Source organism: Streptomyces sp. NPDC101160 (genome assembly GCF_044768205.1).
Classification (GTDB): Bacteria; Actinomycetota; Actinomycetes; order Streptomycetales; family Streptomycetaceae; genus Streptomyces.
This window is the reverse complement of sequence record NZ_JBIWPJ010000009.1, coordinates 228,268-283,554: the sequence shown is the minus strand read 5'-3', so window position 1 is coordinate 283,554 and position 55,287 is coordinate 228,268. Positions and strand designations below refer to the sequence as shown.

At 73.8% G+C, this 55,287-nt stretch carries 50 protein-coding genes (2 of these 50 cut by a window edge); 27 read left to right on the top strand and 23 right to left on the bottom strand.

Annotation, left to right across the window (positions count from 1 at the left end; genetic code table 11):
- Positions 1–609: the 5' portion of a TIGR03085 family metal-binding protein gene (locus ACIRSU_RS29135; RefSeq protein ID WP_403798186.1), read on the bottom strand. 33 nt of this gene lie to the left of the window's left edge; 609 of the gene's 642 nt are visible here — the first part of the coding sequence; the start codon lies at positions 607–609; the stop codon falls past the left edge of the window.
- 177 nt (positions 610–786) lie between these two features.
- Between ACIRSU_RS29135 and hisI the strand changes: the two genes are divergently transcribed.
- The 11 genes from hisI to lgt all read left to right on the top strand — a co-directional run bounded on the left by hisI (position 787) and on the right by lgt (position 10,596).
- Positions 787–1,161 (top strand): phosphoribosyl-AMP cyclohydrolase, encoded by a 375-nt coding sequence (gene hisI / locus ACIRSU_RS29130; RefSeq protein ID WP_403798183.1) that lies wholly within the window; start codon positions 787–789, stop codon positions 1,159–1,161.
- Between the two features lie 11 nt (positions 1,162–1,172).
- Entirely contained in the window at positions 1,173–2,675 is a 1,503-nt protein-coding gene (locus tag ACIRSU_RS29125) for an anthranilate synthase component I (RefSeq protein ID WP_403798181.1), read from the top strand.
- 39 nt (positions 2,676–2,714) lie between these two features.
- Complete coding sequence (locus tag ACIRSU_RS29120) at positions 2,715–3,377, top strand: TIGR02234 family membrane protein (RefSeq protein WP_403798178.1); 663 nt, start codon at positions 2,715–2,717, stop codon at positions 3,375–3,377.
- 126 nt (positions 3,378–3,503) lie between these two features.
- Positions 3,504–3,764 (top strand): HGxxPAAW family protein, encoded by a 261-nt coding sequence (locus tag ACIRSU_RS29115; protein WP_403798175.1) that lies wholly within the window; start codon positions 3,504–3,506, stop codon positions 3,762–3,764.
- A gap of 340 nt (positions 3,765–4,104) precedes the next feature.
- Positions 4,105–4,548, top strand: coding sequence for a DUF2752 domain-containing protein (locus ACIRSU_RS29110; protein ID WP_403798602.1), 444 nt, complete (start codon positions 4,105–4,107; stop codon positions 4,546–4,548).
- A 122-nt stretch (positions 4,549–4,670) separates the two neighbouring features.
- Positions 4,671–5,480, top strand: a complete 810-nt coding sequence (trpC, locus tag ACIRSU_RS29105) for an indole-3-glycerol phosphate synthase TrpC (protein WP_403798173.1) — start codon at positions 4,671–4,673, stop codon at positions 5,478–5,480.
- A 6-nt stretch (positions 5,481–5,486) separates the two neighbouring features.
- A complete protein-coding gene (gene trpM, locus ACIRSU_RS29100) occupies positions 5,487–5,747 on the top strand; it encodes a tryptophan biosynthesis modulator TrpM (protein WP_403798171.1) in 261 nt (86 codons plus the stop codon).
- A gap of 736 nt (positions 5,748–6,483) precedes the next feature.
- Entirely contained in the window at positions 6,484–7,767 is a 1,284-nt protein-coding gene (gene trpB / locus ACIRSU_RS29095) for a tryptophan synthase subunit beta (protein WP_403798168.1), read from the top strand.
- Positions 7,764–8,588, top strand: coding sequence for a tryptophan synthase subunit alpha (gene trpA / locus ACIRSU_RS29090; RefSeq protein WP_403798166.1), 825 nt, complete (start codon positions 7,764–7,766; stop codon positions 8,586–8,588). The genes trpB and trpA overlap by 4 nt, the downstream gene beginning before the upstream one ends.
- Before the next feature lie 64 nt (positions 8,589–8,652).
- Positions 8,653–9,486, top strand: coding sequence for a DsbA family protein (locus tag ACIRSU_RS29085; RefSeq protein ID WP_403798164.1), 834 nt, complete (start codon positions 8,653–8,655; stop codon positions 9,484–9,486).
- 78 nt (positions 9,487–9,564) lie between these two features.
- Positions 9,565–10,596 carry a prolipoprotein diacylglyceryl transferase gene (gene lgt, locus ACIRSU_RS29080; RefSeq protein WP_403798161.1) on the top strand — a complete coding sequence of 344 codons (1,032 nt, stop codon included), beginning with the start codon at positions 9,565–9,567 and terminating at the stop codon, positions 10,594–10,596.
- A 78-nt stretch (positions 10,597–10,674) separates the two neighbouring features.
- Here the strand turns inward: lgt and ACIRSU_RS29075 are convergent, their stop codons facing one another.
- From ACIRSU_RS29075 to ACIRSU_RS29045, 7 genes are all read right to left on the bottom strand, one after another.
- Positions 10,675–11,478 carry an HpcH/HpaI aldolase/citrate lyase family protein gene (locus ACIRSU_RS29075; protein ID WP_403798158.1) on the bottom strand — a complete coding sequence of 268 codons (804 nt, stop codon included), beginning with the start codon at positions 11,476–11,478 and terminating at the stop codon, positions 10,675–10,677.
- The gene (locus tag ACIRSU_RS29070) at positions 11,475–12,695 is read right to left on the bottom strand and encodes a CaiB/BaiF CoA transferase family protein (RefSeq protein ID WP_403798156.1); all 1,221 of its coding nucleotides are present in this window, start codon (positions 12,693–12,695) and stop codon (positions 11,475–11,477) included. Before ACIRSU_RS29070 ends, ACIRSU_RS29075 begins: the two co-directional genes overlap by 4 nt.
- The gene (gene rbsK, locus ACIRSU_RS29065; RefSeq protein WP_403798153.1) at positions 12,692–13,642 is read right to left on the bottom strand and encodes a ribokinase; all 951 of its coding nucleotides are present in this window, start codon (positions 13,640–13,642) and stop codon (positions 12,692–12,694) included. The genes ACIRSU_RS29070 and rbsK overlap by 4 nt, the downstream gene beginning before the upstream one ends.
- Positions 13,639–15,378, bottom strand: coding sequence for an ADP-ribosylglycohydrolase family protein (locus tag ACIRSU_RS29060; protein WP_403798151.1), 1,740 nt, complete (start codon positions 15,376–15,378; stop codon positions 13,639–13,641). The genes rbsK and ACIRSU_RS29060 overlap by 4 nt, the downstream gene beginning before the upstream one ends.
- Positions 15,375–16,535, bottom strand: coding sequence for an ADP-ribosylglycohydrolase family protein (locus tag ACIRSU_RS29055; RefSeq protein WP_403798149.1), 1,161 nt, complete (start codon positions 16,533–16,535; stop codon positions 15,375–15,377). Before ACIRSU_RS29055 ends, ACIRSU_RS29060 begins: the two co-directional genes overlap by 4 nt.
- Positions 16,507–17,826, bottom strand: coding sequence for an ADP-ribosylglycohydrolase family protein (locus ACIRSU_RS29050; protein WP_403798599.1), 1,320 nt, complete (start codon positions 17,824–17,826; stop codon positions 16,507–16,509). The genes ACIRSU_RS29055 and ACIRSU_RS29050 overlap by 29 nt, the downstream gene beginning before the upstream one ends.
- Before the next feature lie 176 nt (positions 17,827–18,002).
- Positions 18,003–19,010, bottom strand: a complete 1,008-nt coding sequence (locus ACIRSU_RS29045) for an ADP-ribosylglycohydrolase family protein (protein ID WP_403798147.1) — start codon at positions 19,008–19,010, stop codon at positions 18,003–18,005.
- A gap of 253 nt (positions 19,011–19,263) precedes the next feature.
- On the opposite strand from ACIRSU_RS29045, the gene ACIRSU_RS29040 reads away from it, so the two are divergent.
- The 3 genes from ACIRSU_RS29040 (at position 19,264) to ACIRSU_RS29030 (ending at position 26,518) form a co-directional block, all read left to right on the top strand.
- Positions 19,264–19,992, top strand: coding sequence for a VIT1/CCC1 transporter family protein (locus tag ACIRSU_RS29040; protein WP_403798144.1), 729 nt, complete (start codon positions 19,264–19,266; stop codon positions 19,990–19,992).
- A gap of 498 nt (positions 19,993–20,490) precedes the next feature.
- Positions 20,491–25,065 carry a glutamate synthase large subunit gene (gene gltB, locus ACIRSU_RS29035; protein WP_403798142.1) on the top strand — a complete coding sequence of 1,525 codons (4,575 nt, stop codon included), beginning with the start codon at positions 20,491–20,493 and terminating at the stop codon, positions 25,063–25,065.
- Entirely contained in the window at positions 25,058–26,518 is a 1,461-nt protein-coding gene (locus ACIRSU_RS29030; RefSeq protein WP_403798139.1) for a glutamate synthase subunit beta, read from the top strand. The genes gltB and ACIRSU_RS29030 overlap by 8 nt, the downstream gene beginning before the upstream one ends.
- 9 nt (positions 26,519–26,527) lie before the next feature.
- Here ACIRSU_RS29030 and ACIRSU_RS29025 read toward each other — a convergent pair whose 3' ends face one another.
- The 3 genes from ACIRSU_RS29025 to ACIRSU_RS29015 are packed head-to-tail and all read right to left on the bottom strand — an operon-like array spanning position 26,528 to position 29,357.
- The gene (locus ACIRSU_RS29025) at positions 26,528–27,499 is read right to left on the bottom strand and encodes an alpha/beta hydrolase (RefSeq protein WP_403798136.1); all 972 of its coding nucleotides are present in this window, start codon (positions 27,497–27,499) and stop codon (positions 26,528–26,530) included.
- Complete coding sequence (locus ACIRSU_RS29020; protein ID WP_403798133.1) at positions 27,496–28,233, bottom strand: glucose 1-dehydrogenase; 738 nt, start codon at positions 28,231–28,233, stop codon at positions 27,496–27,498. The genes ACIRSU_RS29025 and ACIRSU_RS29020 overlap by 4 nt, the downstream gene beginning before the upstream one ends.
- Positions 28,230–29,357: an LLM class flavin-dependent oxidoreductase gene (locus ACIRSU_RS29015; RefSeq protein ID WP_403798130.1), complete on the bottom strand. Its 1,128-nt coding sequence runs from the start codon at positions 29,355–29,357 to the stop codon at positions 28,230–28,232. The genes ACIRSU_RS29020 and ACIRSU_RS29015 overlap by 4 nt, the downstream gene beginning before the upstream one ends.
- A 111-nt stretch (positions 29,358–29,468) precedes the next feature.
- On the opposite strand from ACIRSU_RS29015, the gene ACIRSU_RS29010 reads away from it, so the two are divergent.
- The 3 genes from ACIRSU_RS29010 to ACIRSU_RS29000 all read left to right on the top strand — a co-directional run bounded on the left by ACIRSU_RS29010 (position 29,469) and on the right by ACIRSU_RS29000 (position 31,252).
- Positions 29,469–30,092 (top strand): PadR family transcriptional regulator, encoded by a 624-nt coding sequence (locus ACIRSU_RS29010; protein WP_403798127.1) that lies wholly within the window; start codon positions 29,469–29,471, stop codon positions 30,090–30,092.
- A 188-nt stretch (positions 30,093–30,280) separates the two neighbouring features.
- The gene (locus ACIRSU_RS29005; RefSeq protein ID WP_403798124.1) at positions 30,281–30,673 is read left to right on the top strand and encodes a VOC family protein; all 393 of its coding nucleotides are present in this window, start codon (positions 30,281–30,283) and stop codon (positions 30,671–30,673) included.
- A 51-nt stretch (positions 30,674–30,724) separates the two neighbouring features.
- On the top strand, positions 30,725–31,252 hold the full coding sequence (locus ACIRSU_RS29000) for a pyridoxamine 5'-phosphate oxidase family protein (protein WP_403798121.1): 528 nt from the start codon (positions 30,725–30,727) through the stop codon (positions 31,250–31,252).
- Here the strand turns inward: ACIRSU_RS29000 and ACIRSU_RS28995 are convergent.
- Genes ACIRSU_RS28995 through ACIRSU_RS28985 form a run of 3 tightly spaced genes read right to left on the bottom strand, consistent with a single transcriptional unit; the run spans position 31,249 to position 34,237 of the window.
- On the bottom strand, positions 31,249–32,232 hold the full coding sequence (locus ACIRSU_RS28995) for an acyl-CoA dehydrogenase family protein (RefSeq protein ID WP_403798118.1): 984 nt from the start codon (positions 32,230–32,232) through the stop codon (positions 31,249–31,251). The genes ACIRSU_RS29000 and ACIRSU_RS28995 overlap by 4 nt on opposite strands.
- Complete coding sequence (locus ACIRSU_RS28990; RefSeq protein ID WP_403798116.1) at positions 32,232–33,386, bottom strand: acyl-CoA dehydrogenase family protein; 1,155 nt, start codon at positions 33,384–33,386, stop codon at positions 32,232–32,234. Before ACIRSU_RS28990 ends, ACIRSU_RS28995 begins: the two co-directional genes overlap by 1 nt.
- On the bottom strand, positions 33,386–34,237 hold the full coding sequence (locus ACIRSU_RS28985; RefSeq protein ID WP_403798114.1) for an enoyl-CoA hydratase: 852 nt from the start codon (positions 34,235–34,237) through the stop codon (positions 33,386–33,388). The genes ACIRSU_RS28990 and ACIRSU_RS28985 overlap by 1 nt, the downstream gene beginning before the upstream one ends.
- Before the next feature lie 58 nt (positions 34,238–34,295).
- On the opposite strand from ACIRSU_RS28985, the gene ACIRSU_RS28980 reads away from it, so the two are divergent.
- The 4 genes from ACIRSU_RS28980 (at position 34,296) to ACIRSU_RS28965 (ending at position 38,126) form a co-directional block, all read left to right on the top strand.
- Complete coding sequence (locus ACIRSU_RS28980) at positions 34,296–35,453, top strand: acyl-CoA dehydrogenase family protein (RefSeq protein ID WP_403798111.1); 1,158 nt, start codon at positions 34,296–34,298, stop codon at positions 35,451–35,453.
- Complete coding sequence (locus tag ACIRSU_RS28975; protein ID WP_403798108.1) at positions 35,450–36,244, top strand: SDR family oxidoreductase; 795 nt, start codon at positions 35,450–35,452, stop codon at positions 36,242–36,244. The genes ACIRSU_RS28980 and ACIRSU_RS28975 overlap by 4 nt, the downstream gene beginning before the upstream one ends.
- Before the next feature lie 108 nt (positions 36,245–36,352).
- Complete coding sequence (locus ACIRSU_RS28970; protein WP_403798596.1) at positions 36,353–36,940, top strand: TetR/AcrR family transcriptional regulator; 588 nt, start codon at positions 36,353–36,355, stop codon at positions 36,938–36,940.
- Positions 36,941–36,968: 28 nt separating this feature from the next.
- The gene (locus ACIRSU_RS28965) at positions 36,969–38,126 is read left to right on the top strand and encodes an acetyl-CoA C-acetyltransferase (protein ID WP_403798105.1); all 1,158 of its coding nucleotides are present in this window, start codon (positions 36,969–36,971) and stop codon (positions 38,124–38,126) included.
- Between the two features lie 223 nt (positions 38,127–38,349).
- Here the strand turns inward: ACIRSU_RS28965 and ACIRSU_RS28960 are convergent, their stop codons facing one another.
- Genes ACIRSU_RS28960 through ACIRSU_RS28940 form a run of 5 tightly spaced genes read right to left on the bottom strand, consistent with a single transcriptional unit; the run spans position 38,350 to position 42,695 of the window.
- Positions 38,350–39,249: a tyrosine-protein phosphatase gene (locus tag ACIRSU_RS28960; protein WP_403798103.1), complete on the bottom strand. Its 900-nt coding sequence runs from the start codon at positions 39,247–39,249 to the stop codon at positions 38,350–38,352.
- 11 nt (positions 39,250–39,260) lie between these two features.
- Positions 39,261–40,307 carry an NAD(P)H-dependent flavin oxidoreductase gene (locus ACIRSU_RS28955; RefSeq protein WP_403798593.1) on the bottom strand — a complete coding sequence of 349 codons (1,047 nt, stop codon included), beginning with the start codon at positions 40,305–40,307 and terminating at the stop codon, positions 39,261–39,263.
- A gap of 59 nt (positions 40,308–40,366) precedes the next feature.
- On the bottom strand, positions 40,367–41,083 hold the full coding sequence (locus ACIRSU_RS28950; RefSeq protein ID WP_403798101.1) for a CoA-transferase subunit beta: 717 nt from the start codon (positions 41,081–41,083) through the stop codon (positions 40,367–40,369).
- On the bottom strand, positions 41,080–41,946 hold the full coding sequence (locus ACIRSU_RS28945; protein ID WP_403798098.1) for a CoA transferase subunit A: 867 nt from the start codon (positions 41,944–41,946) through the stop codon (positions 41,080–41,082). The genes ACIRSU_RS28950 and ACIRSU_RS28945 overlap by 4 nt, the downstream gene beginning before the upstream one ends.
- Complete coding sequence (locus tag ACIRSU_RS28940; protein WP_403798095.1) at positions 41,943–42,695, bottom strand: enoyl-CoA hydratase family protein; 753 nt, start codon at positions 42,693–42,695, stop codon at positions 41,943–41,945. The genes ACIRSU_RS28945 and ACIRSU_RS28940 overlap by 4 nt, the downstream gene beginning before the upstream one ends.
- A gap of 63 nt (positions 42,696–42,758) precedes the next feature.
- On the opposite strand from ACIRSU_RS28940, the gene ACIRSU_RS28935 reads away from it, so the two are divergent.
- Positions 42,759–43,538 (top strand): SDR family oxidoreductase, encoded by a 780-nt coding sequence (locus ACIRSU_RS28935; protein WP_403798092.1) that lies wholly within the window; start codon positions 42,759–42,761, stop codon positions 43,536–43,538.
- Between the two features lies 1 nt (position 43,539).
- Positions 43,540–44,433: an SDR family oxidoreductase gene (locus tag ACIRSU_RS28930; protein ID WP_403798090.1), complete on the top strand. Its 894-nt coding sequence runs from the start codon at positions 43,540–43,542 to the stop codon at positions 44,431–44,433.
- 26 nt (positions 44,434–44,459) lie between these two features.
- On the opposite strand, the gene ACIRSU_RS28925 is transcribed toward ACIRSU_RS28930, so the two are convergent.
- From ACIRSU_RS28925 to ACIRSU_RS28915, 3 genes are all read right to left on the bottom strand, one after another.
- Entirely contained in the window at positions 44,460–47,531 is a 3,072-nt protein-coding gene (locus tag ACIRSU_RS28925) for a trypsin-like peptidase domain-containing protein (protein WP_403798088.1), read from the bottom strand.
- A 316-nt stretch (positions 47,532–47,847) separates the two neighbouring features.
- A complete protein-coding gene (locus ACIRSU_RS28920) occupies positions 47,848–49,332 on the bottom strand; it encodes an ankyrin repeat domain-containing protein (RefSeq protein ID WP_403798085.1) in 1,485 nt (494 codons plus the stop codon).
- A 56-nt stretch (positions 49,333–49,388) separates the two neighbouring features.
- Entirely contained in the window at positions 49,389–50,234 is an 846-nt protein-coding gene (locus tag ACIRSU_RS28915; protein ID WP_403798082.1) for a hypothetical protein, read from the bottom strand.
- 170 nt (positions 50,235–50,404) lie between these two features.
- On the opposite strand from ACIRSU_RS28915, the gene ACIRSU_RS28910 reads away from it, so the two are divergent.
- On the top strand, positions 50,405–51,193 hold the full coding sequence (locus ACIRSU_RS28910) for a S1 family peptidase (RefSeq protein WP_403798079.1): 789 nt from the start codon (positions 50,405–50,407) through the stop codon (positions 51,191–51,193).
- Positions 51,194–51,349: 156 nt separating this feature from the next.
- On the opposite strand, the gene ACIRSU_RS28905 is transcribed toward ACIRSU_RS28910, so the two are convergent.
- A complete protein-coding gene (locus ACIRSU_RS28905) occupies positions 51,350–53,119 on the bottom strand; it encodes a beta-galactosidase family protein (RefSeq protein ID WP_403798077.1) in 1,770 nt (589 codons plus the stop codon).
- Positions 53,120–53,213: 94 nt separating this feature from the next.
- Between ACIRSU_RS28905 and ACIRSU_RS28900 the strand changes: the two genes are divergently transcribed.
- The 3 genes in view from ACIRSU_RS28900 to ACIRSU_RS28890 are tightly spaced (at most 31 nt apart) and all read left to right on the top strand, a layout consistent with a single transcriptional unit that may run on beyond the window.
- The gene (locus tag ACIRSU_RS28900; RefSeq protein WP_403798074.1) at positions 53,214–54,101 is read left to right on the top strand and encodes a helix-turn-helix domain-containing protein; all 888 of its coding nucleotides are present in this window, start codon (positions 53,214–53,216) and stop codon (positions 54,099–54,101) included.
- 11 nt (positions 54,102–54,112) lie between these two features.
- A complete protein-coding gene (locus tag ACIRSU_RS28895; RefSeq protein ID WP_403798072.1) occupies positions 54,113–54,418 on the top strand; it encodes a chorismate mutase in 306 nt (101 codons plus the stop codon).
- A 31-nt stretch (positions 54,419–54,449) separates the two neighbouring features.
- Positions 54,450–55,287, top strand: the 5' portion of a protein-coding gene (locus ACIRSU_RS28890) for an asparaginase (RefSeq protein ID WP_403798071.1). 158 nt of this gene lie beyond the right edge of the window; the window shows 838 of its 996 coding nt (coding positions 1–838); it begins with the start codon at positions 54,450–54,452; its stop codon lies beyond the right edge, outside the window.

Sequence of the window (55,287 nt, the reverse complement as noted above, 5' to 3'; positions counted from 1 at the left end):
CTCCACGGCCTCCGGCTCGCCGTCCAGCTCCACCTTCGCCGCGTCCTGCCGCCCGAACAGGAACATGGTCAGCTCGCCCGGCTCCCCGGACACCGTCACCACCGGGGCGCCGCGGTGCGCCACCACCGTCTGCCCGTCCGGGCGGCGCAGCACCAGACCCACCGGCGCCTTCCGGCCGAGCAGCCGCGCCGACTTCTCCAGGCGCGACCACAGCGCGTCCGCGAACACCGGGTCGAGCGCGCGCGCCGACCAGTCCGGCTGCGCCCGGCGCACGTCCTCGGCGTGGACGTAGAACTCGACGACGTTCGCGCCCTCGTCCACCTGCTTGATCGTGAACGGGGACAGCTTCGGCGGGCCCGTACGGATGAGCTGGACCAGCTCCTCGTACGGCTTCTCGGCGAACTCCGCCTGCACCCGGTCGAGCCGCGCCTTCAGCGCCGGCAACGGCACCACCGCGCCCGCCGCCGCGTCCGGCCGGCGCTCCCGCACCACCACGTGCGCCGCCAGGTCCCGGGTGCGCCACCCCTCGCAGAGCGTCGGCGCGTCGGGACCGGCCGCCTCCAACAGGTCGGCGAGCAGAAGCCGTTCACGCTTGGCATGGGTCGACATGCCCGCCAGCGTACGACCCCCGCGCCCGCTCCGCCCAGCGGGCCCCGGCCACTCGTCCGCCCCACGGCCGCACCGGCACCGGTCGCCGCCCACCCGTGGCTGCCCGCCGACCGGACCTACCGGTCCGTCCTGTGGACGCCCCGCCGGACAACACCCACGGTCACGCACAATGGCGAAATGAGCAGCAGTACGCCGCCCCGGACCTCCAGCGACCTCGACCCGGCCATCGCCGCGCGCCTCAAGCGCAGCGCCGACGGCCTGGTCCCCGCCATCGCCCAGCAGCACGACACCGGCGAGGTGCTCATGCTCGGCTGGATGGACGACGAGGCGCTGCACCGCACCCTCACCACCGGCCGCGCCACCTACTGGTCCCGCAGCCGTCAGGAGTACTGGGTGAAGGGCGACACCTCCGGCCACGTCCAGCACGTCAAGGCCGTCGCCCTCGACTGCGACGCCGACACGCTGCTCGTGAAGGTCGACCAGGTCGGCGCCGCCTGCCACACGGGCACCCGCACCTGCTTCGACACCGACGTCCTCCTCGCGGCCGAGTAGGGTCTGGCGCCATGGATCTCGAGACCTTCCGCAAGCTGGCGGCCGACCGCCGCGTCATCCCCGTCAGCCGCAGGCTCCTCGCTGACGGCGACACCCCGGTCGGGCTCTACCGCAAGCTGGCGGCCGAACGCCCCGGCACCTTCCTGCTCGAATCCGCGGAGAACGGCCGCAGCTGGTCCCGCTACTCCTTCATCGGCGTCCGCAGCGACGCCACCCTCACCGTCAGGGACGGCGAGGCGCACTGGCTCGGCACCCCGCCGGTCGGCGTCCCCGTCGAAGGCGACCCTCTTGCCGCCCTGCGCGCCACCGTGGAGACCCTGCACACCCCGCGCGACCTCTCGTCCGGGATGCCCCCGTTCACCGGCGGCATGGTCGGCTACCTCGGCTACGACATCGTGCGCCGCCTGGAGCGCATCGGCGAGCACGGCACCGACGACCTGAAGCTGCCCGAGCTCACCATGCTGCTCACGAGCGACCTCGCCGTCCTCGACCACTGGGACGGCTCGGTGCTCCTGATCGCCAACGCGATCAACCACAACGACCTGGAGACCGGCGTCGACGAGGCGTACGCGCACGCCGTCGCCCGCCTCGACGCGATGGAGGCCGACCTGGCCCGCCCCGTCGCCTCCACCCCGGTCGCGCTGCCGGAGTCCGCCCTGCCCGAGTTCTCCGCGCTCTGGGGCGGCCCGGCCTACCAGGACGCCGTCGAGGACATCAAGGAGCGCATCCGGGCCGGCGAGGCCTTCCAGGTGGTGCCCTCGCAGCGGTTCGAGACGCCCTGCACGGCCTCCGCGCTCGACGTCTACCGGGTGCTGCGGGCCACCAACCCGTCCCCGTACATGTACCTCTTCCGCTTCGAGAACGGCTTCGACGTCGTCGGCTCCTCGCCCGAGGCCCTGGTCAAGGTCGAGGACGGCCGCGCGATGGTCCACCCCATCGCCGGCACCCGGCACCGCGGCGCCACACCGCAGGAGGACCACGACCTCGCCGAGGAGCTGCTCGCCGACCCCAAGGAGCGCGCCGAGCACCTCATGCTCGTCGACCTCGGCCGCAACGACCTGGGCCGGGTCTGCGAGCCGGGCTCCGTCGAGGTCGTCGACTTCATGTCGGTCGAGCGCTACTCGCACGTCATGCACATCGTCTCCACCGTGACCGGCAAGGTCGCCGAGGGGAAGACCGCCTTCGACGTCCTCACCGCCTGTTTCCCGGCCGGCACCCTCTCCGGGGCGCCCAAGCCGCGCGCGATGCAGATCATCGAGGAGCTGGAGCCGTCCCGGCGCGGCCTGTACGGCGGCTGCGTCGGCTACCTCGACTTCGCCGGCGACTCCGACACGGCCATCGCCATCCGTACCGCCCTGCTGCGCGACGGAACGGCGTACGTGCAGGCCGGAGCCGGTGTCGTCGCCGACTCGAACCCGGTCGCCGAGGACAACGAGTGCCGCAACAAGGCGGCGGCGGTGCTCCGCGCCGTCCACACCGCCAACCGGATGACGGGGAACGTCACCACGGGTTGACCGCGACCGGATGAGTCGCCGCCGAGTCGGTAGGGGATAGTGGGGTATGTGAGTGCCGTACCCGTACCCCAGCCCCGAGCCGCCCGTCCGGGCGGCGCCGCCTCCTCCGGCGCCCGCCGCAGCCTGGCCGTGGCCCTGCTGCTCGGCGCCCTCGGAGCCACCGTCGTACTGCTCTCCGCCGGCCAGAAGTGGGCCGAGGGCACCGCGTCCGTCGGCGGCGGCTCCGTCCCCGTCACGGCCGACGGCGGCGCCGTCACCGGCGTGCCGACCGCCCTCGCGATCGTCGGCCTGGCCGCGCTCGTCGCCGTCTTCGCCGTCCGCCGCGCCGGCCGCACCCTGGTCGCCGCCCTGCTCGCCCTCAGCGGCGCGGGCGCGGCCCTCGCCGCCGTCCTCGGCGCCTCCGACAGCGACGCGCTGAACGCGGAGGCGGCCAGGGTCAGCGGCAACACCGCGGCCGCCGTCGGCAGCCTCAGCCACACCGTCTGGCCGTACGTCGCCACCGCCGGCGCCCTGCTCATCCTGGTCGCCGGGCTCTTCGCGCTGCGCTTCGGCAAGTCCTGGCCCGCGATGGGCGGCCGCTACGAGCGCTCCGGCACCCCGCGCGCCGCCCGCCGCGGCCAGGCCGCCGCCGTCGACCCCGACCGCCCCGAGGACCTGTGGAAGGCCCTCGACCGCGGCGAGGACCCGACGCACGGCGACTGAGGCGGCTCCCCGCGGATGCGACGCGTGATCGTTCGGGCACCCCGATTCACCGCCGCGGCCGCATGTGCGGAACAATGAGATGTCACTGAGACGTCACCACCGAGCAACATCAACGAGGAGCAACTCATGGCGGGCAGCGCCCACGGACACACCCCGGCCGCCTGGACCGGTGTCATCATCTCCTTCATCGGCTTCTGCATCGCCGGAGTCTTCATGGTGGCGGCGAACGGTCCGGGCTTCTGGGCCGGTATCGGTGTCATCCTCCTCGGCGGTGTCGTCGGTGGCGCGATGAAGATCGCGGGCCTCGGCATGCCGAAGGAATCCGCCGCCGTCGTCGCCGCCCGCGAGGCCGCGACCGCCCGCGTCCTGGAGCAGAGCCGCGCCTGAGGCACCGCATCGCCCGGAAGGCGCAGTCCCGCGACACGGGGCTGCGCCTTCGCGCGTCAACGGTGACAATCACCGGATGGACCCGAACCCGACGCCGGCGGCCGCGCCCGAACCCGCGGGCCCGGCGACGTACGCGCCGACCGCGCCGCACGCAGCGCACGAGTCGTCAGCGCCGGACGCGACCGACGCGCAGTCCGCGGCGCACGCGCCGGATGCGGCGCACGCATCGAACGCGACGTACGCGCTGGAGACGGCGCCGGCAGCGCACGTGCCGTCCGTGGCGCACGCGCCGTACCCGCCGTCCGTGGCGCACGCGCCGGACGCGGCGTACACGGCGCACATGCCGTATCCGGCGCACGCTCCCTACGGTCCTCCGCCGCCGCCCAGGCCGCTGGCGCGGCGGCTGTTCGCGCCGGTCGGCGCGCTCGCCGGGGTCGCGGCGGCCTTCGCGTACGTCGGCACCGTCGACCCGGGCGAACCCGGGCACTACCCCGTCTGCCCCCTGCTCCGCTTCACCGGCATCTACTGTCCCGGCTGCGGCGGCCTGCGCAGCGCCCACGCCTTCGTCCACGGAGACCTCGGCGCCGCCCTCGGCTACAACGCCCTCGCCGTCGTCGGCTACGGCGTCTTCGCCGTCGTGATGACCCTGTGGCTGATTCGTGCCATCCGCGGCATTCCCATGCGGCTCGCGATCTCCCCGGCCTGGTGGTGGGTGATCGGTGCCGTTCTGGGGGTATTCACCCTCGTAAGGAACCTCCCCTTCGGCTCCGCGCTCGCCCCCTGACCAGCGCGGGAAGTCCCAGCAAATGGGACGCGGCTCCAATCGATGCGGGTCCGGGGCCCACCTGCGGATACCATCGACCTGGCTGAACCGTGTTCATCGAATCCCGGAAGGGGGCCTCTCGCGTGAGTGTGCTCGACGAGATCATCGAAGGCGTGCGCGCCGACCTCGCAGAGCGGCAGGCGCGGGTCTCCCTCGACGAGCTCAAGGAGCGCGCCGCAAAGGCGCCGCAGGCCAAGGACGGTGTCGCCGCACTGCGCGGTGACGGCGTCAAGGTGATCTGCGAGGTCAAGCGCTCCAGCCCGTCCAAGGGCGCACTCGCCGCCATCGCCGACCCGGCGGGTCTCGCCGCCGACTACGAGGCGGGCGGTGCCGCCGTCATCTCCGTCCTCACCGAGCAGCGCCGCTTCGGCGGTTCGCTCGCCGACCTCGAAGCCGTACGGGCCCGGGTCGACATCCCGGTCCTGCGCAAGGACTTCATCGTCACCGCCTACCAGCTCTGGGAGGCCCGGGCGTACGGCGCGGACCTCGCGCTGCTCATCGTCGCGGCCCTGGAGCAGGAGGCCCTCGTCTCCCTCATCGAGCGCGCCGAGTCCATCGGGCTCACCCCGCTGGTCGAGGTCCACGACGAGGAGGAGGTCGAGCGGGCCGTCGGCGCCGGCGCCCGCATCATCGGCGTCAACGCGCGCAACCTGAAGACCCTCAAGGTCGACCGCTCCACCTTCGAGCGCGTCGCCCCCGAGGTCCCGGCCGGCATCGTCAAGGTCGCCGAGTCCGGCATCCGTGGCCCGCACGACCTGATCGCGTACGCCAACGCCGGCGCCGACGCGGTCCTGGTCGGCGAGTCCCTGGTCACCGGCCGCGACCCCAAGGCCGCCGTCGCCGACCTGGTCGCCGCGGGCGCCCACCCGGCCCTGCGCCACGGGCGGGGCTGACCCGGCATGTACCTCCGCTTCCGTCACGACACGCCGCACGTCCCGGGCCGTAGCGCCCGGGGCGCCGCCGCCGTGCGCGCCGACGGAGGCGACCGCCGCCACGCCCCGCTCGCCCGTGGCTGCCGCCCGCGCGGCTGCCGCGCGCCCGCGCGCCGGGTCCACGGCCGCCGGGTGCGCTATGTGATCGGCGACGAGCCGGGCCAGGTCAACGGCATGCGATGGCGCACGCGCCGAGCGCGCACTCTCACGTACAGCAGCCAAGCCTGAGCCGCCGCCCCTGCGGGGGCGACACCCATGTGCCCTGCCTCGCCACCCTGCGTGGCGGCGCCCGCCCGAGCGGTGCGTAGGCCTAACTCGTGCAGGCCGAGCCCGCCTGGGACGCCGCTCTGCCCACCCCGGGCGGGCTGCGCCCTTGGGAAGCCGCGCCGCCCCCGTGTGGGCAATCGTCCCGCTGGGGCCCCCAGGGCGAAGCCCTAGGGGGAGGGACGGGTGGCCACCACGGGACGGCGCCCACGCGGGCGCCCTCCGCTCCCTGCGCCTGGACCCGCACCACGACCGCGTCGCCGTCGTGCCGGGTCAACGCGCGAGGAGCCTAGGCCCGGCACGGGGCGACGTCCCGTTGTGCCCACCCGTCCCGCCCTGCGGGACGATTGCCCACAACGGGGGGGCGAAGCCCCGCACGGGGCGGGCCGGGACGGGCGTCACGCGGCCGCGAGGCGAGTCGTCCCGCGGGCCGAGGTCCGGGCGGGGCGAGGCGCCACGCGTCGGGCGGAGGTCCCGGCGGGGGCGACGGCGAGGCAAGTCGCCCAGTCGGGCCGAGGTCCGGGCGGGTCGGGCGTCACGCGGCCGCGAGGCGAGTCGTCCCACGGGCCGAGGCCCGGTCGGGGCGGGCGCGGCGCGGGCACGCCCAGGGGCAGGCTGCCGTACGTCAGTGACACGCGCGCATACCGTGACCACCAACCCACGTCACCCGGGGCACCCGCCCCGCGAGGAGCGCATCCGCATGTCCAGCGAGTTCTTCATTCCCGACCCGGAGGGTCAGATCCCCAACGCCGAGGGCTACTTCGGCGCCTACGGCGGCAAGTTCATCCCGGAGGCCCTCGTCGCCGCCGTCGACGAGGTCGCCGTCGAGTACGAGAAGGCCAAGAACGACCCGGAGTTCGCGCGCGAACTCAACGACCTGATGGTCAACTACACGGGCCGCCCGAGCGCCCTCACGGAGGTGCCGCGGTTCGCCGAGCACGCCGGCGGCGCCCGTGTGTTCCTGAAGCGCGAGGACCTGAACCACACCGGCTCGCACAAGATCAACAACGTGCTCGGCCAGGCGCTGCTCACCAAGCGCATGGGCAAGACCCGGGTGATCGCGGAGACCGGCGCCGGCCAGCACGGCGTCGCCACCGCCACCGCCTGCGCCCTGTTCGGTCTCGACTGCACCATCTACATGGGCGAGATCGACACCCAGCGCCAGGCCCTCAACGTCGCCCGCATGCGCATGCTCGGCGCGGAGGTCGTCGCGGTGAAGTCCGGCAGCCGCACGCTGAAGGACGCCATCAACGAGGCGTTCCGCGACTGGGTCGCGAACGTGGACCGCACGCACTACCTGTTCGGCACCGTCGCGGGCCCGCACCCGTTCCCCGCCATGGTCCGCGACTTCCACCGGGTGATCGGTGTGGAGGCCCGGCGGCAGATCCTGGAGCGGGCCGGCCGGCTGCCCGACGCGGCCGTCGCCTGCGTCGGCGGCGGATCCAACGCCATCGGCCTGTTCCACGCGTTCATCCCGGACGCCGACGTCCGGCTGATCGGCTGCGAGCCGGCCGGCCACGGCGTCGAGACCGGTGAGCACGCGGCCACCCTGACGGCCGGCGAGCCGGGCATCCTGCACGGCTCCCGCTCCTACGTCCTGCAGGACGACGAGGGCCAGATCACCGAGCCGTACTCGATCTCCGCGGGCCTCGACTACCCGGGCATCGGCCCGGAGCACTCGTACCTCAAGGACAGCGGCCGCGGCGAGTACCGCGCCGTCACCGACGACGCCGCCATGCAGGCGCTGCGACTGCTCTCCCGTACGGAGGGCATCATCCCGGCCATCGAGTCGGCGCACGCCCTCGCCGGCGCCCTGGAGGTCGGCAGGGAGCTCGGCCCGGACGGGCTGATCGTCGTCAACCTCTCCGGCCGCGGCGACAAGGACATGGACACCGCCGCTCGCTACTTCGGGCTGTACGACACCGACGCAGAGGTGGCCGCGGACGCCGCCGACATCGCCGAGATCGAGGGGGACGCGAAGTGACCGGCAACATCCAGCTCCTGAGCGACACCCTGGCCAAGGCGAAGGCCGAGAACCGGGCCGCGCTCATCGCGTACCTCCCGGCCGGCTTCCCGACCGTCGACGGCGGCATCGCCGCCATCAAGGCCGTCTTCGACGGCGGCGCCGACGTCGTCGAGGTCGGTCTGCCGCACAGCGACCCGGTCCTCGACGGCCCCGTCATCCAGACCGCCGACGACATCGCGCTGCGCGGCGGCGTCCGGATCGCCGACGTCATGCGCACGGTGAAGGAGGCCCACGAGGCCACCGGCAAGCCGGTCCTCGTGATGACCTACTGGAACCCCATCGACCGCTACGGCGTCGAGCGCTTCACCGAGGAGCTCGCCGCGGCCGGCGGCGCCGGCTGCATCCTGCCGGACCTGCCGGTCCAGGAGTCCGCGGTGTGGCGCGAGCACGCCACCCGGCACGGGCTCGCCACGGTCTTCGTGGTCGCGCCCAGCAGCAAGGACGAGCGCCTGGCCACCATCACCGAGGCCGGTTCCGGCTTCGTCTACGCCGCCTCGCTGATGGGCGTCACCGGCACCCGCGAGTCGGTCGGCGAGCAGGCCGCCGACCTGGTCCGCCGCACCCGGGACGCCGACGCCGGCGAGCTGCCCGTCTGCGTCGGTCTCGGCGTCTCCAACGCCGCCCAGGCGCGCGAGGTCGCCGGCTTCGCCGACGGCGTCATCGTCGGCTCCGCCTTCGTCAAGCGCATGCTCGACGCGGATGGCGACGAGACCGCCGCGCTCGGCGCCGTAAGGGAACTGGCGGCCGAACTCGCCGAGGGCGTGCGCCGCACCTCGTAACCCATACGGGTGGATTCGTCACCGGGGAGGCACGCCCGTGCCTCCCCGGTTCGTTGCTGTGGGCGTGAGCGAGAAGAACCGAGACGGAAGCCAGAGCGCGCGGGAGCGCCTCAGGCACCAGCGCGAGCGCGACAAGGCCCGCGAAAAGCAGCGACGTGTCCTCATCGTGTCGGCCGCGGTCGTCGGCGTCCTCGGCCTGGCCGCGGTCGTCGGCGTGATCGCCGCCAACAGCGGGGGCAAGGGGACCTCCGACAAGGCCGGCCCCGTCGTCGAGCCGACCGGTGCCATCCCCGGCGACAAGCCCGCCATCCCGCAGGGCCGCCCGGACGCCCCGTCCACGCTCACCGTCTGGGAGGACTTCCGCTGCCCCGCGTGCGCCCAGTTCGAGAGCGTCATGCGCGACAGCATCCACCAGCTGGAGGCGTCCGGCGCGCTCAAGGCCGAGTACCACCTGGTGACCCTGATCGACGGCAACCTCGGCGGCAGCGGCTCGCTGCGGGCCGCGAACGCCGGCGCCTGCGCGCAGGACGCCGGGAAGTTCACGGCGTACCACGACGTGCTCTACAAGAACCAGCCGCAGGAGACCGACGACGCCTACGCGAAGAACGCCAAGCTCATCGAGCTCGCCGCGCAGGTCCCGGGCCTCGACACGCCGGCCTTCCGTGCCTGCGTCGAGGACGGCACGCACGACAGCTGGGTGAAGAAGTCGCAGGACGCCTTCAAGAAGAGCGACTTCACCGGCACGCCGTCCGTCCTGCTCAACGGAGAATCGATCTTCCCGCAGAAGGGGAACGAGCAGATCTCCCCGGAGAACCTGAAGAAGTGGGTCGCCGAGGCCAACAAGGGCAAGAAGCCGGGCACCGCCTCCCCGGCCGCGGGATCCCCCGCCCGCCACTGACGTCCCGCAGGTAGTTACGGAGAAGTTGCCGGGCTGGCTGCCGCACGGCCCGCCCGGCAGGGTAGCGTCGGTGTTGCCATGGACCTTGCCTACATTCCCAGCCCGTCGACCGGCGTGATCCACCTCGGACCGATCCCGCTGCGCGGCTATGCCTTCTGCATCATCATCGGTGTCTTCGTCGCCGTCTGGCTCGGCAACAAGCGCTGGATCGCCCGGGGCGGCACCGCCGGCACCGTGGCCGACATCGCCGTCTGGGCGGTGCCCTTCGGCCTCGTCGGCGGCCGGCTCTACCACGTGATCACCGACTACCAGCTGTACTTCAGCGAGGGTGAGAACTGGGTCGACGCCTTCAAGATCTGGCAGGGCGGCCTCGGCATCTGGGGCGCCATCGCGCTCGGTGCCGTCGGCGCCTGGATCGGCTGCCGCCGCCGCGGCATCGCGCTCCCGGCGTACGCGGACGCCATCGCGCCCGGCATCGCCTTCGCCCAGGCCATCGGCCGCTGGGGCAACTGGTTCAACCAGGAGCTGTACGGCAAGCCGACCGACCTGCCGTGGGCGCTGAAGATCACCGAGGGCCCCAACCGCGAAGCCGGCCTCTACCACCCGACCTTCCTCTACGAGTCGCTGTGGAACGTCGGCGTCGGCTTCCTCGTGATCTGGGCCGACCGCCGCTTCAAGCTGGGCCACGGCCGTGCCTTCGCCCTGTACGTCGCCGCGTACTGCTCCGGCCGCGTCTGGACCGAGTACTTGCGCATCGACGAGGCGCACCACATCCTCGGCCTGCGCCTCAACGTGTGGACCGCGATCGTCGTCGGCCTGCTCGCCGTGGTGTACATGATCGTCTCGTCGAAGCTGCGCCCGGGCCGCGAGGAGATCGTGGAGCCGCGGAAGGCGACCGCCGAGGGCGAGCCCGCCGAGGGCGGAGAAGGCGCCGAGGGCGTCAAGGGCGTCGAGGGCAAGGCGGACGAGTCCGCGGAGGACACGGCTGTCGAGGACAGGTCTCCGGAGGATTCCGAGGTCAAGGCCGAGGCTGATGCCGATGGCGAGAAGGAGACCGCCGCCAGGGAGAAGGACGGCGCCGGGAACGGGGCCGGGGCGGGCGGGCGCTGACCCGCGCACGGAAGACACACGGCGGAGGCCCGCCGGGACCGACTGGTTCCGGCGGGCCTCCGCCGTTTCGCCCTGCGGTCAGGCGCGGCGGGCGGCCAGGGCCAGGACGCGGCGGGCGCGCGTGACGACGGCGGCGTCCACGAAGCGGCCGTCGGGGAGGGCCAGGGCGCCGGCTTGGGCCTCGGCGGCCTTGACGACCTCCTCGGCCGCCGCGATCTCGTCGGGGGCGGGGAGGTAGGCCCGTTCGATGACCGGCAGCTGCCGTGGGTGGATCGCGGCCCGGCCCAGGAAGCCCAGGGCCCGGCCCCGGGCGCAGCTCTCGGCCAGGGCGTCGAGGTCGCCGACGTCCGGGTGCACGGACTGGACCGGGGGAGGGAGCCCGGCCGCCCGGGCGGCGACCACGACCCGGCCGCGCGGCCAGTCGAGGCCGCGGTCCTCCCGTACGCCCAGGTCGGCGGCGAGATCGGCCTCGCCGAGGGCGAGGCCGTGGACCGAGGGGTGGGCGGTGGCGATGGCGAAGGCGTGCTCCACGGCCAGGGCGTTCTCCAGGAGCGGGTAGAGCGGAAGCCCCGCGGAGAGCTCGGTGATCCGGGCGATGTCAGTGGCGTGTGTCACCTTGGGAACACGGAGAGCGACGAGTCCGGGGAGGGAGACCAGGGATGGGATGTCGCGGGGTGTGTGGACGCGGACATGGACCGGTACGGGCTGGGGGTCGGCGAGCAGTTCGGCGGTGGCGGCCAGGGCGTAGGCCCGGCGGTCCGGCGCCACCGAGTCCTCCAGGTCGACGATGACGACGTCGGCACCGGAGACAAGCGCCTTGCGCACCACGGCGGGCCGGTCGCCCGGTGCGTAGAGCCAGGTGAGGGGAGGCGCGGCGGTCATACGGCTCCTTGCGCGCGCAGGGTGTCGATCTCGGCGTCGGTCAGGCCGATCTCGGTGAGGAGTTCGGCGGTGTCGGCGCCGTGCGGCCGGCCGGCCCAGCGGATCGCGCCGGGAGTCCCGGAGAGCCGGAAGAGGACGTTCTGCATGCGGAGCGGGCCGAGTTCGGGGTCCGGGACCTCGGTGACGGTGCCGAGGGCCCGGAACTGGGGGTCGTCGAGGACGTCCCGGACGTCGTAGACGGGGGCGATGGCCGCCTCCGCCTTCTCGAAGGCGGTCATGGCCTCGTCGCGGGTGTGGCGGGCGATCCAGGAGCCGACGGCCTCGTCGAGGACGTCGGCGTGCGCGGCCCGGCCGGTGCCGTCGGCGAACCAGGGCTCGTCGATCAGCTCCGGCCGGCCGACCAGGCGCAGCACGCGTTCGGCGATCGACTGGGCGGAGGTGGACACGGCGACCCAGGAGCCGTCGGAGGTCCGGTACGTGTTGCGCGGGGCGTTGTTGCGGGAGCGGTTGCCGGTGCGCGGCTGGACGTAGCCGAGCTGGTCGTACCAGAGGGGGTGGGGTCCGATGACGGAGAGCATCGGTTCGATGATGGCCATGTCGACGACCTGGCCGTGGCCGGTGGTGTGCCTCGCGGTGAGCGCGGTCATCACGGCGTACGCGGTGGCGAGCGCCGCGATGGAGTCGGCGAGGCCGAAGGGCGGCAGGGTCGGCGGGCCGTCCGGTTCGCCGGTGATGGCGGCGAAGCCGCTCATCGCCTCGGCGAGCGTGCCGAAGCCGGGCCGGTGGGCGTACGGGCCGAACTGGCCGAAGCCGGTGACCCGGGCCAGCACCAGGCGCGGGTTGACGGCCGACAGCTCCTCCCAGCCGAGGCCCCAGCGCTCCAGGGTGCCGGGCCGGAAGTTCTCCACGACCACGTCCGCGCCGGCCGCCAGCCGCAGCAGCGTGTCGCGGCCGCCCGGTGTGGACAGGTCCAGGGTCATGGTCCGCTTGTTGCGGCCGAGGACCTTCCACCACAGACCGACGCCGTCCTTGGCGGGCCCGTGGCCGCGGGACGGGTCGGGCCTGCGGGGGTGCTCGATCTTGACCACGTCCGCGCCGAAGTCGCCGAGCATCGTCGCGGCGAGCGGGCCCGCGAAGAGGGTGGCGAGGTCGAGGACGCGCAGTCCGTGCAGGGGAGGGGCCGGGGCCCGTGCCGGGGTGCCTGTGCCGGTGCTCATACGGGGTCGGCCTCCCGGTTCCCGGCGGAGCCGAGGGCCGCCTCGATCTCGGTGCGGTACGGCATCGAGGTGGACGCCCCCGGCCGCTGGACCGACAGCGCGGCGGCGGCCGACGCCCAGGCCAGCGCCTCCGGCATCGGCCTGCCCTCGGTGACCGCCACGGCCAGCGCGCCCACGAACGCGTCACCGGCGGCGGTGGTGTCCACGGCCTTCACCCGTGGCGCGGGCACGGCCACCGGCTCCCGGCCGCGCGCCAGGTACAGACAGCCGGCCGCGCCCAGGGTGACCACCACCTCCGGCACGGCGTCGAGCAGGGCGAGGCCGGCGGCGCGCGGGTCGGAGAGGTCGGTGAGGGCGGCGGCCTCGTGCTCGTTCGGCACCAACAGATCGGTGAAGGTGAGGAGTTCGGACGGAAGGTGTCGCGCGGGTGCCGGGGTGAGGACGGTCCGCACGCCGTGCTCCCGGGCGTAGCGGGCGCCCTCGACGACCACGGAAAGGGGGAGTTCGAGCTGCAGGAGCAGGGCGTCGGCGGTCGCGATCAGCGCCTCGTCGCCATGGTCGAGGGAGGTGACGGTGCCGTTCGCGCCGGGGACGACGACGATCGCGTTGCCGCCCTCGTCGTCCACGACGATGTGCGCGGTGCCCGACGCGCCCTCCACCGTGCGCAGCAGGTCCGTGTCGACCGAGCTGTGGTCGAGGGCGGCCCGCAGCCGCGCGCCGAAGTCGTCGGCGCCCACCGCGCCGATCATCGACACCTCCGCGCCCGCCCGCGCGGCGGCCACCGCCTGGTTGGCGCCCTTGCCGCCGGGCACGGTGCGGAACTCGCGGCCGGTGACCGTCTCTCCGCGGGCGGGAGCCTTGGCCACGTAGGCCACGAGGTCCATGTTGGTGCTGCCGAGCACGACGATGCCGGCCGGATCGCCGGGGGCGGTGGGGCTGCTGGTCATGGGCGTACTGCCTCCGAGTGCGTCAGTGCGGCCAGGGTGTCGAAGCCGATGCCGTCGAAGGACGGCACCGAGGTCGAGAGCCGGTTCTTGAGAGGGGAGGTCCAGCGCTCGGGCAGCCGGTCGGGGTGTCCGGCGAGCAGCCCGGCGACCGAACCGGCGGTGGCGCCGTTGGAGTCGGTGTCCCAGCCGCCGGAGACCGCCGCGCAGATCGAGCGCGTGAAGTCGCCGTCGGCGTGGGTGAGCGCGGCGGCGAGCAGGGCGGCGTTGGGGACGACATGGACCCAGTGATAGCCGCCGAACTCGGCGTGGAGCCGGTCCACGACGGCGTCGAAGTCACGGTCCGCGCGGGCGGCGGCGATGCCGAAGCGCACGGCCTTCGCCAGCCGTGACTCCGGCGGTACGACCGCGAGCCCGGCCGCCAGCGCCCGGTGCACGTCCGCCGTGCCGCTCCCGGCCTCCGCGAGGGCGGCCGCGACGAACATCGCGCCGTACACCCCGTTCCCGGTGTGCGTCAGGACCGCGTCCCGGTGCGCCTGGCGGGCCGCGCCCGCCGGGTCTCCCGGGTGCGTCCAGCCGTGCACGTCCGCCCTGATCAGCGCCCCGATCCACTCCCGGAACGGGTTGCGCCGGGTGGCGGTGTGCGGGGGCTCGACGCCGTCGAGGAGGTTGCGGTAGGCGACCCGCTCGGCGGTGAACGTCCGTCCGGCGGGCAGCTCGTCGAGCCAGAGGCGGGCGACGTCGGCGGTGGTGAAGGCGCGGCCGTGGCGCTGGAGGAGGAGCAGGTTGAGGAGCGGGTAATCGAGGTCGTCGTCCTCGGGCATCCCGTCGATGTTCTCGGCGAGGGAGGTGCGGGCGGAGCGCCGGTTCCACGGGTGCGCGGCGAGGAGACGCGGGGCCACGCCGCGGGCCGTGAACCAGTCCGAGAGCGGCCAGTTGCCGGTGGCGCGGGCGAGGGCGCGGATGGCGGCGAGGGGGAGTTTCTCGACGGGCTTTCCGAGGAGGCAGCCGGCGGCGCGGCCGAGCCAGGCGGCGTGCAGGCGGTCGCGCAGGGCGTTGTCTTCCCCCACCCCGCCCCTTCCCGGAACTCTGACGAGACCGGGGGCTCCGCCCCCGAACCCCCGGTACCGCGCCGCTTCGCGCGCGGGGGGCGGTGGCCAGTGGGGGCAGGCCGTGATGATCGCAGCCAGGGCGGTGGGTTCCTGAGTGCGCAGAGGGCTGGGGAGTTCGGACAGGGCGTCCAGGATTTCCTCGGCCAGGGGGCGGAGGGCGGGGCAGGGGGTGGGGGAGGCGCCGGAGGCGGGTGGGGCGGCGTGGCCGCCGGCCGCGTACCAGCGGGCGGCGAGGTCGCGGGCGTCGCGGCCGTCCTCGGCGGCCTGGCGGAGTTCGTGGCCGACCAGGTCCTCGGGCTGGACCCAGGTGAGGCGGAGAGGGCGGGCGGCCGCTGGGCGGCCCGGAGCCCCGGCGCTCCGGCCTCCGGCCTCGCCGTCGGTGGGGGTCGGCCGGCTTTCGCCGTGGTCGCCGGCCCGGGGGCGATCGGTCGTGCCGTCGATGGAGGCCGAACGGCTCCGCGCCCGGACGCCGTCGCCTCCCGCCTCGGTGGCGTGGGGCCGCTCGGCCCTGCCGTCGGCCGTGGCCGTACGTTCCCGCGCCCCGGCGCCGTCGCGGGGCCGGGCGGCCCCGGCCTCGGCGGCTGCCCGGTGCCACGTCCCGGCGTCGGCTGTTTCGCCGGCGGTCATCGGTTCGTGCCCGTCAGCGTCGCGTACGCCGACTCGTGGGCGCGGCGGCGGGCGGTGTCGCGGGTGAAGATCTCCTGGGCGACGGCGGTGAGCGTCGTGGCCGGGGTGTGGAGGTCGAGGCGGCTGGCCTCGGCGATCTGCTTGGCCCAGTCGGGCGGGACGGCGGACTCGCCGTGCAGGGCGCCCGCGAGCGCGCCGGCCATGGTGGCGATGGAGTCGCAGTCGCGGCCGTAGTTGACCGCGGCCAGGACCGTACGGCGGTAGTCGCCCGCGCCGACGAGCAGCATGCCGAGGGCGACGGGCAGCTCCTCGACGGCGTGGACGCGGGAGGGGCGGCGGGCGTCGAGGGAGGGGGCGCGGTAGTCGGGGCCGACCGAGTCGAAGGGGGCGACGGCGCGGCGGAGCGGGGTGAGCGCGGACTCGAAGTCCCGGTGGGCGTCGGCGACTTCGGCGACCGCCTCGATCGCCGCCCGGGTGCCGTCCTTGGCGAGGGCGAGCGCCATGTCGACGACCGAGCGCGGGGTCGCGCCCGGGACGCAGGCCGCCGCCACGGCCGCCGCGAAGACGCCGGCCGCCTCGCGTCCGTACGAGGACTGGTGGGCGCCCGCGATGTCGAGGGCCTCGGCGTAGGCGGCCGACGGGTTGGCGGCGTTGATCAGGCCGACGGGCGCCATGTACATCGCGGCGCCGCAGTTGACGATGTTTCCGGTGCCGGCCTCGCGCGGGTCGGCGTGGCCGTAGTGGAGCCGGGTGACGATCCACTTCTCGGCGAGGAAGACGCGCTGGAGGGGCAGGGCCTCGGCCTCCAGTTCGGGGATCCAGACCGGGCGGCCCATGAGTTCGGGGACGAGGTGCTCGGCGACCGCGTACGCGTCGAGGTGGTCGCGGACCTTCTCGTACACCCTGATCAGCGCATGCGTCATCAGGGTGTCGTCGGTGACGTGCCCGTCGCCCTTGTGGTACGGGGCGATGGGGCGGGCGGTGCGCCAGGCGTCGCCGTTCCAGGGGCCGACGATGCCGGTGACGCGGCCGCCGTGGCGTTCCAGGATCTGCTCGGGGGTGTAGCCCTCGACCGGGCCGCCGAGGGCGTCGCCCACGGCGGCCCCGACCAGGCTGCCGGTGATCCGGTCATCCAACGGGGGTGTGAGGGGTGTCATGTCGGAATTGTCCACCCGGGGCGGCCGGTTCCGTGGCTGCGAGGAGCCCGGCGAGTTCGACCAGGTCGGTGCCCGCGAGCCGGGGCAGCGCGCAGCCCGCGAGGGTCCGGCACGCCTCCCGCCAGGTCGCCGGGACCGCCGTACCGCCGCCCAGCGCGCCGGTCAGCGCGCCCACCAGCGCCGGGGCCGAGTCGGCGACCCGGGAGAGACAGGCCGCGGCGGGCACGGCGACGGCGACGTCGCCGCGGGCGGCGAGGGTGAGCGCGAGGGCGACGGGGACGGTCTCGGCGGCGGCGATGCCGTAGCTGTAGACGTGGTCCACGATCTGGTGCTCCAGGAGGGGGACCAGCTCGAAGGCGGTGGCGGCGGTACGGGCCAGCTTGACCGCGTGCCGGCCGTTGCGGCCGATCTCGGTGGCGGGCGGGAGCTGCTCCAGGGCCGCCTCCACCGCCTCGTCCGGCCCGGCCCCGCCGACCGCGGCGGCGGTGGCCGCCGCCATCGCGCGGGCGCCGTGGACGCCGTCGCCGTCCTGGGTGTACCGGGCGTCGAACTCGGCGAGTTCGGCGGCCGCGGCCGGGTCCCCGGGGTGGACGAGGGCGAGGACGGCGGCCCGTGCGCAGGCGGCGTCGTCGAAGTAGTGCGGATTGTCGTGACCGGTGGCGGGCGGGCGCAGCCCGGCGGCGAGGTTGCCGAGGCCGGCGCGGACCGAGATCCGGGCGCGCAGCGGCAGCACGGCGGACTCCACCTCGGGCGCGCGGTCGGACGCGGCGGCGACCTGGCTCGCGAGGGAGTTCCAGGCGAGGTCGACGGCGGCGCGCAGCCGCCGCTCGGGCGTGAGCGTACGGAACAGGGGTCCCGGGCCCGTGGCGGCGAGCAGCGCCTCCGCGGTGAACACCGCCCACTCGGCGTCGTCGGAGGGGCCGAGGCGGAGGGGCTCGGGAGGCTGGTTGAGGGCGATGGGCACGGGCAGGGTCGTGGTCGCGTTCTCCTCCGCGAAGGTGTCGAGCTCGCGGGTGAGCCGGCGGGTCCACTCGGGCATCCGGGCGGCCCGGTGCCGGGCGGCGGGCCACCCGGCGGCGTCGCCCGCGGCGAGACCGAGGAGGAGGCCCTCGATCCTGTCGCGGGGGGCGGCCGCGGGGCGGGTGCGGGTGCGGGGGGCGGCGCCGAGTATGGGGACGCGGTGCGTACCACGTACCGGGGGAGCGTCCGCGTGGGCGCCGTCCGCGGGCTCGGCGCCCGCCGGCGCGGGCCGTGCCCGCCCGCCCTGCCCGGCTTCGCCGGGAGGAGACACAGGGGGACGACCCTCCACAGCGGTGCCGACGGAGTCGCCCGCCGGTTCCGCCGCAGGCGCAGCGGCGCACGGCGGCGCGGCGAGGCGGCCTCCCGCGCCGGGAGCACCGCCTTCTGCGGGCGCCTCGGCACCGTGCTCGGCGGCGTACGCATCCGTCACCGTCGTCAGGTCCGCGCTCATCGGTCCTCCTCCTCCGGGGTCAGCAGGTCCGCGATGTCGAGGACGTGGTAGCCCCGCATCGACGGCAGGCAGCTCCCCCGCACCGGACCGATCGCCGCCCCCCACTCCTCCGGGATCGCCGCCGTCCCGCCCAGCGCGCCCGCGAGCGCGCCCGCCACCGCCGCCGTCGTGTCGGCGTCGCGGCCCATGTTGACGGCGGTGAGGACGGCGGTGCGGAAGTCGCCGCGGGCGGCGGCGAAGGCGCCGAAGGCCAGGGCGACGGCCTCGGGGGCGAGGTCGGTCCAGGGGTAGCCGCCGATGACGACGGCGGAGCGGACGGCGCGTTCGCGTTCGAGGGGGTCGGGGATGACGCGCCGGGCGGCGACGACCGCGCGGCGCATGGAGCGGGCGGTCCAGGAGTCCATGGGGACGACGGAGAGGGCGGCGGCGATGACGGAGGTGACGGACGCGCCGCCCATCGCCGCCGCCACGCCCGCGGCGACGGCCTGGCCTCCGTAGATGCCCTCGCCGTCGTGGCTGACGGTGCCGTCGACGGCGACGAGCCGGGCCGCCTCGGCGGGGCGGCCGGCGGCGAAGACGCCGAAGGGGGCGGCGCGCATGGCGAGGCCGTCGCTCCAGGCGTGCCGGTGCTGGGCGGAGATGGGCGCGGCGAGGCCCCGGCGGAGGTTCTCCAGGGTGCCGCGTTCGGAGAAGCCGGCGCCGCGGAAGGGGCCCTCGTCGAGGTCGGCGATCCAGTGGTGCCAGGCCTGTTCGACATGGGCGACGGTGAGGGCGGAGCCGTGCCGGGCGAGCAGCAGGCCGGAGAAGATGGCGTACTCGGTGTCGTCGGTGCCGGCCGGACTGTCCGTCACGAAGCCCTCGATCCGGCCCCAGCGGGCCCGGATCTGTGAGGGGCGCAGGTTCTCGGCGGGCGCGCCGAGCGCGTCCCCGACCGCGAGTCCGAGCAGTGCGCCCCGCGCCCGATCGCGCAGATCACGCAGGTCGCACAGCGTCGTTCCGGCCATCCTCTGTCCCCTTTCGCGCTGCTCCCATCTGTGCCACGCGGCCCGCCCGACCCGGCCACAGAAACGTTTCTGTCACCCGGGTGACGCCACGTCGGAGACGAGGTAAGGCAGCACTCAGACAGGCTTGCCTCACTAAGACGAGCCTTACTAAGTACGGCCTACCTTGCTGGCGCGCCCCTTACATCGGGCGTATTTTCGATGGGGTCAGGAGGGGGCGGGCACGCCGAACCCGCAGGAAAGACAGGGGAGAAGCATGTCCATCATCGAAGCCGTCGCACCGCTCCACGAGGCCCACCGCGACAACCACACCCACCGTGACGTCAACGGCGGCTGGCTGCGCCCCGCGGTCTTCGGCGCGATGGACGGACTCGTCTCCAACCTGGCGCTCATGACCGGTGTGGCCGGCGGCGCCGTCTCCTCGCAGACCGTCGTCATCACCGGCCTCGCCGGACTCGCGGCCGGCGCCTTCTCGATGGCCGCCGGCGAGTACACCTCGGTCGCCTCGCAGCGCGAGCTCGTCCAGGCCGAACTCGACGTCGAGCGGCGCCAGTTGCGCAAGCACCCGGTCGACGAGATGGAGGAGCTGGCCGCGCTCTACGTCTCCCGCGGCGTCGAGCCCGCGCTCGCCCGCGAGGTCGCCATGCAGCTGTCCCGCGACCCGGAGCAGGCACTGGAGATCCATGCCCGCGAGGAGCTGGGCATCGACCCCGACGACCTGCCGTCGCCGACGGTCGCCGCGGTGTCCTCGTTCGCCTCCTTCGCGCTCGGCGCGCTGCTTCCCGTACTGCCGTACCTGCTCGGTGCCACCGCCCTGTGGCCGGCGCTGCTGCTCGCGCTCTTCGGGCTCTTCGCCTGCGGCGCGCTCGTGGCCCGGGTGACCGCGCGCAGCTGGTGGTTCAGCGGGCTTCGCCAGCTCGTCCTCGGCGGCGCCGCGGCGGCCGTCACGTACGGGCTCGGCATGCTCTTCGGCGCGGCGTTGTAGCGCCGTACGACCGAGTAGCGCCGCACGACCGACAGGTACGCACGCGGAAGGGCCTCCGGACATCCCGGGGGCCCTTCCGCGTGCGTACAGGTCGCCGGCGGTCTCCCTCGCTGTGACGTATCTCCCTGAGCGGATTCCGCGATCGAGTGGGACACTATGCGGGCCGCCACATATCTAGCCGATTACCCGGCGGTTTCGAACGCCCGGCCACCGGGCATGAGGCTCAAGCGCCGCGGGCAATGAGGCCCGCCCCTGCGACGGGTCGCTCCGTCCCCGCGAGAACGCCGTAGTTCCCGCGCCCCCACAGCTGAACCAGGGCTGCACCACGCTGCACAAGCCGCAGCACACCACCACCGCCCGTATCGGCGGTGTCCGCATGCTGGAATGCGCTATCCACTTCGCGAGAAGCCAGCCATCATGTAACCTGCACGAAATTTCGCGGAGGGCCAACGTCGTCCCTCGGCTGCTGCATATGCCACGACGACGACGGGAGAGCCGATGCGTTCCGACGCCTGGTCGCCCATGGACGGTCGCCCCGCACCGCAGGGGATGTACGACCCCCGTAACGAACACGACGCCTGTGGTGTCGGGTTCGTGGCCACCCTCACCGGTGTTGCCAGCCACGAGCTGGTCGAGCAGGCGCTGACGGTACTGCGCAATCTCGAACACCGCGGCGCCACCGGCTCCGAGCCCGACTCCGGTGACGGCGCCGGCATCCTGCTCCAGGTCCCGGACGCCTTCCTCCGCGAGGTCGCCGGATTCGAGCTTCCCGCCGCCGGCTCGTACGCGGTCGGCATCGCTTTCCTCCCCGCAGACGGCTCCGCACAGGCTGTCTCGCAGATCGAGACGATCGCGTCCGAGGAAGGCCTGAACGTTCTCGGCTGGCGCGAGGTCCCCGTCGCCCCCGAGCTGCTCGGCGCCTCAGCCCGCGCCACCATGCCGGTCTTCCGCCAGCTCTTCGTCGCGGACAGCACGAGCAGCGGCATCGCGCTCGACCGCAAGGCGTTCGTCCTGCGCAAGCGCGCCGAGCGCGAGGCCGGGACGTACTTCCCGTCGCTCTCCGCCCGCACCATCGTCTACAAGGGCATGCTGACCACCGGCCAGCTGGAGCCCTTCTTCCCGGACCTGTCGGACCGCCGCTGCGCCACCGCCGTGGCCCTGGTCCACTCCCGGTTCTCCACGAACACCTTCCCGAGCTGGCCGCTCGCCCACCCGTACCGCTTCGTCGCCCACAACGGCGAGATCAACACGGTCAAGGGCAACCGCAACTGGATGACGGCCCGCGAGGCACAGCTCGCCGGCGACGTCTTCGGCACCTCCGCCGACGGCCGGGGCATCGAGCGGATCTTCCCGGTCTGCACCCCCGACGCCTCCGACTCCGCCTCCTTCGACGAGGTCCTGGAGCTGCTCCACCTCGGCGGCCGCTCGCTGCCGCACAGCGTGCTGATGATGATCCCCGAGGCGTGGGAGAACCACACCTCCATGGACCCGGCCCGCAAGGCCTTCTACCAGTACCACTCCACCCTGATGGAGCCCTGGGACGGCCCGGCCTGCGTCACCTTCACCGACGGCGTCCAGGTCGGCGCGGTCCTCGACCGCAACGGTCTGCGCCCCGGCCGCTACTGGGTCACCGACGAGGGCCTCGTCGTGCTCTCCTCCGAGGTCGGCGTCCTCGACATCGACCCCGCCAAGGTCGTCCGCAAGGGCCGGCTGCAGCCCGGCAAGATGTTCCTCGTCGACACCGCCGAGCACCGCATCGTCGAGGACGACGAGATCAAGGCCGCCCTCGCCGCCGAGCACCCGTACGCGGAGTGGCTCGAGACCGGCGAGATCGAGCTCTCCGACCTCCCCGAGCGCGAGCACATCGTGCACACCCACGCCTCGGTCACCCGCCGCCAGCAGACCTTCGGCTACACCGAGGAAGAGCTCCGCGTCATCCTTGCCCCGATGGCCCGCACCGGCGCCGAGCCGATCGGCTCCATGGGCACGGACTCGCCGATCGCCGCCCTGTCCGCGCGGCCCCGGCTGCTCTTCGACTACTTCACCCAGCTCTTCGCGCAGGTCACCAACCCGCCGCTGGACGCCATCCGCGAGGAGCTCGTCACCTCGCTGCTGTCCTCGCTCGGTCCCGGCAGCAACCTGCTCGACCCGACCGCGGCCTCCTGTCGCAGCGTCACGCTGCCCTTCCCGGTGATCGACAACGACGAGCTGGCCAAGCTCATCCACATCAACGCCGACGGCGACATGCCCGGCATGAAGGCCGTGACCCTCTCCGGCCTCTACCGGGTCTCCGGCGGCGGTGACACGCTCGCCGCCCGCATCGAGGAGATCTGCGCCGAGGCCGACGCGGCGATCGAGGCCGGCGCCCGCCTGATCGTCCTGTCCGACCGGCACTCCGACGCCGAGCACGCGCCGATCCCGTCGCTGCTGCTCACCGCGGCCGTCCACCACCACCTCATCCGCACCAAGCAGCGCACCATGGTGGGCCTGCTGGTCGAGGCCGGTGACGTCCGCGAGGTCCACCACGTGGCCCTGCTCATCGGCTACGGCGCCGCCGCCGTCAACCCGTACCTGGCCATGGAGTCGGTCGAGGACCTGCTCCGCGCCGGTACCTTCCTGTCGGACATCGAGCCCGAGCAGGCCATCCGGAACCTGATCTACGCCCTCGGCAAGGGTGTCCTCAAGGTCATGTCCAAGATGGGCATCTCCACCGTCGCCTCCTACCGCGGCGCCCAGGTCTTCGAGGCCGTCGGCCTCGACACCGCCTTCGTCGAGAAGTACTTCAACGGCACCGCCACCAAGATCGGCGGCGCCGGCCTCGACGTCATCGCCAAGGAGGTGGCCGCCCGGCACGCCAAGGCGTACCCGGCCACCGGCATCGCCTCGGCGCACCGCGCCCTGGACATCGGCGGCGAGTACCAGTGGCGCCGCGAGGGCGAGCCGCACCTCTTCGACCCGGAGACGGTCTTCCGCCTGCAGCACGCCACGCGCTCCAAGCGGTACGACATCTTCAAGAAGTACACGGAGCGGGTGAACGAGCAGTCCGAGCGCCTGATGACGCTCCGCGGTCTGTTCGGCTTCGCCGCCGAGGGCCGGACGCCGATCCCGGTCGACGAGGTCGAGCCGGTCTCCGAGATCGTCAAGCGCTTCTCCACCGGCGCCATGTCGTACGGCTCCATCTCCCGCGAGGCCCACGAGACCCTCGCCATCGCCATGAACCAGCTGGGCGGCAAGTCCAACACCGGTGAGGGCGGCGAGGACCCGGACCGCCTCTACGACCCGGCGCGCCGCTCCGCGATCAAGCAGGTCGCCTCCGGCCGCTTCGGCGTCACCTCCGAGTACCTGGTCAACGCGGACGACATCCAGATCAAGATGGCCCAGGGCGCCAAGCCCGGCGAGGGCGGCCAGCTGCCCGGCCACAAGGTCTACCCGTGGGTCGCCAAGACCCGGCACTCGACGCCCGGCGTCGGCCTGATCTCCCCGCCGCCGCACCACGACATCTACTCCATCGAGGACCTGGCCCAGCTGATCCACGACCTCAAGAACGCCAACCCGGCGGCACGTATCCACGTGAAGCTGGTGTCGGAGGTCGGTGTCGGCACGGTCGCCGCGGGTGTCTCCAAGGCCCACGCGGACGTCGTGCTCATCTCGGGCCACGACGGCGGTACGGGCGCCTCGCCGCTCACCTCGCTGAAGCACGCGGGCGGCCCCTGGGAGCTCGGCCTCGCCGAGACCCAGCAGACGCTGCTGCTCAACGGCCTGCGCGACCGGATCGTCGTGCAGACCGACGGCCAGCTCAAGACCGGCCGTGACGTCGTCATCGCCGCGCTGCTCGGCGCCGAGGAGTTCGGCTTCGCCACCGCGCCGCTCGTCGTCTCCGGCTGCGTCATGATGCGCGTCTGCCACCTGGACACCTGCCCGGTCGGCATCGCCACCCAGAACCCGGTGCTGCGCGACCGCTTCTCCGGCAAGGCCGAGTACGTCGTCAACTTCTTCGAGTTCATCGCTCAGGAGGTGCGCGAGCTCCTCGCCGAGCTGGGCTTCCGCTCCATCGAGGAGGCCGTCGGCCACGCCGAGCTGCTCGACACCAGCCGCGCCGTCTCCCACTGGAAGGCGCAGGGCCTGGACCTGGAGCCGCTGTTCCACGTGCCCGAGCTGCCCGCCGGCGCGGTCCGCCACGCCCTGGTCGAGCAGGACCACGGCCTGGAGAAGGCCCTCGACAACGAGCTGATCGAGCTCGCCGCCGAGGCGCTGAACGCCGAGTCCGCCGAGGCCGCCCAGCCGGTCCGCGCCCAGGTCCCGATCCGGAACATCAACCGGACCGTCGGCACCATGCTCGGCCACCACGTGACGAAGAAGTTCGGTGGCGCGGGCCTGCCCGCCGACACCATCGACATCACCTTCACGGGCTCCGCCGGCCAGTCCTTCGGCGCCTTCCTGCCGGCCGGTGTCACCCTGCGCCTGGAGGGCGACGCCAACGACTACGTCGGCAAGGGCCTCTCCGGCGGCCGCGTGATCGTCCGCCCGGACCGGGGCGCCGACCACCTGGCCGAGTACTCCACCATCGCGGGCAACACCATCGGTTACGGAGCCACCGGCGGCGAGCTCTTCCTGCGCGGCCGCACCGGCGAGCGCTTCTGCGTCCGCAACTCAGGCGCCCTGGTCGTCTCGGAGGGCGTGGGCGACCACGGCTGCGAGTACATGACCGGCGGCACGGCGGTCGTCCTCGGCGAGACCGGCCGCAACTTCGCGGCCGGCATGTCCGGCGGCGTCGCCTACGTGATCGACCTGGACCGGAACAACGTCAACTCCGGCAACCTGGGTGCGATCGAGGCGCTCTCGGACTCCGACAAGACGTGGCTGCACGACGTCGTGCGCCGCCACCACGAGGAGACCGGCTCCACGGTCGCCGAGAAGCTGCTCGGCGACTGGGACGCGGCCGCGGCCCGCTTCAGCAAGATCATCCCCACCACGTACAAGGCAGTGCTCGCCGCCAAGGACGCCGCTGAGCTCGCCGGTCTCTCCGAGGCCGAGACCACCGAGAAGATGATGGAGGCCGCGACCCATGGCTGACCCCAAGGGCTTCCTGACCACCGGGCGCGAGGTCGCCAAGACCCGGCCGGTGAGCGAGCGCGTCAAGGACTGGAACGAGGTCTACGTCCCCGGCTCCCTGCTGCCGATCATCAGCAAGCAGGCCGGCCGCTGCATGGACTGCGGCATCCCGTTCTGCCACAACGGCTGTCCGCTGGGCAACCTCATCCCCGAGTGGAACGACTACGCCTACCGCGAGGACTGGTCGGCGGCGTCGGAGCGGCTGCACGCGACCAACAACTTCCCGGAGTTCACCGGCCGCCTGTGCCCGGCTCCGTGCGAGGCGGCCTGCGTGCTCGGCATCAACCAGCCGGCCGTCACCATCAAGAACGTCGAGGTCTCGATCATCGACAAGGCGTGGGACGGCGGTGACGTCCGGCCGCAGGTGCCCGAGCGCCTCTCCGGCAAGACCGTCGCCGTCATCGGCTCGGGCCCGGCGGGTCTCGCCGCCGCCCAGCAGCTGACCCGGGCCGGTCACACCGTGGTCGTGTACGAGCGGGCCGACCGCATCGGCGGTCTGCTGCGCTACGGCATCCCCGAGTTCAAGATGGAGAAGCGGCACATCAACCGCCGCATCGAGCAGATGCGCGCGGAGGGTACGAAGTTCCGCACCGGCGTCGAGGTCGGCCGCGACATCACCGCCACCGACCTGCGCAAGCGCTTCGACGCGGTCGTCGTCGCCGCCGGCGCCACCACGGCCCGCGACCTGCCCGTGCCGGGCCGCGAGCTGAAGGGCATCCACCAGGCGATGGAGTACCTGCCGCTCGCCAACAAGGTGCAGGAGGGCGACTTCGTCACCCCGCCGATCACCGCCGAGGGCAAGCACGTCGTCGTCATCGGCGGCGGCGACACCGGCGCGGACTGCGTCGGCACGGCGCACCGGCAGGGCGCGGCCTCGGTCACCCAGCTGGAGATCATGCCGAGGCCGGGCGAGGAGCGGAACGCGGGCCAGCCGTGGCCGACCTTCCCCATGCTCTACAAGGTCACCTCGGCCCACGAGGAGGGCGGCGAGCGGGTCTACTCCGTCTCCACCACCCACTTCGAGGGCGACGAGGACGGCAACGTGCAGTTCCTGCACCTCGTCGAGGTCGAGTTCGTCGACGGCAAGCTGACCCAGAAGCCGGGCACCGAGCGGAAGATCCCCGCCCAGCTGGTCACGCTCGCGATGGGCTTCACCGGCACGGACGTGGAGAACGGCCTGGTCGCTCAATTTGGTCTAGACCTCGATGAGCGGGGTAACATCGCGCGTGACGCGGACTTCGCCACCAACGTCGATGGCGTCTTCGTCGCCGGTGACGCCGGCCGTGGCCAGTCGCTGATCGTCTGGGCCATCGCCGAGGGCCGCTCGGCCGCCCGCGGCGTCGACCGCCACCTCACGGGCGCCAGCTCCCTGCCGGCCCCGATCCGCCCGACGGACCGTTCCCTGACGGTCTGATCCACCGGATCACCCCTCATCCGTCCCGTACAACGACGTGCGGAACTGAGCGCGGCGCTTGCCCCACTGTCCCCGACCTGGACGACTGGGCAGGCGTCGCGGCGCGTTTCGGGCGAGGGACGCCAGCCAGGCGGACGCCGCGTGCAAGGCCCCGTCCGCTTCCGGGAGGAGGCCGAGGCCGCCCAGGAAGCCGTGGAACACGCCCGTGTGGAGCTGGACGTGGGCCGGGACGCCGGATGTGGAGAGGCGGCGGGCGTAGGCGAGGCCCTCGTCGCGCAGGGGGTCGCAGTCGGCGAGGACGATCAGAGTCGGCGGCAGGCCGGAGACGTCGTCCACCAGTCCGGGCGAGGCCGCCACCGGGTCGGTGTCCGGGGCCAGGTACTGCTGCCAGTACCAGCGCATGTGGGCCGTGGTGTGGAAGAAGCCCTCCGCGTACGTGTCGGCCGACTCGCCGGCCAGGCGGTGGTCCAGGACCGGGTAGATCAGGAGCTGGCCCGCGAGCGCCGGGCCGCCGTGGTCGCGGGCGCGCAGGGCGCAGGCCGCGGCGAGGTTGCCGCCGCTGGAGTCGCCGGCCAGGACGAGCGGATGCCCGGGGTGGCGGGCCGCCGCCCACTCCAGGGCCGTGTACACGTCGTCCTCGGCGGCCGGGAAGCGGTGCTCGGGGGCCCGGCGGTAGTCGACCGAGACGACCGTCGCGCCGGTACGGGCGGCCAGCGCCCGGCACAGCCGGTCGTGGGTGTCGAGGTCGCACAGCACCCAGCCGCCGCCGTGCGCGAAGACGACGACCGGGCCGGCCTCGCCCTCGTACACCCGGACGGGGACATCCTTCGCGTACGTGTCGGTGGCACCCGGCGGGATCTCCGCCAGATGTGCCCGCGCCGCGGCCCGCAGCGCCGCCGCGCCCGCCCCGGGGCGCGGGAAGCCCGCCGACATCGCGTCGCACAGGGCGCGGGCCGCGGGAGTGAGCGGATCCGTGGTCATGCGGTGAGTCCTCCGTCCACCGTGAACTCCGCGCCCGTCACGTACGAGGCCGCGTCCGACAGCAGGAAGGCGACGAGTTCCCCGACCTCCCGCGGCCGGCCCATCCGGCCCAGCGGCACGTGCGACCAGTCCTTGTCCGCGACCGCCGCCGTCATGGGCGTGTCGACGGCGCCCGGGTGGACCGTGTTGACGCGGATGCCGTACGGCGCGAGGTCCCGGGCGGCCGAGCGGCTCAGCCCGCGCAGCCCGAACTTGCCGGCCCCGTACGCCGCGTGGCCCGGGACGCCGACCAGGCCGGCCGTCGACGAGACGTTCACGACCGAGCCCCCGCCCGCCTCGCGCAGCGCCGGCAGCACCGTCTGCATGCCGAGGAACGGCCCCAGCAGATTGACCCGCAGCAGGAGTTCGAAGTTCTCGTAGGTCTCCGACTCCACGGGCGCGGTCCGCCACAGGGCCGCGTTGTTGACCAGGCCGTCGAGGCGTCCGTACGAGGCGAGGGCCGTGTCCACGACCGCCGCCCAGCCGTCCGGCGACGTGACGTCGTGCCGTACGAACACGGCCTGGTCCGCGCCGAGTCCGGCCGCGACCGCCCGGCCCTCCTCCTCCCGTACGTCGGTGAGGACGACCCGCGCCCCGGCCGCCGCCAGGAGCCGCGCCTCCGCGGCGCCCTGGCCCCGGGCCGCGCCGGTGACGACGACGACCCTGCCGTCGAGCGCACCAGGACCGGCGCTCACGCGGCGGCCTCAAGGGCGCGGAAGTGCGGGATGACCTTCTCGCCCCACTGCCGGATGGTCTCCAGGCACACCTCCTGCGGCACCGTGCCCATCTGGATCAGGCACATCACCTCGTCGACGCCGATCTCCCGCAGCCGCTCCACGTACGCGATGGCCGTGTCGGCGTCCCCGTAGGCGTGGTCGGCGTTGTACGTGCCGGTGTCGACCGGGCGGGCCGGGATGTTCGCCTCGTGCAGCCGGGCCACCAGCTCCTCCCGCTCCCGGGCGAGCGCGGCGACGTGGTCCTCGTCCTCGGCGTAGCCGGTGGGCGCGGGCGCGTTGCCGTACCAGTGCGCGATGGACTCGGCGAAGAAGCGCTGGCCACGGGTGCCGAGCCGGAGCGCGCGGGCCGCGTCGTCCAGGACGATCGTCGGGCAGAGCGCCGAGAAGTGGTCGTTGACCTCCGTCGAGACGAGCCGGGAGCCGTCGCGTACGGCGATGGCCTCGTCGTACACCTTGCGCATCGCGCGCACGTCGTCGGCGCCGGCGAAGCCCATCACGAGCGCGCCGATGCCGAGTTCGGCGGCCAGCTTGAGCGTGTCGTGCTTGGAGCAGGCCATGAAGAGCGGCGGGTGCGGGTCCTGCACGGGCCGGGGCAGGATCGCGCCGGGGCCGATGTCGATCGAGCCGTGCCACTCGAACTCCGGCTCGCGCCAGGCGGCGGAGAAGATCCGCAGCGCCTCCTCCGTCTGCGGATACGTGTCGTCGGGGCGCACCCCGAACATGCGCATCTCCTGCTTGGTCGCCCCGCGTCCGGCGCCGATGTCGACGCGGCCGCCGGACAGCACGTCGAGCATGGCGGCCCGCTCGGCGACCCGGACCGGGTGCTGGTAGCCGAAGGGCATGGTGACCACGCCGTGGCCGATGCGGATGGTCTTCGTGCGGGCGGCGACCCAGGTCAGGAAGATCTCGGACGCGCTCATGTGGGCGTACTGGGTGAGGGAGTGGTGCTCGACCGCCCAGATCCGGTCGAAGCCCATCTCCTCGGCGAGGACGGCCTGTTCGACGCAGTCGTGGATGACCCGGCGTTCGCGGGCGGGGGTGGGGTCGACGAGTTGGGCCTCGAAGATCATCGAGAACTTCATGCTGAGCTCTCCTTCGCTCCGGGTTCTTCGAAACACGGGCAGCTATTTCGAATAGGAATACTTCTAGCAGGCATAGGTGGGGCCCGGAAGGGGGGTCGTAGACTTCGGTCCGTGGCGGACGACAAGGACGGCAAGACCCAGGAGCCGGTGGAGCTGCCCGGGCTGCCCGCGACCAGTTGGGCGGTGCTCGGGCTGCTCTCCTTCGGGCGGGAGCTGTCCGGCTACGACCTGAAGAAGTGGTCGGACCGGTCGCTGCGCTTCTTCTACTGGAGCCCGTCGTTCAGCCAGATCTACAGCGAGCTCAAGCGCCTGGAGAAGGCCGGCTTCGCCACCTCGCGACTCGTCGCCCCCGAGGTCGGCACGCGGGACAAGCGGGTCTACCGCATCACCGACGAGGGCCTGGCCGCCGTGCGCACCTGGGCCCGCACCGCGCCGCTCGACCCGCCGGTGCTCAAGCACGGGCCGATGCTGCGGCTCTGGCTCGGTCATCTCCTCGAACCCGAGCAGATGCGCGAGATCCTGGCCGGGCACCGGGAGTTCGCCGAGACCATGCGGCAGCGCGCCGAGGCGGACGTCGAGGGCGCCAGGGCGGACGAGGCGTGGGCGTACCCGACGCTGACCCTGAAGTGGGCCGAGCGGTACTACGCCTCCGAGCGCGACCTCGCCGGCGCCATGCTCGCCGACATCGAGGAGCTGGAGTCGGAGCGGGAGCGGCGGCGCGGCAAGCGCCCGTAACCGCGCCGGAAGCATCACCTGGGAACACCTGGCCCACGACCACCTCAAACGCGCCCACGCCACCGCCGCCTGCTCGGCGCCCCGCCGCGTACCGGGGCCGGATCGCCGCCGGGCTCGGTCTGGGCCGGCGTCCGGCCGTCTGAGAAAACGAATAGTCAGGAGTGTTCGGGGCGGGCGATATTGACCGCATGAGCTCTCTTGTGCGACACATGACCATCGACTGCTCCGACGCGTACACCCTGGCCACGTTCTGGGCCGGGGTCCTCGACTCCAAGGTCTCCGACGAAGACAACCCCGGCGACCCGGAAGCCCTGGTCGAGTCGGCGGGCGCGGGCCTGCTCTTCGTCCGGGTCCCCGAGAAGAAGTCGGTGAAGAACCGGGTCCACCTCGACCTCCAGCCGCAGGACCGCACCCGGGACGAGGAGGTCGAGCGGGTGATCGCCCTCGGCGCGAGCGTCGTCGACGACCAGCGCCGGCCGGACGGCACCGGCTGGGTCGTCATGGCGGACCCCGAGGGGAACGAGTTCTGCATCGAGCGCGGCAAGGCCGAGCGCGCGGCGACCGAGCGCGCCCAGGCGTAGTCCGGAGTAATCCAGACAGAAGGTGTCGGCTTTCCGGTGTTCCCTGGAGTCATGGGAGACACCGGAACGACCACCCCGACCGCCCGCTGGTCCGACTTCGAGGCCGCCGAGCCGGCCCTCGCCGCCACCGTCCGCGAGCGCTTCGGCCAGTACACGCACCACGCCCTCGCCACCCTCCGCAAGGACGGCTCGCCGCGGCTGAGCGGGATCGAGGCGGACTTCCGGGACGGTGAGCTGTGGCTCGGCATGATGCCGAACTCGCTCAAGGCCCGGGACGTCCGCCGCGACCCCCGCTTCTCATTGCTCGCCAACCCGGGCGAGGGCACGGGCATGGGCGGCGGCGATGTCCGGGTCTCCGGGCGCGCGGCCGAGGTCACGGACCCGGCGACCGTGGACTGGTACGCGAGGGTGGCGGGCGCGCCGCAGCCCTTCCACCTCTTCCGGGCCGAGCTGACGGAGGTCGTGCGGACCGCGGTCGAGGGCGAGGAGATCGTCTTCCGGACGTGGGCGCCGGGGCGGGCGGTGCGCACGATCCGGCGGGGGAACGACGACTCCCCGCCCCGGGAGGATGCCGCCTAGCGTTCCGCGAGCACCCGGGCCCGGCACCAGGACGGGCCGCCCCAGGCGTCCCGCAGGGGCCGGGCTCTGCGCAGCCACAGGGAGAGGTCGAGCTCCTCGGTGTAGCCGATGGCGCCGTGGACCTGGAGGGCGGTGCCGGCGGCCGCGTGGGCGGCCTCGCCGGCCGTCACCTTCGCCGCCGCGAGATCACCGCTCCCGAAGGTGAGCGCCGCTCCGAAGAGCAGGGGCCGGGCGAACTCCAGGCCGATCAGGGTGTCCGCGAGCCGGTGCTTGACCGCCTGGAACGAGCCGATCGGCACCCCGAACTGGGTGCGCTGCCTCGCGTACGCCACCGTCCGGTCGAGCAGCGCGAGACCGAGCCCGAGGGCCTGCGCCGCCGTCGCGAGCAGCGCCCAGTCCCGGGCCCGCCCGGCGGCCAGGGCGACCTCCGGCCCGACCGCGAGCAGCTCCCCGCCGGGCGCGGGCCGGGCGAGCCGCCGTACCGGATCGGCCGAGACGCGGACCTCCTCGTGCCCGGGCGCGATCCGCAGCTCCTCGCCCCGGACGACGAGGACGAGATCCGCGGCGTCCGCGTCCAGGGCGTACGGCGACACGTCGTCCAGGGCCAGCGTCGCCACCGTCCCGCCCGTCACGAGCCCCGGCAGCAGCCGCTTCGCCGGCCCCGGCTCGCCCCGCTCGGCGAGCTCCGCGAGCAGCGCCGTCGCCGCGACGGTCTCCACCACCGGCCCCGGGACGGCATGGCGGCCCAACTCCACGAAGGCGTGGGCGAGTTCGACGGGAAGCGGCCCCATTCCCTCGTACGCCTCGGGCGCGGCGAGCGCGAACACGCCCGCCTCGCCGAGCCGGGCCCACACGGCGCGGCCGGGCCCGGGATCGCCCGCGGCCCAGGCGCGTATCGCCGTCGGGGTGTCGGCGGCGGTCAGCATCGCGTCGAGCGAGCGTGCGAAGTCGCGCTGTTCGTCGGTCGGCAGGAAACGCATCAGCGGCGGCCCTTCGGGAGGCCGAGCAGGCGCTCGGCGATGATGTCGCGCTGGATCTCGTTGGTGCCCGCGTAGATCGGCCCCGCGAGCGAGAAGACATGGCCCTCGGCCCAGTCGCCGTCCGACAGCTCGCCCTCGACGCCCAGCAGATCGAGCGCCGTCTCGTGCAGGGCGATGTCGTACGTCGACCAGAACACCTTGTTGAGGCTCGACTCGGCGCCGACGGGCGCCCCGGCCGCGAAGCGCGAGGCCCCGGCCGCGGTGAACAGCTGATAGGCCCGCGCGCCGATCACCGCGTCCGCGACCCGGTCGCGCAGCGCGGTGTCGCCGGGGTCCGCCCGGTCCTGCCAGAGCCGTACGAGACGGTCGGCGGCGGCCAGGAAGCGGCCGGGGGAGCGGAGGGTGAGCCCGCGCTCGTTGCCGGTGGTGGACATGGCGATCCGCCAGCCCTGGCCGGGCTCGCCGATGACGTCCTCGTCCGGCACGAACACCTCGTCCAGGAACAGCTCGGCGAAGGCCGGCTTGCCGTCGAGCCGCCCGATCGGGCGCACGGTCACGCCCGGCGCCCGCAGGTCGAACATCAGATACGTCAGGCCCCGGTGCGGCCGGCCCTCGGCCGCCGGGCCCGGGTCGGTGCGGAAGATCCCGAACGCCCGGTCCGCGAACGCCGCCCGCGACGACCAGGTCTTCTGCCCGGACAGCAGCCAGCCGCCCGCCGTCCGCACCGCCCGCGAGGTGAGCGAGGCCAGGTCGGACCCGGCCTCCGGCTCCGACCACGCCTGCGCCCAGATCGTCTCGCCGGTCGCCATGGACGGCAGGATCCTGGCCCGCTGCTCCTCGGTGGCGTGGTCGAAGAGGGTGGGGGCGAGGAGGTTGATGCCGTTCTGCGAGACCCGGCCGGGCGCCCCGGCCGCGTAGTACTCCTCCTCGAAGGCCAGCCAGCGGAAGATGTCGGCGCCCCGGCCGCCGTACCGCTCGGGCCAGGAGACCACCGACCAGCCGCCTGCGGCGAGTTCGGCCTCCCAGGCGCGGTGGGCGGCGAAGCCCTCCGCCGTCTCCAGGGACGGCAGCGGCTCGGCGGGCACATGCGCGCGCAGCCAGGCCCGGGCCTCGGCCCGGAACTCCTCTTCCCCGGCGCTGTACGAGAGGTCCATCAGCGCGCCGCCTCCTTCGCCGCTTCCTTCATCCCCGCGACGTCCATCCCGCCGAGGGAGTCCGCCGCCGTCTCCGCGTTGTGCGCGTGGGCCAGGTGGTGCAGGCCGAAGACCGAGTCGAGGCCGGAGTGCAGGCCCTGGAGGTCCTCGGCCTGGTTCACCGCACGCTTGGTCAGCGCGAGCCCGAACTGCGGCATCTCCGCGACGCGCAGCGCCAACTTCTCCGTGGTGGCGTCCAGTTCGTGGCGCGGCACGACCCGGTTGACCATGCCGAGCTCGTACGCCCGCCCGGCCGGCATCCGGTCGCCCGTGTAGAGGAACTCCTTGGCGATCCGCGGCGGCATCACCCACGGGTGCGCGAAGTACTCGACGCCCGGTATCCCCATCCGTACCACCGGGTCCGCGAAGAAGGCGTCCTCGCTCGCCACGATCAGGTCGCAGACCCAGGCGAGCATCAGGCCGCCCGCCACACAGGCCCCCTGGACCGAGGCGATCACCGGCTTCGGCAGCTCGCGCCAGCGCCGGCACATGCCCAGGTACACCTCCGACTCGCGGGCGAAGCGCGACTCGCCGCCCCGCCGCTCCGAGTGGTCCCACCACAGCCCCGCGCGCCGCTCGAAGGGCAGGTGCGCGTCGCGCTCGGGGGTGCCGATGTCATGCCCGGCGGAGAAGTGGTCGCCCGCCCCGGCGAGCACCACGACCTTCACCCCGGGGTCCTCGGCGGCCCGGTAGAAGGCGGCGTCGAGGGCGTAGGTCATGGCCGAGTTCTGGGCGTTGCGATAGCGGGGGCGGTTCATCGTCACGTACGCGACCGGGCCGCGCCGCTCGTACAGGACAGGGGTGCCAGCCAATGCCTCATCCTTCCCTAACAAGTGTTTGGTAGGTTACCGTGCGGCCATGAGTAGCGCCATGAGTAGCGCCGTGAGCAGCGTCGAGGAGTTCCGCACCGAGATACGCGACTGGCTCAGCGACCGGCTGAGCGGAGAGTTCGCCGCGTTGAAGGGCCTCGGCGGCCCCGGCCGGGAGCACGAGGCCTTCGCCGAACGGCTCGCCTGGGAACGGCACATGGCCGCCCACGGCTGGACCTGCGTCGGCTGGCCGAAGGAGTACGGCGGACGCGGCGCGAGCATCGAGGAGCAGATCGCCTTCCACGAGGAGTACGCCCTCGCCGACGCCCCCGCCCGGGTCAACCACATCGGCGAACAGCTCCTCGGCCCCACCCTCATCGACCACGGCACCGAGGAGCAGAAGGCCCGTTTCCTGCCCGCCATCCGGGCCGTCGAGGAGCTGTGGTGCCAGGGCTACAGCGAACCCGACGCCGGCTCCGACCTCGCCGCCGTCCGCACCCGGGCCGTCCGCGACGGCGACGAGTGGGTCGTGCACGGCCAGAAGATCTGGACCTCGCTCGCCCACGAGTCCCAGTGGTGCTTCGTCCTCGCCCGGACCGAGTCCCGCGCCCCCGGCGCACGACCGCACGCCGGGCTCTCCTACCTCCTCGTCCCGCTCGACCAACCAGGCGTGGAGATCCGGCCCATCGTGCAGCTCACCGGCACCAGCGAGTTCAACGAGGTCTTCTTCGACGGCGCCCGCACCCCTGCCGGGCACGTGGTCGGCGCCCCCGGCGACGGCTGGCGGATCGCCATGGCCACCCTCGGCTACGAGCGCGGCGTCTCCACCCTCGGCCAGCAGGTCGGCTTCCGCCGCGAGTTCGAGGCGCTCGTCGACCTCGCCCGCGCCAACGGCGCCGCCGCCGACCCGCTGATCCGCGACCGGCTCGTCCGCGCCTGGACCGGCCTGCGCACCATGCGCGCCAACGCCCTGTACGGCGCCGACCCCTCCATGGCCAAGCTCTACTGGTCCCACTGGCACCGCGACCTCGGCGAACTCGCCATGGACGTCCGCGGCGCCGCCGGCACCCTCGCCGCCGGAGCACCGTACGAACTCGACGACTGGCAGCGCCTGTTCCTCTTCTCCCGCGCCGACACCATCTACGCCGGGTCGAGCGAGATCCAGCGGAACATCATCGCCGAGCGGGTGCTCGGCCTCCCGAAGGAGCCCCGCGCATGAGCCCCCGTACCCCGCCGCCGCCCTACGTCGCAGGCCACGGCCTGCTCACCGGGCGCACCGCCCTCGTCACCGCCGCCGCCGGCGCCGGCATCGGCGGCGCCACCGCCCGCCGCCTCCTGGAGGAGGGCGCCCGCGTGCTGATCAGCGACGCCCACGCCCGCCGCCTCAAGGAGACCGAGACCGCGCTCGCCGCCGAGTTCGGCGCCGCCAAGGTCGCCGCCCTGCCCTGCGACGTCACCGACGAGAGCCAGGTCCAGGCCCTGTACGACACGGCCGTACGGCTCCACGGCGGCCTCGACGTCCTCGTCCACAACGCCGGCCTCGGCGGCACCGCCGAGCTCGCCGACATGACCGACGAACAGTGGCACCGGGTCGTCGACGTCACCCTGAACGGCACCTTCCGCTGCACCCGTGCCGCGCTCCGCCACTTCCGCGACACCGGGCGCAAGGGCGTCATCGTCAACAACGCGTCCGTCATCGGCTGGCGCGCCCAGGCCGGCCAGGCCCACTACGCCGCCGCCAAGGCCGGCGTCATGGCCCTCACCCGCTGCGCCGCGGTCGAGGCCGCCGCCCTCGGCGTCCGCGTCAACGCCGTCGCGCCCTCCCTCGCCATGCACCCGCACCTGGTCAAGGTCACCTCCGCCGAGCTGCTCGACGAGCTGACCGCGCGCGAGGCGTTCGGGCGATACGCCGAGCCGTGGGAGGTCGCCAATGTCATCGTCTTCCTGGCCAGCGACTACTCCTCCTACATGACCGGCGAGACGGTCTCCGTCAGCAGCCGGCACCCGTAGGACAACAATGGACGCGTGCCGACGACCAAGCCTTCCGCCAAGAACCCGACGAACCCGAAGAGCCCGAAGAACCCGCCGGGCCGGACGGGCCAGAAGAAGAAGCCCCAGGTGACCGCCTCGCCCGAGCGGCGCCGCGAGCTGCTCGACATCGCCGCCGAGGTGTTCGCCGCCCAGGGCTACAACGCCACCACCGTCCGCAAGATCGCCGACGAGGCGGGCATGCTCGCCGGCAGCCTCTACTACCACTTCGATTCCAAGGAATCGATGCTCGACGAGATCCTCTCGACCTTCCTGAACGAGCTCTGGGACGGGTACGACACCGTGCTCGCCGCCGGACTCGGCCCCCGGGAGACCATCGAGGCCCTCGTCACCGAGTCCTTCCGGGAGATCGACCGGCACCGCGCCGCCGTCGCCATCTACCAGAAGGAGTCCCGCCACCTCGCCGACCAGCCGCGCTTCCACTACCTCGCCGAGTCGCAGGTGAAGTTCGAGAAGGCGTGGCTCGGCACCCTGGAGCGCGGGGTCGGGACCGGCGCCTTCCGCGCAGACCTCGACATCCGGCTCACCTACCGCTTCGTGCGCGACACCGTCTGGGTCGCCGCGAGCTGGTACCGCCCGGGCGGCCGGCACAGCCCGGAGGAGATCGCCCGCCAGTACCTGTCGATGGTGCTCGACGGGATCGCCGTACGCACGTAACCCGTTTCGATCCGCAGGAGGAACAGTCATGGCCGAGGCATACATCGTCGACGCGGTCCGCACCCCGGTGGGCCGCCGCAAGGGCGGGCTCGGCGCCGTCCATCCGGCGGACCTCGGCGCCCACGTCCTGAAGGCCCTCGTCGCGCGCACCGGCATCGACCCCGCCGCCGTCGAGGACGTGGTCTTCGGCTGCCTCGACACCGTCGGACCGCAGGCCGGCGACATCGCCCGCACCTGCTGGCTCGCCGCCGGGCTGCCCGAGGAGGTCCCCGGCGTCACCGTCGACCGCCAGTGCGGCTCCTCCCAGCAGGCCGTCCACTTCGCCGCCCAGGGCGTCCTCTCCGGCACCCAGGACCTGGTGGTCGCGGGCGGCACCCAGAACATGACGATGATCCCGATCGCCTTCGCCTCCCGGCAGGCCGCCGAGCCGCTCGGCCTCACCCAGGGCCCGTACGCCGGTTCCGAGGGCTGGCGCGCCCGCTACGGCGAAGCGCCGGTCAACCAGTTCCACGGCGCCGAGCTGATCGCCGCCAAGTGGGGCATCACCCGGCGCGACCAGGAGGAGTTCGCCTTGCGCTCGCACCAGCGGGCGCTGCGCGCCATCGACGAGGGCCGCTTCGCCCGCGAGACCGTGGCCTACGGGGACGTGAGGGTCGACGAGGGCCCGCGCCGCGACACCAGCCTGGAGAAGATGGCGGGCCTCCAGCCGGTCGTCGAGGGCGGCACGATCACCGCCGCCTGCTCCTCCCAGGTCTCGGACGGCGCGGCCGCGATGCTGATCGCGAGCGAGCGCGCGGTGCGCGAGCACGGGCTCACGCCCCGGGCCCGCATCCACCACCTGTCGGTACGCGGCGAGGACCCGATCCGGATGCTGTCCGCCCCCATACCGGCGACCGCGCACGCCCTGAAGAAGACCGGCATGACCATCGACGACATCGACCTCGTCGAGATCAACGAGGCCTTCGCCCCGGTCGTCCTCGCCTGGCTCAAGGAGACCGGCGCCGACCCGGAGTGCGTCAACGTCAACGGCGGCGCCATCGCCCTCGGCCACCCGCTGGGCGCGACCGGCGTGAAGCTGATGACGACACTGCTGCACGAACTGGAGCGCACGGGCGGCCGGTACGGCCTGCAGACGATGTGCGAGGGCGGCGGGCAGGCGAACGTGACGATCATCGAGAGGCTGTGACCACGACGTCGCAGCACCCCCACCGTCCGGCCGGAGGCCGGCGCAGGCTCCCGAAGCCCGGGAGGCCCCCTGGGGCCGAGCGGTGCGAGGGGGCCAGAGGGCAGGGGGGTCGATGTGCGAGGGCGGCGGGCAGGCGAACGTGACGATCATCGAGAGGCTGTGACCAAAGGCGGTGGCCCGCACCCCGGGTGGGGGTGCGGGCCATTCGCGTGTACGGGGACCGTCAGGCCACCAGCCGGTCCCGCAGCCCCGTCAGCGTCCGCACGTCCAGGCCGAGGCCCTCCGTCACGTACCGGAACAGGCCGCCGTAGCCGGCGCGGACCTCGGCGAGGGCCGCGTCCAGGTACTCCTGGCGGACCTCCTGGAGCGGGACGATCAGGTCCGGGTTCTGCATCATGCCGCTCTGCCTGAGGCCCTCGCGCACCCGGGCGTCGTAGGCGGCGCGGAAGGTGTTGGAGGCCAGGTAGTCGTCCGTGGCGGCGCTCTCGGGCACGCCGAGCAGCTGGAGCAGCAGCCAGCTCTCCCAGCCGGTGCGGTCCTTGCCCGAGGTGCAGTGGTAGAGGATGGGGGCGGCGCCGGGCGCGGCCAGTTCGCGCAGGGTCGTGCCGAGGCGCTCACGGTTGGCGGCGCTGGTGACGAAGGTGCGGTAGACGTCGGTCATGAAGGCCGCGGCCCGGCCGCCGCCGAGCATCTCCTCCTGCCGCACCGGGTCGCGCGAACCGATGGCGGTGAGCAGCTGCCCGTACAGACCGTTGTCCGTGACGGACCGGGAGACCCCGCTGACCCCGGCCGGCAGCCGGTCGGCCCCGTCGTACTGCACTTCCAGCGGGATCCGGAAGTCGATCACCCGGCCGAGACCGAGGCCGGCGAGGGTGCCCACGTCGGCGTCGGTCAGCTTGCCGAGGTGGTCGCCGCGGTAGACGAGCCCGTACCGGACCCGCTTGCCGTCGTACGTGCCGTATCCGCCCAGGTCACGGACGTTGACCGCGCCCTGGAGCGGGACCTGGCGGATCCCGGTCGTGGTCGTGCGGACCCGTGGCCGGGCCAGGACGGGCGGGGCGGCGACCGCGAGGAGTGCGGTGGCGCCGGCGGTGCTCAGCAGTGCGCGTCTCGACAGAGACATGGCTGACTCCCTTATGAGGATGGAAGGGTACGGAGCACGTGCGCGGCCTCGGACATGACGCGGCTGACGAGTTCCGCGCAGCTGGGCAGGTCCTCGATCACCCCCGCGACCTGTCCGGAGGCCATGACGCCGAGGTCGGTGCGGCCCTCGACCATGGAGGCCTTCAGGAGCATGGGAGTGTTCGCGGCGAGCAGGACCTGGCTCCAGGACAGGTCCTTGCCGTGGCGCATCGCGAGGCCGTCGCGGACCATCGCCGTCCAGGACATCCCGCTGAGCTTGCGGAAGCCCGCGGCCCGGCGTACGGCCTGCGCGAAGGCCCTCGCCCGGCCCGCCTTCTCGAGCGCGGCGACCATCTCGGTGCGCAGCATCCGGTGCGGCAGGCCGTCGACGGCGGTGGTGACGGTGATGTCCTTGACGGTCGCCGCCAGGTACCTCGCCTTGACCGCGTCGGGCACGGTCGAGTCGGAGGTGAGGAGGAAACGGGTGCCCATCGCCACGCCGGCCGCGCCGTAGGCGAGCGCGGCGACCAGGCCGCGCCCGTCGTGGAAGCCGCCGGCCGCGATCACCGGGATGTCGACGGCGTCCACGACCTGCGGCAGGAGTACGGTCGTCGCCACCTCGCCGGTGTGCCCGCCGCCCTCGCCGCCCTGCACGACCACCGCGTCCGCGCCCCACGCGGCGACCTTCTCGGCGTGCCGGCGCGCCCCGATGGACGGGATGACGACGACACCGGCGTCCTTGAGCTCGGCGATCAGCTCGCGGGAGGGCGCGAGGGCGAACGAGGCGACCCGGACGCCCTCGTCGACGATGATCCGGACCCGTTCGCGGGCGTCGCCCGCGTCGGCGCGCAGGTTGACCCCGAAGGGCCGGTCGGTGCGGGACTTCACCTCCCGTACCGCCGAGCGCAGTTCGTCCACGGTCATGGTCGCGGAGGCGAGGATGCCGAGCGCGCCGGCGTTCGCGGTGGCGGAGACGAGCCGGGGCCCGGCGACCCAGCCCATGCCGGTCTGGACGAGGGGGTGGCGGACGCCGACGAGCTTGGTGAGCGCGGTCTCCATGACGGGGGCGTCCGTGCCGGTGGCGTCCGTGCCGTGGATGTCCGTGCCGGGGGTTTCCATCAGGAGCCGACCTCGCGGTTCCGGAGCCCGGCCGGGTCGATGACCTCGCGGATGAGCCGGAGCTCCTCGGCGCTCGGCTCGCGCGTGGCGGGCACATCGGCCTCGATGACGAGCTCGAAGCCGGTGGCCGCCCGTACGTCGTCCACGCTCACGCCCGGGTGCACGGACGCGAGCCGCATCCGGTGGCCGGGCGTCGCGAAGTCGAGCACCGCGAGGTCGGTGACGACGCGGGGGAGACGGTGGTACGGGCCGACGGCGTGGTCGTAGCCGACGCCGCTGATCATGTCGACGCGTTCGACGAAGACCCGGGGCGAGTGCCTCGGGATCCAGTAACTCACCGGATTGTTGAGGGTGTTGACGGGTGCGCCGCGCACGCCGAGGAGCTGGCGGGCGGGCCGCTCCCAGTCGCCGATGCAGGAGATGTTCTGGTTGCCGTAGCGGTCGATCTGGCTGGCGCCCATCATCACGTGGCGCTTTCCGCCCGTGACCATGGTCAGGTGCCGGCGGTACGGCAGCCAGCCCTCGGGCCGCCCGTCCAGGCCGACCAGCATCGCCTCGCCGTCGGTGAGGAGCAGGTCGGGGGAGAAGGTCCGCTTGGCCAGGCGGGCGCCGAGGGCGGGGACCAGGCCCATGGGGCTGGCGAGCACCTCGCCGTTGTCGCGCCACGCCTCGGCGCAGGCGACCACGCAGTACTCGGCCCGGGTGACGGCCGTCATCGTGAGTCGTCCTTTCGCTCGTCGTGCCAGGCGCGCACGGCGGCCTGGTAGTCGTCCTCGCTCTTGCCGGACAGGAAGCGTTCGGCGAACTCGGGCCAGGGGGTGGTCGCGTAGAGCTTCTGGAAGGGCTCGTCGCGGTCGTGGTCGGGAACGCAGGAGGTGAAGTGGGCGCCGTTCGGGGTCTCGACGACGCCGGTGACGCTGTGCCGGGAGACGAGCAGGCTCTGCGGCACGGGGTCCGGGCCGAAGCCGGTCTCGTCGTCGACGAGGCGTTCGCAGGAGACGTACGCGGTGTCGGCGGCCTCGCAGAAGAGGTCGTCGAAGTACGGGTCGGGGCCGAGGTACTGGGCGTTGCCGAGACGGTCGGCGCGGTTGAGGTGGACGAGGGCGGCGTCCATGCGGAGCGCGGGCACGGCGACGAACTCCTCGCCGTCCTCGTACGGGGAGGTGACCGTCCGCAGGCCCGGGTTGACCCGCATGACGTCGGAGCCGAGGCCGGCCCGCACCGGCAGGAAGGGCAGCCGGTTGGCGGCCGCGTGCAGGCCCCACATGAACATGGCCTCGTCGAGTTCGGTGAGCTCGAAGGCGGCGCGCTCGCGGGCGGCCCGGAAGTGCGGTTCGAGGGGGATGGAGTCGAGGGTCGCGAAGGGCGCGACGAGGTGGCGGATGCGGCCGGCGGCGGCGAGCAGGCCCACGTCGGGGCCGCCGTACGAGATCACGGTGAGATCGGTGATCTCGGACCGGAGCACCGCTCTGACCAGGGCCATCGGCTTGCGCCGGGAGCCCCAGCCGCCGATGCCGATCGTCATCCCGGAGCGGAGGCGCGCCACCACGTCCTCGGGCGTCATGGTCTTGTCGGTCACCGGTCCCCACCGTCCCTTCCGAAGGAGTCGCGGACCCGGTCGGCGATGCCGCTGAGGTTGGCCTCGAAGGTGAAGCCCTGCTCGTAGCGGTAGCTGCGGCGCACGTCGACGGGGTCGATGCTGTTGATGGCCGCCTTGGCGAGCCGGATGAGGGTGCCGTCCTTCGCCGCGATCTCGGCCGCCAGCTCAAGGGCCGCGGAGTGGAGTTCCTCGCGCGGCACCACCTTCCACACCGAGCCGTGGGCGTGCAGCTCCTGTGCGGTGGCGGTGCGCGAGGTGTAGTACAGGGCGCGCATCAGATGCTGGGGCACGAGCCGGGCGAGATGGGTGGCGGCGCCGAGCGCGCCCCGGTCGAGCTCGGGCAGGCCGAAGACGGCGTCGTCGGAGGCGACGATCGCGTCCGCGTTGCCGACGAGCCCGATGCCCCCGCCCAGGCAGAAGCCGCCGACCGCGGCGACGACGGGCACCTCGCAGTCGTAGACCGCCGCGAACGCCTCCGCGCAGCCGTGGTTGACGGCGACGAGCGAGCCGTGGCCGGGGTCGCGCTGGAGCTCCTTGATGTCGACGCCCGCGTTGAAGCCGCGCCCCTCGGCGGCGAGCACGACGCAGCGGATCTCCGGATCGCGCCCGGCGGCGCGGACGGCGTCGGCGAGCTCGTACCAGCCCCGCACGGGCAGGGCGTTGACGGGCGGGAAGTCGACGGTGACGCGTGCGACGCCCTTGTCCGGGCGTGCGGTGGAGACACCCATGAGCGGATCAGCTACCTTTCCACCAAACGTTTGTTAGGTGCAGTGGGAGGAAGGTAGCAGCCGATGGAGCTGGACGGGAGGGTCGCCGTCGTCACCGGTGGAACCCGCGGGGTCGGCGCGGGCATCGCCCGGGCCTTTCTGCGGGCCGGGGCCGAGGTCGTCGTCTGCGCCCGCAGACCCCCTGACGAGCCGGTCGCGGACGGCGGCCGCGAGGCCGCGTTCCACGCCCTCGACCTGCGCCGACCCGAGGAGGTGGCGGCTTTCCTCGCCCGCGTCGCCGAGCGGTACGGACGGCTCGACACCCTCGTCAACAACGCGGGCGGCACCCCGTACCGGCTCCTGGGCGAAGGTCATGGCGAACAGCACGCGCGGGTGGTCGAGTTGAACCTCACCGCCCCGCTGACCGTCTCGCTCGCCGCCTACGAGCTGCTGCGCGCGGCCCGCGGTTCGGTCGTCATGATCGGCAGCGTCAGCGGCACCCGCCCCTCGCCCGGCACCGCCGCCTACGGCGCCGCCAAGGCCGGCCTGGAGAACCTGGCCCGCTCCATGGCCGTCGAATGGGCCCCCGAGGTCCGGGTCAACACCCTGGTCCTCGGCATGGTCCGCACCGAACTGTCCCACCTGCACTACGGCGACGCGGACGGCATCGCCGCCGTCGGCCGCACCGTGCCGCTCGGCCGGCTCGCCGAACCGTCCGACATCGGCGAGGCCGCGGTCTTCCTCGCCTCCGACCGCGCCGCCTACGTCTCCGGCGCCTCGCTGCTGGTGCACGGCGGCGGGGAGCGCCCCGCCTTTCTGGATGCCGCAACCGTCAACAAGCCGACTGCCGAGAAGGAGAGCTGACATGGGTCTGTGCGACGAACGAGTGGTGATCGTGACCGGTGCCGGCCGGGGTCTGGGGCGCGCCCATGCCCTGGCCTTCGCCGCCGAGGGAGCCCGGGTCGTCGTCAACGACCTCGGCGTCGGTCTCGACGGCAGCCCCGGGGCCGGTGCGGCGGCCGGCAGCCCGGCCGCCCAGGTCGTGGAGGAGATCCGGGCGGCCGGGGGAGAGGCCGTCGCCCACGGCGGCGACATCGCCACCGCGGAGGGCGCCGCCTCCCTCGTGCGGACCGCCCTGGAGACGTACGGGCGGCTCGACACCCTCGTCAACAACGCCGGTTTCCTGCGCGACCGGATGCTCGTCAACCTCGGCGAGGACGACTTCGACGCCGTGATGCGGGTTCATGTGAAGGGCCACTTCCTGCCGTTGAAGCACGCCGCCGCGTACTGGCGTACCGAGGCGAAGGCCGGCCACCCGGTCGCCGCCCGGGTCGTCAACACCACCTCCGGCGCCGGGCTGCTCGGCAGCGTCGGGCAGGGCAACTACGCCGCCGCCAAGGCCGGGATCGTCGGCCTCACTCTGGTCGCGGCGGCCGAGATGGGACGGTACGGCGTCCAGGTCAACGCCATCGCGCCCGCCGCCCGGACCCGGATGACCGAGCAGACCTTCGCCGGGCTCGCCGCCCTGCCCGAGGACGTCTCGCCGCTCGTCGTCTGGCTCGGCTCGGCCGCCTCGGCCGGGGTGACCGGGCGGGTCTTCGAGGCGGAGGGCGGCCGGCTCACCGTCATGGAGGGCTGGCGCCCCGGCCCCACCGCCGACAAGGGCGCCCGCCGGACCCCGGCGGAGGCGGGCGAGGCCGCCCTCAAGCTGCTCGCGGAGGCGGAGCCGCCGCAGCCCGTCTACGGCGCAGGCGAGTGAGACGACGGCCTCCGCCCGGGATCCTCCTATCGCTTGCCGCCGCAACCGCAGCCCACGCTGCCGCCGCAGCCCTTGCCGCCGCCGCAACCGCAGCCCCCGCCGCAGCCCCCGCCGCAGCCCCCGCCGCCGCCCCCGCCCTCGTGCGGGCGCGGACGCGGGTGGTCCTGGCCGTCGTCGGGGCGGTGCGGGTCGTGCGGGTGGTGCGGGTGGTCGCCGTAGGGGCGGTGGGGCGGGCGGGCGAGGCAGCGGCACAGGGTGCGCAGCAGGCCGCGCAGGCAGTCGCAGGCGTCGCCGCCTCCCGGGGACAGCGGAGTGCCCGGGACGAGGACCGGCGGGCGGTCGGGCTGGGAGACGATGACCCCGGGCGCGCCCGGGGTGCCGGCGACCCAGGTGACGGGGACGGTGTAGCTGCCGTCGCCGTTGTCCCGCACCGGCCCGGTGATCGTGGTGCCGGGCGCGGGGCTGACCGGGAGGGCGTCGGAGCGGCCGGGGCCGAGCTGGTTGCCGTACCGGTCGCGGGGCACCAGGGTGAGCGTCCCGCCGTCGGGGCCGCCGGTGACCGTCACGCCGGTCCGGCCCGGGTCCACGGAGACGTCGACGTGGACCGTCCACTGCGCCTCGCGGCTGGACGCGCAGCCCTCCCCGTACACCGCCCGTGCGTGGAACGTGTAGTTGCCCTCCACGGTGAGCAGTTCCGACAGCGGGTTGCCGAACAGGCCGGCTGCCTCGAAGGCGCCGTCCGTGTGCGCCCCGTCGTCGAAGAGCGGGAAGGTGTCGCTCGCGTACGAGAACAGCGGCTTCCCGGCCGCCTTCTCCAGCGCCCGCAGCGTCGCCTGGCGCGGCGGGATCGTGTCGCCGCCCACACTCGCCGGGGCGCCGAGGCCGGCCTGGGCGAGCAGGTTGCCCGCCCCGGTCGTGGGCCGGGTGACCGTGACGTCGACGCGGCCGCCGGGCGGGCTGCCGCCCTCCCCGTAGTGGAGGAACACCTTCGGGTTGACGACGTCGCCGGTGTAGAGGCGCGCCGGCGCCCGCACGGGGTCGAGCCGCGGCCCGCCCGAGGCCACCACCTGCACGAAGTACCGCAGGTCCACGCCCGGCGGCGGGATCTCGCCGCCGCCCGGCCGGTACACCTGCACGGTCCACTGGCCGTCGCGCTGCTGCCCGTACGGCAGCGGCACCCGCACGAAGCACCAGGTGAGGCCGGAGGTGGCCGAGGCGGAGACGTAGTCGCCGGCCGGGGTGCGCAGGGAGATCAGGAGGTCGCCCTCCGGGTTGTCCCAGCCGACGATCACGGTCAGCGCCTCCTCCCCGCACACCTGGAACGGGATCGGGTCGCTGCGCCGGATCGCGGCCGGCATGTCGGCCTCGGGGTCCATCAGCGCGCCCGCCTCGAAGATGTTGCCGAAGGCGAGTCCGAAGAACTTCTTCAGCGCGAGCCCGTTCCCCGCCCGCGTGTAGAGCCCGTTGTGGTCCTGCGTGAGCCGGGTGAGCAGCGCGCCGTCGAGACTGGTCTCGGTGCCGAAGCCGACCGCGTTGACGTCGATGCCGGCCAGGGAGCCCTCCACGTCCGCGATCATCGGCGGCGTGTTCTGCAGGCCGTCGGTGAGCAGCAGGACCGAGCGCGGATTGGTCCCGGGCGCCGGGAACTGGCCCTGCGCGGCCCCGAGTCCGCCGCCGATCGTCGTCGTCCCGCCCGGCGTGAGCCCGCCGACCACCCCGCCGGTGAAGGGCGCCGGGCCGGTGAGCGTGTTCTTGGTGGTGTCGGTGACCGGGGCGAGGGCGAAGTCCACGGGCGAGCTCGCGGTCGTGGAGAACGACACCAGGCCGAGCCGGTTCCCGGTCCCCGCGCGCACCAGCCGCACGAACAGCGAGGCCGCGTCCCTGGCCTCCTCGATCTTGGTGCGGTCGCGGCCGGTACCGGACTTCTCCTGCATGCTGCCGGAGCGGTCGACGACCACCATCACATCGCGGTTCACCCGCGGCCCCGGCGGGTTGGCGAGCTGTCCCAGCATGCTGGACGTCGGGTAGTAGTGCAGCCGGCAGGCCACGCCGTTGGAGAGGACGCCGACGATCCTCCCGGAGGAGTCGAAGAGCCCGGAGCCCGAACTGCCGCCCGACACGTCGAAGTCGACGTCGAGGGCTCCCGTCGAGCTCGCCAGGACCCCGCCGAACGAGGCGTGCGGCGGCGACAGCTTCTTCACCGCCCCGTTGGGGTGGTGCACGCCGAAGACGGCCTCGCCGACCCCGGGCCGGTCCGGGCGGATCTGGACCGGCGTGAGGCCGAGGCCCGCCGCCGGCACCTTCAGCTGCAGCAGGCAGTAGTCCACCCCGGTGCCCGGGTCGTAGGTGTGCGCGAGCACCTTCACGACCTTGTGGAAGCGCGCCGCGTACCCCGGCGGGCGGTTGCCCGCGCAGTCCGTCGCGTAGTCGAAGGTGACCGACGCCGAGGCGGCCTCCGCCGCGACGTCCTCCAGGCAGTGACCGGCCGTCAGCACCACGTTCGGCTCGATCAGGGTCACCGAGCACGTCGACACCTCGGCCCCGATCATCAGGATCATCCCGACGCTCTTCGCGACCCGGGCCCGCACGTCCGCCGCCGGCGTCGCGCACGCCGCGTTCTCCCAGTTCGGCGGCGTGTGGCAGAACCAGAACGGGTCGTACTTCGGCTCCGTGTAGACCGCCTCGCCCAGGAACGGGTCGCTGTTGGAGAACGCCGTCGTGTCCTGCTTGCCCGCGTGCCGCTCCCCGCGGGCGTACCTGTCGATCGTCGCGCCGCCCGTGGTCGCGCCGTCCGTCACGTAACGGACCGGCACCCGGCCCGCCGGGAACGCGTACACGTTCACCGGGCGGCTCCAGAACTCCGGCCCGTCGGCGGACGTGAACACGTCCTTCCCGTAACCGAGATCGACCTCCAGGCGGTTGTTCGCCGGCAGGCTCACTCCGCTGAAGTGCAGCACGACGAGCTTGGTGCCGGAGGGCGCGGGGACCCACGGGAAGTCGTACGCCCAGGTGCCCGGCGTGGTCGGCGGGGCTCCCGACGCGGGCCCCACGGTGACCGGGGGCGACAGCGTCTGCACCGTACCGGTGATGTGCGACATGGCCTCTCCTGAGGTGGTGGCGGCTGCCCGCCGGTTGCCGAGAGCGGGCACGACGAAACGTACCCGTGTCGCTACTCTCCGTAATCATCCCTGATGGGGGCGTGAAGGCGCACGAGAAGCACCCGCGGGAGCACACCGCGCCACTTTCCCGGCCAGTGGGAACACGCGCTCCCCCGCACCACACGCCCGGCCTACCGTCGGCGCTCACCCGGCACCGCCCCGAAACCTCCCGGAAGGAGCAGCGCACGGCCCCGACCGTCGGCGAACCGGCCCGCGTGACCGGCACGCCCCGGCTTCCGGGCCGGCGGCCCCGGGACTACCGGCACCGGGGCGCGGTCCACTCCAGCCGGGTCCTGATCCGCGGATCCGGTACGTGTTCCAGGGCGGCCAGCGCCGTCTCGCGGGCCGGGCCCTCCGGGTCGCCGTCGGCCAGGATCCCGGCCAGCGCCTCGACGGCCCGCGGGTCCTGACGGATCGCCAGACCGCGGGCGGCCTCGGCGGCGGTCTCCGGGTCCGGGTCGGCGAGCCGTGCCGCCAGCGCCTCCCGTACCGCCGGCGTGTCGTCGGGCAGCTCGCCGAGCGCGAGCGTCGCCCAGTCCCGCACCCGCGGATCCGGGTCCCGGCTCAGACCCACGAGGACCCCGACGGCCTCCGCGTGTCCGGCGGGCACGAGACCGGCGAGCGCCGCGGCCACCTGCCGCCGTACCTCCGCGTCCGGGTGCCCGGCGAGGGCGAGCAGCTCCGGTACGGCGCTGCCGTCCCCGCACGCCCCGAGCGCGGCCACGACGGACAGCGCGGGCTCCCGCTCCGTGGAGGTCTCCTCCGCGGCCAGCCGGCGCAGCACCGGCACCGCGCTCGCCGCGTACCCGGGCAGCGCGGCGAGCACCTGCGCGCCCAGGGCGCGGCGCAGCGGGTCCGGGCCCGTGCACCAGGCGGTGGCGGTGACGAAGGCGGTCTCGTCGGGGCGGGCCGCGAGGGCGGCGACGGCCGTGGTCCAGTCGTCGCGGTCGGGGGCACCACAGCGCAGGGCACGTTCCGCGAGTTCCTCTGCCGGGGCGGGCGCGCCGAGGGCGCCCTCCAGGAGGGTGGCGATCGCGGCGTGGGAGGTCTGGCGTTCGTCGCCGTGGCTCGGCGCGCCGTCCTCCCGCAGCAGCTCGACGACCACGGTGATCCCGCCGTCCTCGGGCACCCGCCGCACCACCGCCTCGTACGTGTCCGCCGTGCCCCGGCTCTCCACCAGCCCGCGCCGCAGCACCGCCGCCATGTCGGCGCCGATCCACCGCCGGGCCTCGGCCAGGGCCTTCTCCACGGACGCCCGGTCGCGGCCCGCGCCGTGCTCCAGCAGGGCCCGGACCAGGGACGCCGAGCCGCGCCGGGCGGCGGCGGTCAGCGGGTCGAGCCCGTCGGGACCCGGCCGCGCCGGGTCGGCGCCGGCGTCGAGCAGGGCCCGCGCCGCCCCGGTGTGTCCGAGGCGTACGGCCCAGGCGAGCGCGGTGTACGCGTACGCCTCCTCCTGGTCGGGGTCCGCGCCGGCCGCGAGCAGGGCCCGTACGACCTCGGTGTGGCCGCCGCACGCGGCCCCGCACAGCGGCAGGTCCCCGTCGTCCGCGCCGCTCGGCCGGCCCGGGCCGGCCCCGGCGGCGAGCAGCACGCGGACGGCGACCGGCTGGTTTCCGACGGCCGCACGGTACAGCGGGGTCTCGCCGTCGGCGTCCCGCTCCTCGGGGTCGGCGCCCTCCCGCAGGGCCCGCACCACCCCGTCGTCGTCGCCGTTCCACAGCGCGTCGAACAACCTGCTCATGCGCCGACCCTCACCCGAACCCCCCGAACGGCGCAAATGCCCGTCGCGCCCGGGGATTACGGCGCGCACTCCAGGACCGTCCGGCACACCCCGCAGCGGGCCCTCACCCGCCGGGCCCCGGCCACCCGCAGCCGCTGCCCGCACACCGGGCACGGGAAGACGCCGTCACCGCCGGCCCGGGCGAGCCGCCGCGCGGCCCAGCCCGCGCCGGCGAGCGGCGGGCGGCGCCAGTCGCGGGCGGCCTCCGCGCGCCCCTTCTCCCACGCCTCGTACGCCACCGTGCTGGTGAACCACGGGGAGGGGTCCTCGTGGAACACCTCGGCCCGCTTCGCGAGCACGTAGCCGAACTCGTCCGGCGTGAGATAGCCGAGCTTCTGCCCGGTCAGCCGGTCCTGCCGGAAGGCGTCGAGGAGCAGCCAGCCCGCGCCGAGGTAGGTGGTGACGACGTCGGTGAGGATCTCGTTCTCGGCGGTCGTGGGGAGGGACAGGCCGAGGCGGTGGAGCAGGACGTGGGTGACTTCGTGGGCGAGGACGGCGCCGATGTCCTGGCGGTGGGCGCGGAAGCGGTCGTTCAGCTCGACGAAGTACTCCGGTCCCGCGGACAGTTCGACGCTGCCCGCGTGCTCCATCGGGCGGAAGCTCACCACCATCCGGGCGTCGGGCAGCCCGAGGTGGCGGACCAGGGCGCGGGCGGCCCGCTGGGTGCCGAGGTGCAGGCCGTCCTCGGGCGCGCCGAGGACGTCGACGGCGACGTCGGAGGCCGGGACGCTCAGCTCGTAGCGGCGGACGCCGTCGGGGGAGAGGCGCCGGTAGAGCGCGGTGATCGACGCGCGGACCGTGTCGAGGTGCGGGAACCCGCGGACGACGCGGGAGACTGCATCGCTGTGCGGCACGTACGGCATGCCGGACCACCCCCTGCCGCCCAGGGTACGGCCGGGTGCTCCGTCTCCTCCATCCCCCCGTCTGGCCGAAAAGGCCTTCTTGTGACGTCTGTTGGGCGCTCCCCATAATCCGGAACGTCTTGACGGGCTCATGCCATCGAGATCAACCCCCCATGAAAGAAGGCAGTCGTATGCAGAAGAAGAACCGGCTGGTCCGCGCCCTGCAGAAACTCGCCGCGGCCGGCGCGGTCGCCCTCGCCGCGCTCAGCCTCCAGCCCGCCGGCACCGCCTCCGCCGCGCCCGCACCGGTCGTCGGCGGCACCCGCGCCGCCCAGGGCGAGTTCCCCTGGATGGTCAGGCTCTCCATGGGCTGCGGCGGCTCCCTGATCACCCCTCAGGTCGTCCTCACCGCGGCGCACTGCGTCAGCGGCTCCGGCGCCAACACCAGCATCACCGCCACTGCCGGCGTCGTGGACCTCCAGTCGAGCAGCGCCATCAAGGTCCGCTCGACCAAGGTCTACCAGGCCCCCGGCTACAGCGGGCAGGGCAAGGACTGGGCCCTCATCAAGCTCGCCTCGCCCATCACCAGCCTGCCGAACCTCAACATCGCCGACACCACCGCCTACAACAACGGCACCTTCACCGTCGCCGGCTGGGGCGCCACCCGCGAGGGCGGCGGCCAGCAGCGCTACCTGCGCAAGGCGACCGTCCCCTTCGTCTCCGACGCCGACTGCCAGTCCGCGTACGGCAGCTCCCTCGTCCCCGGCGACGAGATCTGCGCCGGCTACAACGAGGGCGGCGTCGACACCTGCCAGGGCGACTCCGGCGGCCCGATGTTCCGCAAGGACAACAACGGCGCCTGGATCCAGGTCGGCATCGTGAGCTGGGGCGAGGGCTGCGCCCGGCCCGGCTACCCCGGCGTCTACTCCGAGGTGTCCACCTTCGCCAAGGACATCAAGGCCGCGGCCGCCGCTCTTTAGGAGCTCGGTCCGCCTCCGGGGCGCTGAGCGGGTGTCGACGGTCGATCGTGCTCGACTGCGCGTTCTCCCTTTCGGCACCCGCGCGCCCCTTCGGCTCCCTCGCTGTAGCGCACCTCCGCGGGCCCGGGACCGTCGCATCCCGGGCCCGCACCCGCGTCACGCCAGCTCCACCGCGCCCCCGGCCCCGCCCTCCAGCTCCAGGACCCACACCTCGTTCACGCCCTCCCGCAGCACCGGCCCCGGCACGAACAGCGCCTCCTGCGGGCCCGCGTTCCAGTAGCGGCCCAGGCAGAAGCCGTTCACCCAGACGAAGCCGCGCGACCAGCCGGGGAGGCGGAGGTACGCGTCGCCGGGAACCGGCACCGAGAGCCCGCCCGCGTACAGACCGGGCCCGGAGCCCTCCGGCACCTCACCGAACGGCACCTTCGCCACCGCCGCCGGCTCGAACGCGTCGAGCCGCAGGCCCCGCGCCCGTACCCCGTGCAGATACTGCCGCTCGTGCCGCACCCCGCCCGTGATCCCCTTCGGCTCCGCCAGCCGCGGCCCGTAGTTGACCCGGCCCAGGGACTCCACCCACAGCTCCACCACCGCCGGCCCCGCGACCGGCTCCGGCAGCTCCGCGTCCTCCAGGTCCAGGACCCCCGCCCGCACCCCGTCCACGTACACCGTCGCCCGGTCCCGCAGCCCCGTCACGCCCAGCGGATACGGCTGCCGCGGCCCCGGCACCGCCACCCGGTAGCGGACCAGGCCCCGGTCCACGCCCAGGTCCTCGAAGGTCGGCGGCACCGGCGATTCGGTCTCCTCGTCGCCGAGGACCTCCAGGACCTCGGCCAGCGGCGCCCAGCCGGTCACCGCGCCCGCCGCGGGCGCCCCGATCCGCACCGGCGGCTCCGGCACCTCCGGCAGCGGCCCCTCCGCGTACTCTGCGAGCACCTCGCGGAAGCGCCAGAACTTCTCCGTCGGCAGCCCCGCCTCGTCCACCGGCGCGTCGTAGTCGTACGACGTGACCGTCGGCCGCAGCGCGCCCCGGTGCAGCCCGCCCGCCCGGTTCGCCCCGGCCCAGCCGGCGAAGCTCGTACCGCCGTGCGCCATGTAGACGTTGACCGAGGCCCCGCACTCCAGGATCTCGCGCAGCGCCGCCGCCGCGTCCGCCGCGTCCCGGCCCACGTGGTCCGTGCCCCAGTGGTCGAACCAGCCGCACCAGAACTCCATGCACATCAGCGGACCGGCCGGCCGGTGCCGCCGCAGCGTCGCGAACGCCTCGCGCGCGCCCGAGCCGAAGTTCGCCGTCGCCAGCACGCCCGGCACCGAACCGCCCGTCAGCATGTGGTCCTCCGGGCCGTCCGAGGTGAACAGCGGCACCTCCACCCCGCACGCCACGAGCAGCTCCGCCACCCACCGCAGATAGCCGGCGTCCGTGCCGTAGCTGCCGTACTCGTTCTCCACCTGCACCATGAGCACCGGCCCGCCCCGGCCGATCTGCCGCTCCACCACCTGGGGCAGCAGCCGCCGGAACCAGCGCTCGACCCGGCCCAGGTACTCCGGGTCGGCCGTCCGCACCCGCCGCCCGAGCGGCCCCGTCAGCCAGTGCGGCAGCCCGCCGTTCTCCCACTCGGCGCAGATGTACGGGCCCGGGCGCACGATCGCCCACAGCCCGGCCCGCGCCACCGCGTCCAGGAAGCGGCCGAGCGCCGCCACGTCCCCGTACCGGCCCGGCTCCGGCTCGTACAGGTTCCACGGCACGTACGTCTCGACACAGTTGAGGCCCATCGCGCGCAGCATCCCGAGCCGGTGCTCCCACTGCCCCTCGTGCACCCGGAAGTAGTGCAGCGCGCCCGAGAGCAGCCGCACCGGCCGCCCGTCCAGCAGAAAGTCCTCGTCACCCACCGCGAACCGGCGGGACCCGCTCATGTGCCTCTCGCTCATGTGGCTCACCTTCACCCCTGGCGGCGGACCGGTCCATGGACAAAGATCGTCGCAGTTTGGACGTTCGGATCGAGGCCGGGGAGGCGGACGCGCGATGTACCACACCTGGATGCGCTACTTCACGCCCGGGCCCGCCCACCACCGCCTCGGCCTCGTCTGCCTCGGCGTCGGACTCCAGCACGGCGCCCTGCCCACCGTCGGCCCGCGCACCCTCGACCACCACGTCGCCGTCGTCGTCGGCTCCGGCAGCGGCTGGTACCAGGGCCCCGACGGGCGCCGCACCACCGTCACCGCCCCCGCCCTGATCTGGCTCACCCCCGGCGTGCCCCACCACTACTCCGCCGACCCCGGCACCGGCTGGGACGAGTCCTTCGTCGACTTCTCCGGCCCCGCCACCACCACCTACACCGAACTCGGCTACATCGAACCCGACCGGCCCGTCGTCCCCCTCGCCGACGCCGCCCCCGCCCGCGCCGTCGTCAGCCGCATCGCCCGCGCCGCCCGCCCCGGCAACCCGCTCCTGGAGGTCGAGACCGGCGCCGCCGTCCACGAACTCCTCGTCGCCCTGCGCCGCTCCCGCGCCGACACCAACGCCGACGGCGACCCCGTCCTCGCCGCCCTCGCCCGCGACGCCTTCGCCCGCCTCCCGGTCGCCGAGCACGCCGCCCGGCACGGCATGACCCCCGCCGAGCTGCGCACCGCCGTCCGCCGCGCCGCCGGATGCAGCCCCAAGGACTACCTGCTCACCGTCCGGCTCGGCCGCGCCAAGGAACTCCTCGCCGGCACCGACCTGCCCGTCGCCGCCGTCGCCCGCCGCGTCGGCTACGACGATCCGGCCTACTTCTCCCGGCTCTTCACCCGCCGCGTCGGCACCGCGCCCGTCCGTTTCCGCGAGCAGCAGGGCAGAAACGTTCCCGGAGGCTGGTCCACCACCGTTCCGGATCCCGAACACCCGCCCACCATCCGCACCGGATCCGGATAGGCTCGCCCCTCATGAGCGACATCGACGAGTCCGTACGGACCGAGCTGACCCGACTGCGCGAGAGCATCGACAACATCGACGCGGCGGTCGTCCACATGCTCGCCGAGCGCTTCAAGTGCACCCAGCAGGTGGGCGTCCTCAAGGCGCGGCACAACCTGCCGCCCGCCGACCCGGCCCGCGAGGCCCGCCAGATCGCCCGGCTGCGAGAACTGGCCGAGAGCGCGAAACTGGACCCGGCGTTCGCGGAGAAGCTGCTGAACTTCATCATCGCGGAGGTCATCCGCCACCACGAGACGATCGCCGACGAAGCACGCTGACCGAAGCAGGCTGAGGAACGGGGAAACCGGCATGAGGCGCGTCACCGTATTCACCCTCGGGGGCACCATCTCCGCGCGGGGCGGTGACCAGGCCCGGATGAGCGGCGCCGAGGTGCTCGCCGAGCTCGGCGTGGCCCCCGCCGGCGTGGACGTGAGCCTGACCGACTTCCGGCGGGTGCCCAGCTCCTCCCTCGGCTTCGAGGACCTGACCGCCCTCGCCGACGAGGTCGGCAAGGCCGTCGCGGCCGGCTCCGGCGTGGTCGTCGTCCAGGGCACCGACACCCTGGAGGAGACCGCCTTCCTCCTCGACCTGCTCTGCACCACCGAGGAGCCCGTCGTCGTCACCGGCGCCATGCGCCGCCCCGACCTGCCCGGCGCCGACGGCCCCGCCAACCTGGCCGCCGCCCTCGCCGTCGCCGCCGACCCCGGCTGCCGCGAGCTCGGCGTGCTCGTCGTCCTCGCCGACGAGATCCACGCCGCCCGCTTCGCCCACAAGGCCCACACCACCTCGGTCGCCACCTTCCGCTCGGCCGGCGCGGGCCCGCTCGGCGCCGTCGTGGAGGGCGAGCCGCGGATCTGGCTGCGGCCCGCCGTACCCAGCCGGATCTGCCCGCTCCGCATCGACCCGGACATCCGGATCGCCCTGCTCACCCTCTCCCTCGGCGACCGGGGCGAGCTCCTGGAGGCGGTCGCCGACCGGTTCGACGGCCTGGTCGTCGCCGCCTTCGGCGCCGGCCACGTCCCGGCATGGCTCGTCGAACCGCTCGCCGAGCTCACCACCCGCATGCCCGTCGTCCTCGCCTCCCGCACCGGCACCGGCGCGACCCTCTCGCACACCTACCGCAGCCCCGGCTCCGAGTACGACCTGC

Excerpts from the sequence above, each read along its gene's own strand:
- ACIRSU_RS28935 (WP_403798092.1), top strand. The coding sequence starts at position 42,759 with ATGGAGCTGGACGGGAGGGTCGCCGTCGTCACCGGTGGAACCCGCGGG.
- ACIRSU_RS28980 (WP_403798111.1), top strand. The coding sequence starts at position 34,296 with ATGAGTAGCGCCGTGAGCAGCGTCGAGGAGTTCCGCACCGAGATACGC.
- ACIRSU_RS28990 (WP_403798116.1), bottom strand. The coding sequence starts at position 33,386 with ATGGACCTCTCGTACAGCGCCGGGGAAGAGGAGTTCCGGGCCGAGGCC.
- lgt (WP_403798161.1), top strand. The coding sequence starts at position 9,565 with ATGGACCTTGCCTACATTCCCAGCCCGTCGACCGGCGTGATCCACCTC.
- hisI (WP_403798183.1), top strand. The coding sequence starts at position 787 with ATGAGCAGCAGTACGCCGCCCCGGACCTCCAGCGACCTCGACCCGGCC.
- trpM (WP_403798171.1), top strand. The coding sequence starts at position 5,487 with ATGTACCTCCGCTTCCGTCACGACACGCCGCACGTCCCGGGCCGTAGC.
- ACIRSU_RS29125 (WP_403798181.1), top strand. The coding sequence starts at position 1,173 with ATGGATCTCGAGACCTTCCGCAAGCTGGCGGCCGACCGCCGCGTCATC.
- ACIRSU_RS28965 (WP_403798105.1), top strand. The coding sequence starts at position 36,969 with ATGGCCGAGGCATACATCGTCGACGCGGTCCGCACCCCGGTGGGCCGC.
- ACIRSU_RS28940 (WP_403798095.1), bottom strand. The coding sequence starts at position 42,695 with ATGGGTGTCTCCACCGCACGCCCGGACAAGGGCGTCGCACGCGTCACC.
- gltB (WP_403798142.1), top strand. The coding sequence starts at position 20,491 with ATGCGTTCCGACGCCTGGTCGCCCATGGACGGTCGCCCCGCACCGCAG.
- ACIRSU_RS28915 (WP_403798082.1), bottom strand. The coding sequence starts at position 50,234 with ATGCCGTACGTGCCGCACAGCGATGCAGTCTCCCGCGTCGTCCGCGGG.
- ACIRSU_RS28995 (WP_403798118.1), bottom strand. The coding sequence starts at position 32,232 with ATGCGTTTCCTGCCGACCGACGAACAGCGCGACTTCGCACGCTCGCTC.
- ACIRSU_RS29070 (WP_403798156.1), bottom strand. The coding sequence starts at position 12,695 with ATGAGCACCGGCACAGGCACCCCGGCACGGGCCCCGGCCCCTCCCCTG.
- ACIRSU_RS29025 (WP_403798136.1), bottom strand. The coding sequence starts at position 27,499 with ATGACCACGGATCCGCTCACTCCCGCGGCCCGCGCCCTGTGCGACGCG.
- ACIRSU_RS28900 (WP_403798074.1), top strand. The coding sequence starts at position 53,214 with ATGTACCACACCTGGATGCGCTACTTCACGCCCGGGCCCGCCCACCAC.
- ACIRSU_RS28920 (WP_403798085.1), bottom strand. The coding sequence starts at position 49,332 with ATGAGCAGGTTGTTCGACGCGCTGTGGAACGGCGACGACGACGGGGTG.
- ACIRSU_RS28895 (WP_403798072.1), top strand. The coding sequence starts at position 54,113 with ATGAGCGACATCGACGAGTCCGTACGGACCGAGCTGACCCGACTGCGC.
- ACIRSU_RS28925 (WP_403798088.1), bottom strand. The coding sequence starts at position 47,531 with ATGTCGCACATCACCGGTACGGTGCAGACGCTGTCGCCCCCGGTCACC.
- ACIRSU_RS28960 (WP_403798103.1), bottom strand. The coding sequence starts at position 39,249 with ATGTCTCTGTCGAGACGCGCACTGCTGAGCACCGCCGGCGCCACCGCA.
- ACIRSU_RS29015 (WP_403798130.1), bottom strand. The coding sequence starts at position 29,357 with ATGAAGTTCTCGATGATCTTCGAGGCCCAACTCGTCGACCCCACCCCC.
- trpB (WP_403798168.1), top strand. The coding sequence starts at position 6,484 with ATGTCCAGCGAGTTCTTCATTCCCGACCCGGAGGGTCAGATCCCCAAC.
- ACIRSU_RS29110 (WP_403798602.1), top strand. The coding sequence starts at position 4,105 with ATGCCGTATCCGGCGCACGCTCCCTACGGTCCTCCGCCGCCGCCCAGG.
- ACIRSU_RS29045 (WP_403798147.1), bottom strand. The coding sequence starts at position 19,010 with ATGGCCGGAACGACGCTGTGCGACCTGCGTGATCTGCGCGATCGGGCG.
- ACIRSU_RS29075 (WP_403798158.1), bottom strand. The coding sequence starts at position 11,478 with ATGACCGCCGCGCCTCCCCTCACCTGGCTCTACGCACCGGGCGACCGG.
- ACIRSU_RS28930 (WP_403798090.1), top strand. The coding sequence starts at position 43,540 with ATGGGTCTGTGCGACGAACGAGTGGTGATCGTGACCGGTGCCGGCCGG.
- ACIRSU_RS29030 (WP_403798139.1), top strand. The coding sequence starts at position 25,058 with ATGGCTGACCCCAAGGGCTTCCTGACCACCGGGCGCGAGGTCGCCAAG.
- ACIRSU_RS29115 (WP_403798175.1), top strand. The coding sequence starts at position 3,504 with ATGGCGGGCAGCGCCCACGGACACACCCCGGCCGCCTGGACCGGTGTC.
- ACIRSU_RS28910 (WP_403798079.1), top strand. The coding sequence starts at position 50,405 with ATGCAGAAGAAGAACCGGCTGGTCCGCGCCCTGCAGAAACTCGCCGCG.
- ACIRSU_RS29005 (WP_403798124.1), top strand. The coding sequence starts at position 30,281 with ATGAGCTCTCTTGTGCGACACATGACCATCGACTGCTCCGACGCGTAC.
- ACIRSU_RS29040 (WP_403798144.1), top strand. The coding sequence starts at position 19,264 with ATGTCCATCATCGAAGCCGTCGCACCGCTCCACGAGGCCCACCGCGAC.
- ACIRSU_RS29060 (WP_403798151.1), bottom strand. The coding sequence starts at position 15,378 with ATGACCGCCGGCGAAACAGCCGACGCCGGGACGTGGCACCGGGCAGCC.
- ACIRSU_RS28905 (WP_403798077.1), bottom strand. The coding sequence starts at position 53,119 with ATGAGCGAGAGGCACATGAGCGGGTCCCGCCGGTTCGCGGTGGGTGAC.
- ACIRSU_RS29055 (WP_403798149.1), bottom strand. The coding sequence starts at position 16,535 with ATGACACCCCTCACACCCCCGTTGGATGACCGGATCACCGGCAGCCTG.
- ACIRSU_RS28950 (WP_403798101.1), bottom strand. The coding sequence starts at position 41,083 with ATGACGGCCGTCACCCGGGCCGAGTACTGCGTGGTCGCCTGCGCCGAG.
- ACIRSU_RS28975 (WP_403798108.1), top strand. The coding sequence starts at position 35,450 with ATGAGCCCCCGTACCCCGCCGCCGCCCTACGTCGCAGGCCACGGCCTG.
- ACIRSU_RS29000 (WP_403798121.1), top strand. The coding sequence starts at position 30,725 with ATGGGAGACACCGGAACGACCACCCCGACCGCCCGCTGGTCCGACTTC.
- ACIRSU_RS28955 (WP_403798593.1), bottom strand. The coding sequence starts at position 40,307 with ATGGAGACCGCGCTCACCAAGCTCGTCGGCGTCCGCCACCCCCTCGTC.
- rbsK (WP_403798153.1), bottom strand. The coding sequence starts at position 13,642 with ATGACCAGCAGCCCCACCGCCCCCGGCGATCCGGCCGGCATCGTCGTG.